Raw genomic sequence first — 57,671 nt, 5'->3', positions numbered from 1 at the left:
GTCTATGAACTTGCGAAGATGGCTGTTTCACTAGAAGCACAAGGACAGAAAATAGGCTGGAAAGTGGGTTTGGCCACAATTGAGAAAGCCAGAGAACTCGGTGCGGATACCATTTATTTAGAAACCAATAGTGTGCTGAAGCCGGCGATTTCTCTTTATTACAAGTTGGGGTTTATGGAAATTGATGGATACGACTCGCCGTATTCCAGGTGCAATTTGCAAATGCAAATGAAGCTTTAGTTTCTTCCTTTCAAAAATTTAGCTCGATCATAAATGAGCGTGCCTTTGCTGTCCCACTCACGTGCGATGTATGGATTAAATTGAAAATCGAATGGATCCTTTGGGTAGATGACTTCTCTCTTCACTCGTCCACCATCGTAATATTCTCGCCATGTTTCTACTTTATGTCCAAACCGATAGTTGCCTCTCACTGCTAAGGAGCCATCTTCGTGAAATGCCCAATACTCGCCATCCATTTCTCCGTAGTGCACAGGTATTACTTCTCTCAGTTTTGTTTTTTTGAAATCATAATACGCAAGTTTTGATTCTTGCGGCCACCCTTTCCACCAGTAGGTTTTGTCTTGAAGAATGTCATGCCGATTGAAACGTACCCAACGCCTGTGTTTCATTCCCCTGTAATACCAACCTTGCTCCAACACCAGGTCTCCAAGCATTTTTTTGTAAGGACCATGCAGGACTCCTGCGTTCTTCTTATCTACCCGTAGGTTGTTCATTATTTTCTTTTTCTTGTAATCATACCAATAGAAATCCGAAGCGTACTCAGGAGGATCTTCATATTCTTTTAGTACGTTGAAGATTTCAAAAATCACATCGTTGCCACGAACAGTTCGCGCATAAGCCTTGCGCGTTTTGGTACCAAAATAGACATTTCGCTTTACCTTCTTTTTCTTTTGTTTGACAGGCCCGATGACATCACCTTCCTCATCCTGGGCCAGGTCAAGGGTTAATGGCGTATCATAGTCTACCCGGAATAAATCTTCGAGAGACTCACCTTCTTGAGCAAATGCAGAAAGCCCCATAAAAATGAGGCTAACTGTTAATATTGATTTTACCTGAATTCCCATCCAGCAGTTGTTTTTTTATTCGCCAGCTCCCCGACTGATTCCTTCTCCAAAAAACAACGCATTCATGAAGATTTTATTGGTTCCATACCAAAATGCCCTGAAATTTGGATTATCAGCCAAGGTAATCACTTTTCCTCTACCAACATTGGAAACCGTTACTGCAGGAGAATTTTTGAATTTTTCCAAGTTCTCCTCCGACACATATCCGGAGAGTAATGGACTGGCTGTATAAACGAATGGATTGGCGTAAGCATTCTTCGACTTTTCCATTGCTAGATTGTGGTTTCTGAAAAGAGGCATTCGGTCACTTTCCATACCATAGGCTAGCGGGTGTGTCAAATCAACCCGTGCTTCAAAGATGGAACCACCGGTCACTTGAGCCCCACGCTCTGCACTCAGATCTGCATATGTTTTAAAAGTGTCTTTTTCCTCTTTGTCATCGTTGCTTCTAGAAGCATACTTAACACGCGTAATCTCTGAATCCGCCAACCATTTACCTCCGTTTTTCCAAGCGATAATCAGCCCTCCTTGAGAAATCCACTCTTTAAGATTTTCTTTTTGAGAGTCGCTTACTGAGCCTAAATATGCATTAGGTATAATGATGCGATTGTATCTGGAAAGATCTCTGCCTAACCGATCTACCGGAAGTAAGGTTACTTTCATCTGATAGCGCTGATCCAGCAAATGCCAAACCTCTCCAGCTTCATTGCTGCTTACGCCACCTTCTACAAGCACAGCTACCTTTGGCTCCTCCATGGTTGTATGACTTCTACTACCAAGATCTATTCCAGACTTGGCTAGTCCCGTGTTGAGGGCATAGACATTTACTGCGTCTTCTTTCACAATTTGATCAATGATCTGCTCGATCCATGCACGTTTGTTTTCCTGAATTCCTACTGGGATGATCATTGTTCCTCTTGGGTAGGTGCGAGTGCCATCGCTGTGCGTCTGGTTCAGCATTTGAACAACTACCTTTTTGCTAAGTAGCCTGTTGATCGCACGGAAAGCCAAGTAACCATAGGGTTCTATGGCATAGGCGTAAGCGCCTTTGCTCCCAATCAACTCAGCTGTCGGCATTTCTGGAAATTCGATCTTTTTACCCATCAAGCCAGTACTCAAATCTTTGCTGCCCAATTCTGCATATGGAAGGTTGAAAGCAAGTGGCATAGTCCAAGTAGAGACATCATAAAAGAGGCTGTCATTGAAAGAGGTTCGTGTCTCAAATATGGCTTTTGCTAAGCGATACTGTGGCTGGTTCATGGGAACCACATAGGCGCTATTGGCTTCAAATGATTTTCCGCTTTTACTTATGTTTTTAGCTAGTGGGTATACTTCAATTTGATGTTGTACTAACATCTTTGCGAGTTCGTAATTTTTGATCGGATCTTTTGCCGATCCAAACAAGTACGCTTTCACAGCATCTCTAGAAGCTAAGTTTGATGCACTCTGGTAAAACTCTTTTTGATAATCTAAAAACTCTTCTCTATGCGCTATACCAGAAGCCATTGTGGAAAGAGTAGTGGTAAAGTGATTTCTGACTGCCATTGGGAACGTCAATATTCCATAATCATTTTCTTGTGCATGCCCTCTGGAGCTGGCCTGCTCAAACAGGATGCCAACGCTACCATTTACATCTGGATAGGTAGAGCCTTTACCAATGTAGAAGTCGTCAAAACTCTCCTCACTGTAGTATAAAGAGCCAATTTGGTCCAAATATTTGGCGTGGAATGCTGCCATTTTATGTGTAAGATCTACGTTCTTATCCGGTGTCCAAGGAAATTTTCTCGAAGGAATCCCCGGCTGAAAGAAGTAAGTAGAGTTTGTGCCCATCTCATGGTGATCAGTGAGGATATTGGGCTTCCATTCATGGAAGCGTGCGATACGCGCTCTGGATTCAGGATGTGCTAGTGGCAGCCAATCCCTATTAAGATCAAACCAATAATGATTGGTTCTTCCACCTGGCCATGCTTCGCCATATTCTCTGTCGTTAGGGTCTGGATTAATCACGTGTGAACGATGCATATTTACCCATGTGGAGAATCTATGGAGTCCATCCGGATTATATGAAGGATCTAGAATGATGATGGAATTTTCAAGAAGTTCATCCATTTCTGATCCAGTTGCAGCAGCTAGGTAGTATGCTGTTAGAAGGGAAGCGTTTGATCCACTAGCCTCATTTCCATGAATGGAATATCCTAACCACATTACAATTGGCATGTCTTGTGTATTCATGGATCCAGAGACAGAAGGGTCTGTTAACTTTTTATGATCTGCTTTTATTTGATCCAAATTAGCAAGGTTGGCAGGAGTGGAAACTGTAAGTTGGACCAGTGGCCGGCCTTCATAGGTTCTTCCGGTCTCCTGCATGACCATGCGGTCTGAGGCTTCAGAAACTTCTCGCATGTAATAAAGTAATTGGTCATGACTAACATGCCATTCGCCAGGATGATACCCAAGCACTTCTTTCGGGGTTGGAATGTCGGGGTTGTATGAAACACCAGATGGCAGATAGTACGTCATGTCTACCTGTGCGAAGGCGACAAATGATAAAAGAGTTAAAAGTAGGGTGAGATTCTTTTTCATGCTTTTTCGTCAAATTTTAAGGTGACTAAACTAACCAAATGGATAAGTAGAAAAAAGGAAGGTTTGATGGGTGGTAATTGGATCATAAAAATGAATCATGCTTCTGAGAAAAATGTGATTCGTTAACTTAAAGGCATGCCTCAAGCCTTAGACATTTGGAGTATACTCATAATTGTGAGCATTGCGCACAGTTTGTTTGTAGTCAATCTGATCATTGCAAAGAAGAATCATAAGACTTCTGAAGGAAAATGGTTGATAGGTTTGATGATGGCTCTCCTTTGGCTACAGGCTGAATTCCTTGCAATACGCTGGCCATATGATGTTGGCTTGATGGTATTCTATGGAACGCGATTCGGTTCCTGGATGATCTTTGGGCCACTTTTCTTTGGATATATTTTAGCGGTAACTGGAAGGAGACCCACTAAAGCCTATTGGATTTGGTTTTTGCCATTTATTGTATTTGCGCTATTAGTCCCTATCATTTTTCAAGACCTTCTCAGCTACCGTCAAGTACATTATGGCATGCTGACTCCTTTTGATAAGCGTCCTGACGAAATCAACTGGATTCAGTATACCTATTCGTTCATTTTTATTTTTCAGTTTCTGTACCTACTCTATTTCCTTGTGCGCTCTCGCAAGACGATCATTGAGTATAGACGACAGCTGGAGAAAACTCAATCTACTATTCATGAAGAGAGTATTCGCTGGTTGCGAATTATGTGGCTCGGGCTTGTTTTTATATGGGGATTTGCAATGGCATTTCTGATACTGTTTTTTTATACGGAGATCTATCGCCGGCACATGGACTATTTGTATGTGCTTCCATCGTCCATATTGATTTATCTGGTTTCTTATAAACTAGCGGGTGTGAAGTGGGAACGTCCCGTTGAGACACATAAGTATGAAAAGAGCGGACTAAAACCAGCAGAGGCAGAAAAGTACAAGGGCCAAATTCACCAGGTAATTTTGGAACAGCAATTGTACTTGGTAAAGGGACTCAAGCTTCAGGATGTAGCAGATAGACTCGAGATCAATGCCCATCAGCTGTCACAGCTAATCAATCAATATTTGAAAACGACTTTCTTTGATTTGATCAACACCTATCGGGTGAATGAGGCTAAGAAAAGGATTCTGGATAATCCAGAATATACACTCTTGCAGATTGCCTTTGACTCGGGCTTTAATAACAAAACCTCTTTTGTAAACGCTTTCAAGAAATTCGAAGGAACGACCCCCTCCAGATACATGAAAAATAGTGCGTAATTCGGCAATCCCTATTGGAATTGTCGAACCGGATTGATTCTTCCGCTAACCTTAAATCAAAAACATGAAAAATCGATTTAAGGTACTTCTTCTGATACTGGCAATCTTCAGCATTACTTCCTCTTCAGCCCAAACATACGTTGTGGATGCGGGGCACTCTTTGTTTCAATCCAAAGTGATTCGTTTTGGCGTGGTACCGGTCGTTGGTAGGTTCACTGATGTTAACGGCTCGTTGACTTTTGATGCGAATGATTTAACCCTGACTAAGGCAGATATTAGCATTAAAGCAGCTAGCTATGAAGCAAATAATGATGCAGGAGAGGAAGCGGTTAGGAGTGCGGCATTTTTAAATGTTGCGGAGTTTCCAGAGATACTTTTTGAGTTAAAGTCTCTGACTGAGCAAGAGGGTGATTATGTGGCTACAGGTACGTTGGAAATTCATGGGGTCAAAAAAGAAATTGAATGCCTTGTGACGATTCTGGGGCCATCAATTGACCTTCCAACTAAGAAGCAATCGGTGGGGATCATGGGAAGTTTAATTATTGATCGAACGGAATTTGAAGTAGGCAGGGAAATGAAGCTTCCTAATGGTACGGTGATTATCGATAATTCTGTTGCGATTGATTTTGTCATTCTTGCTTTGGCAGAGTAAGCCATGTTCTTCCTTAGTTTACTTCTTTTCAATAGTGTTTTTCTTCAGGACCCATCGCTGAATAAGGCCTCTATTTCTTTTGAGATCATGCACATGGGTGTGCTTAAAGTAGAAGGGAAATTTGATGGTGTATCTGGCGAGATAAGACGACTGGGGAAAAATGATTGGGTAATTGAAGGAGAGGTAGATGTACAAAGCATCGATACGGGAAATGCCGCTCGTGACCAGACAATCCTTGGACCGCAATACTTGGATGTAGAAAGTCATCCGGTTATTCCTTTTGTTGCTCAAATGAAAATATTTGAGGAAAAAGGGAAAATTACTGTCGATCTGGAGATTCGAGGACTTAAGCTAAAAATATGTGGAGCTGTTTATGAGGTAGGAGGTAAACTAGTTTCTAATCGGATCCGCTTCAAGAGGAGTGACATGGGTTTAGATTTTGGTTTGATGGATTCTTTGGTTGGAAATGAGATCACCTTCATCATTGATTCAGGAATAGCATTAAGTAAATTGAAATGGTTGAAAGCGCAATAGGTCAAGGATGAATTGGTTTCTTCTGGAGAGGCAAAAACTATTTTACTTTACCGAAACTTACCTTGATCACTTTTTGTATACATGGCTGTTGCGTATTTGAAAGAGATCGCTAACTCTCTTTGCTTGATACTAACAACTGGATGTATCATATGCGTAATCAAGTTTTTTTTTACTTTTTCCTCTTTGCTGTTCTGAATGCAAAAGGTCAATATGATTCGTCATTGTCAGTAAATAAGCGGATAGTTCATCCTGAATCCTACAGTGCTTCCTTAGGAATGCTTCAAGAGATGCAATTATTGCGAGAGCAAAATCAATACTTGATCAAAAAGATTTCAGCATTGGAGGTGGAAGTAGCGAGAATTCAGCAAAATCAAAATCTCAACTTCTTAATGCTAGGAGTTGAGCCCAAAGTAGAGTTGTATCAAAACGCGCCCAATCCTTTTCAGAGTTCGAGCGTCATCACTTACAGAGTTGAAGATATAAGCAATGGTTCGGTTTCTATCTGGATTTACGATATGCGCGGAAATGAAGTGAGGAGGTATGAAAATTTACCTGGCGGACTTTTTAGCCATCGGATCAATGCTAAGGAATTTAAAGCAGGTACATACATCTACCACCTGGTGTTGGCAGGGCAAATAATGAAGAGTAAAATTATGCTTATAAGTAAACAGGAGAAGTGATTACAATAAACCCACTCAACGGAGTGGGTTTATCTTTATTCTGTTGTGCTGATTTATCAGCATGTCTGTTGTCTTAAAATTAACTCAAGCTCAACTCTACACTTCTATTCACAAAGTCTGTAAGATCCTTACCTTGAAGCATGCCTTGTGCAAGCAAGGCAAGATCATACACTTGTTTCGCCAGCTTTTGTTTCTCATCGTCAGAATCAGCTTCAAGAATCTTCTTCGTCATCGCATGGTTTGCATTGACAGCCACAGACAAAGTCATCGGCATATCGCCAAACATCATAGGGCCTCCGCCACCGGTAGCTTGCATGTCTTTCATCCGTCGAATAAACTCTGGCAAAGTGATGGTCACTGGTAAATCATCTGTAGCCATTGGCTCCACGCTTACGCTATTGTTTTTATCATTGATTGCTTTGTCAAAGATTTCTTTCAGACTTTCCTGTTCCTTATCTGACAGAACGGACTCTTTCTTCTCGTCTTTATCAATTAATTTATCAATCACATCTGCATCGACACGCTGAAGCTGGAATTTCTCATTTTTCTGCTCCAGATGATTAATGAAGTGACTGTCGATTGGGCCAGTGAGCTCAATTACATCGTAGCTACGCTTCTTAGCTGTTTCAATATAGCCATGTTGCTTTTCAGGATTTGAAGTATAAAGAGCAACGGCATTTCCATCCTTGTTGGTCTGGTTTGCCTCGATGTGCTTCTTGTATTCTTCAATAGTGAAGTGCTTATCTTCCGTGTTTTTCAACAATACAAAGTCTTTCGCTTTCTCATCAAACTTTTCTTCCGAGATCATACCATATTTCACAAATACACCTATGTCTTCCCACTTCTCTTCATATCCTTTTCTGTCAGTTTTATAAAGCTCAGCAAGCTTATCTGCTACCTTTTTAGTGATGTATCCATTGATCTTCTTCACGTTAGAATCAGATTGCAAGTAACTTCTGGAAACATTCAATGGGATGTCTGGAGAATCAATCACACCATGCAAAAGTTGTAGAAACTCTGGAACGATATCCTTCACTTCATCGGTGATAAAAACCTGACGTGAGTACAGTTGAATTTTATTTTTCTGAAGATCGAAATCTTTTTTCAACTTAGGGAAGTAAAGCACTCCGGTAAGGTTGAAAGGGTAATCTACGTTCAGGTGAATCCAGAAAAGTGGATCTTCACTGAACGGGTATAGTGTCTTGTAGAAATCCAGGTAATCCTGATCGTTCAAATCACTAGGAGACTTGGTCCAAATCGGCTCAGTATCGTTAATGATATTGTCCTCTTTGACCGTCTTGTATTTCACATTTCCATCTTTGTCTTTGCCGTCCTCTACGCTCTTGTCTTTCTGTCCAAACTTGATCTGGATCGGCAAGAACTTAGAATATTTGTCAAGAATACCCTGAAGCCTATGCTCCTCAAGAAACTCTTCTGAATCATCAGCTACATGAAGAATGATATCCGTTCCTCTTTTCTTACGCGTTCCTTTTTTGATTTCAAAATCAGTCTCACCTGTACAAATCCATTTGGCTGGCTCTGAACCATCTTGATGTGATAGCGTATTGATTTCTACTTTCTTCGCTACCATGAAAGCGGAGTAGAATCCAAGACCAAAGTGTCCGATGATCTGCTGGTTGTCTGCCTTGTCTTTGTACTTCTCAACAAACTCAGTAGCTCCGGAGAATGCTATTTGGTTGATGTACTTTTTGATTTCCTCAGCAGTCATTCCGATTCCTTTATCAGAAATTGTGATGGTTTTCTTGTCTTTGTTGAATGACACTTCGACAGCCAAATCACCGAGTTCTCCCGAATATTCTCCAAGGGAAGCTAATTGTTTGATTTTCTGAGTTGCATCTACAGCGTTTGAGACCAACTCACGAAGGAAGATCTCATGATCGGAATAGAGGAATTTTTTAATGATCGGAAATATATTTTCCGTGTGTATTGAGATTGTACCTTTCTCTGCCATTGTCTGATTACAATTTTGTTGTTATTCAAATGGCTTGAAATCAAATTCTATTCCAGAGAGTGAAAACTGACAGGTTGGCAGAACCCCATTGGGGTTTTTAATGGTTAGTTTCTTTGATTTAAAATTTTAGAAACGTCTGTGTGAACTAGAAAACCCCCGAGTTTTTACCTAATTCGATCAGCACTTCTCACCAGCTGTTCATCTTTTCGGATGAAGCGATTGGCCATGAAGTTGTTGAGCATGGCAGCAATGGGCAGATAGAAGCCAATCAAAAATGTGCCTGGGACAGTGGGCTCGAAAAGCCCATTGGCTTTGCTAGTGTATAAATAAGTGCCTACAAGTGTAGCAGCAGTGATCAAAGAAAATAAAGCGTTAAGCTTTACCTGTGTCATTCGGTTCTTATATCGTGAAATTGAGAATAACATCACCAATGCAGCGGCAATTGCGCCAACGGAGAGTAAAAATGTGTCTTGTGTTCCAAGCAGTTGAACCTCTTCGGTGACTGTATTGTGCTGCTCGTAACGCAATTGAAATGCATCCATGATCGCGTATTCGCGCTTTTCAGCCTCAAACTGCTGATCGGATTTTTCCCAGATTGGAAAAAACAACATTAAAATCATCGCGATTGCAGCGATGGTCATGAAGATGGTCTGTACTCGTTGAAGCATAACTTTTCTTTAAAATTTTATGGTTTGGCTGCTTGTCCATTTGGAAAATGATCTTTCTCAATATTAAAACCAACCAATAGTTGGGCAAATATGAGTGGATTTGACGATCAAATGGAAGGAATCCTACAAATTTGTCGCCGTGAGGTATTTCATGGACATCAGTTACAAAGGCACCAACTTCAATGGTTGGCAGATTCAACCCAATGGCGTCACCGTGCAGGAGGAAATTGAAAAGGCATTGTCCACAATCTTGCAGTCCGAAATAGCTATTGTAGGAAGTGGTAGAACCGATACGGGTGTACATGCCACCCATCAAGTGGCACACTTTGATACTGAAAAGGTAGATGTAGAGAAGTTAGTTTTCAAGCTGAACTCATTTCTGAATCAAGATATTTCTATCAATGGGATACGCTCAGTCAGAGAAGATGTCAGCGCACGTTTTGAAGCTACTTCCCGAATGTATCACTACCACATCAATCAGGTGAAGAGCCCCTTCATAAAAGAACTTTCGTATTACTTTCGTCCTGAACTTGATGTGGAAGAAATTAACAAAGCGTGTGAAATAATTAAAGATTGGCAAAACTTTGAGTGCTTTAGTAAGGTTCATACTGAGGTGAATAATTTTAACTGCGAAATCTTTCATGCGCGATGGATACAAGATGGGACTAATCACCGGTTTGAGATTGCAGCCAATCGGTTTTTAAGAGGAATGGTGAGAGCTGTGGTGGGGACATTGCTTGATATAGGAATGGAAAAGACCTCATTGGACAACCTCAGAGAAGTGCTAAAAAGTAATGATCGCAGTAAGGCGGGCAGAGCAGTGCCAGCAGAAGGATTGTTCTTACAAGAAGTGATTTACCCAAAAGATATTTATTTAAACTAAGACATTGGAAAAAGAAAAAGCCAGCGGAAACATTGTAGATCTGAAAGTACTTAGACGCTTGTTTGTTTTCGCTAAACCGTACATTGGAATATTCTACTTTCTGGTTTTCCTAACCGTTTCACTAAGTGTTACTGGCCCCCTTCGTCCTTTTATTATACAAAAAGCAATAGATAACAATGTAGCTCAGGGGGACTATCCAGGTTTGGTGGATATGATTATGCTTTTGATCGGTCTGCTGGTTGTTCAGGCGATCGTGCAATACCTGCATACCTTTTACTCTGGATGGCTTGGACAAAACATCATAAAAGACATTCGCATCAAGCTATATAGACACATCCAAAGCTTAAGACTTACTTTTTTTGACAAGACCCCTATCGGGCGCCTGGTCACTCGAAATGTGTCAGATATCGAGACATTGGCAGAAGTTTTCAGCACAGGGATTGCTGGGATCATCGCGGACGTCATGCAGCTTCTTGTCATCCTTGGATTTATGTTCTGGCTGAATTGGTCATTGACCTTGGTTAGCTTGTCCTTACTGCCTGTCTTGCTCTTTGCTACCTACATTTTCAAAGAAAAAATCAAGGTGGCCTTCAATGAGGTACGAGCTGCTGTTTCTAATCTAAACTCATTTGTACAAGAGCACATTACGGGGATGAACATTGTGCAAATTTTCAATAGTGAAAAACGTGAATTTGAAAAATTTAAAGAGATCAATAAGGAGCACAGAAAAGCCAATATTAATTCAGTGCTCTACTACGCAATCTATTTCCCCGTTTCAGAGGTGATTCAGGCAGCAGGCATTGGTTTGATCGTATGGTACGGAGGAGGTCAATTGGTGCAAGGGAATGTTGAGTTTGGGATGCTAATTGCGTTTATTCTATATCTCCAGATGTTCTTCCGACCCATACGAATGATTGCAGATCGATTCAACACATTGCAAATGGGCATTGTTTCTTCTAACCGAATTCTGGATCTTTTGGACAACGAAGATCACATTCAAGACAATGGAGCACACGAACCAAATGAAGTAAATGGAGATGTAAAATTTGAAAATGTTTCTTTCGCATACGTTGAAGAAGACTATGTGCTCAACGACATTTCTTTTGAGGTAAATCAAGGAGAGACCATTGCGTTGGTTGGAGCAACAGGGGCCGGGAAGTCTTCTGTGATCAACCTACTGAGTAGGTTTTACGAAATCAATAAGGGAAACATCTATGTAGATGGCACGGATGTTCGGGAGTATAATCTATCCAACCTCCGGAATCACATTGCAGTAGTACTTCAGGATGTTTTCTTGTTTTCCGATTCCATTCTCAACAACATTACCCTGAGGAATCCAGACATTTCGAGAGAAAAAGTAAGAGAGGCGGCAGAGATGGTCGGCGCACTTCCCTTCATTGAAAAACTGCCCGGTGGTTTCGACTACAATGTCATGGAGCGTGGAGCTACATTATCAGTAGGTCAGCGGCAGTTGATTTCATTTGTGCGTGCCATGGTCTACGATCCCAAAATCATTGTGTTGGATGAAGCCACCTCATCTGTAGATACAGAGACCGAGGAGCTTATTCAAGCGGCTATCCAGAAGATGATGCATGGGCGAACGTCCATTGTCATAGCCCATCGACTGTCGACCATCCAGAACGCGAAGCAGATTTTGGTTTTGGAAAAGGGCGAGATCGTAGAGCAAGGAAATCATGAAGAACTCTTAGATAAAAACGGCTACTATGCACAGCTGCATCAAATGCAGTATAAAGAGGTAGCTAAAGCAGTTTGATTCACCACTATATTTGAACCATGAAGCGAACAAAGCAACTTTACTTAGTCATCATCATTGCTTGCTTGATCATCATTGCCTGGAGCACGTATTACACCCTTGGAGGATTTGAGCCTGTCGAAATATATGTGATGGAGGTAAAGGAGCGCACGGTTATAGGCAAAGAGTACATTGAAAAATATCATTATGCCGATTTTAGTGACCGAATAGAGGCTGCTAAAATCGAGGTAGACTCCGGAAGATTGAAAGGCATGCTCACCGTTATTTTCTTTCAAAATGATACCATTGGGATAGATTCTGCCCACTATTTCATTGGAGCTTCTCAGGATGAGATTAAAGATGTCTTGCGAGTTCCAGCTGGCTATTCCTATAAAGAATTTAGAGCGAATAAGGTCTTCAAAATATTCATGACTCAACATGAGTTGGTTCGGCCAAGGCCAGAAAAGGTTGCGGAGCTTGTACAAGTAAAAGCGATTGAGGAGGGCGCAGTGCTACAGCCATTTTCGTTTGAACTTTATTACCCAGATCGAAGCTTTAGTGTAGAATATTGGGCGAGGTAGCTAAGCCACCTCTTCGCCAGCAAGCTGCTTATCGTGAAGGTCCTTGTATGCCCCTCCCTTGGCAAGAAGCTCATCATGTGTCCCTTGCTCCACAATTATACCATCGTCCAGCATGACCACCTTATCAGCAAGCTTTGCAGACGAAACTCTGTGTGAAATAATGATGGAAGTTCGCCCTTGCATAATTCGCTGCATGGCATTTAGGATTGCATTCTCTGTTTTGGTGTCTACCGCTGACAATGCATCGTCAAGGATCAATATCTTTGGTGATCGAGCAATGGCCCGAGCAATGGAAACACGCTGCTTCTGACCACCAGAGAGCGTAATTCCTCGTTCTCCTAAACGAGTCTGGAACCCATCTTTAAACTCCTTAATGTTGGTCAGTACATCAGCATCTTCAGCTGCTCGCTCTATTTCCATCTTACTCATCTCTTTATTTCCGAAGGAGATGTTATTTTCGATGGTGTCTGAAAACAAGAAAACATCTTGTGGCACATATCCGATCTGGCTTCTGAGAGACGAAATATCGTATTCCTTCACACCTATCGAGTCAATGGCTATTTTGCCTGTATCAATATCATACAGTCGACAGATCATATTTGCAATGGTGCTTTTCCCTGATCCTGTAGTTCCTACAATAGCGATAGACTCGCCTGGGCGTACATCAAAAGAAACATTTTTCAATGCGTTGATGCCAGAATCCGGATAGGTGAAACTCACATCGTCAAAAACGATATGCCCTTCTATTTCGCGAGCAATATGCTTCTCAGAAATAATATCTGTTTTGGTGCCTAAGAATTCGTTGACCCTTCTTTGCGACGCAGCAGCTCGCTGAATGATCGATGTAATCCACCCCAGTGCAGTAACTGGCCAAGTCAGCATGTTTACATAGATGATGAACTCGGCAATGTTGCCTGTACTTACTTCACCGTTAAACACCTGAATGGAGCCCACCCAAATGGTTAATATAACACTGAGGCCAATCAAGGCCATGATCAAAGGCATGAATAACGCTTGTACAAAAGCAAGTTTCAACGACTTATCCCTGTAGTCAATACTTTCAGTTTCAAAATTTTGGGCCACTTGTTCTTCGCGTACAAATGCTTTGATAACCCGAATCCCTGAAAAGGCCTCTTGTACATAGGTGGAAAGACCCGATAGGCTTTCCTGAATTTCTGTAGATCGCTTGTTGATGATGTTACTAACAAAATAGATGCTCACAGAAAGGATAGGTAGGGGAAGGAGAGAATAGAGCGTGAGTGTTGGATTGATGGATATCATGAAAGGAATCACCATTAAGAAAAGGGTGAATAAGTTGATTCCATACATAATAGCAGGGCCGACGTACATCCGCACTTTGCTCACATCTTCAGAAATTCGTGCCATTAAATCCCCTGTATTATTCTTTCGATAGAAGCTGAGAGGTAAGGTTTGATAATGTTCATAAATCTCGTTTTTAAGATCATACTCTACTCGCCTGGACATCACGATGATTGTCTGACGCATGAAGAATAGGAAAACTCCGCGAAGCAAAGCTGAAACAAGGATGGATGCGGCCAGAATAATAATGCTTGACCCGAGAATTCCGATGGTCTCAGATTGTAATTCAAAACCATTGAAAGAGGAGAATATTCCGTAGCTCCGTTGTAAAATATCAAAAGCATATCGAACAATTACTGCGGGAACAATCGCAAAGAAATTTGCAATAATGATGAATAAGGCACCGAAAATTAGGTGAAACTTATATTTGAGTAGGTATTTATTAAGGTAGCCTAGGTCTTTCACAGAATTTTATAAACGCTTGATAGCCAATGTGTTTTAGTTAAAAAAAGATATTTTTGCAGCCTCTTTTATTCCAGTGCAACTACACAGGTGAGAGAAGGTTCAAAATTAGAATAAAGTTCATTACAATGGTAGAAACACAACCCGAAGTAAAATCGAACAGCGTGTTCGATCAAATGGCCAGTCTGGATCACGAACAAGTGGTCTTCTGTAAAGATGAGCAAACTGGACTGAAAGCAATCATTGCTATTCACAATACCGTTCTGGGCCCCTCAATGGGCGGTACACGCATGTGGAATTATGCGTCTGATGAAGAAGCGCTGAATGATGTATTGAGGCTTTCACGAGGAATGACCTTTAAGTCCGCTTTAGCTGGTTTGAATATTGGTGGAGGCAAGGCGGTCATTATTGGAGACGCCAGAAAGATAAAAAACGAGTCTTTGATGCGTCGATTCGGGAAGTTTGTAAACAGCCTCAATGGAAAGTACTACACTGCTGAAGACATGAACATCAGCATGAGAGACATTGAGTACATGAGCATGGAAACCCCATTTGTTGTAGGCAAACCGGAATACATGGGTGGCTCGGGAGATCCAAGCCCTATGACAGCTTATGGCGTTTACATGGGGATGAAAGCTGGCGCTAAAAAAGCATACGGTAATGATTCGTTGGTAGGAAAAAATATTTTGGTGCAAGGAGCAGGCCAGGTTGGAAAGTATTTGGTTGACCACTTGATCGAAGAAAATGCCAATGTGTTCATTGCGGACATTTTTGAAGATAAAATCAAAGCGATTACTGATAAGCACCCGAATGTTTCTGTGGTAGACCCAAATAAGGTCTTCCAGATGGAAATGGACGTCTATGCTCCTTGCGCAATGGGTGCAACCTTGAATGATGCTTCTATTGCAGAGCTGAAATGTGCCGTAGTAGCTGGAGCAGCCAACAATCAGCTGGCGGATGAGCAGAAGCACAGCGCCATGCTCAACGATCACGGAATCGTATATGCACCGGATTTCTTGATCAATTCAGGCGGTATTGCGAATGTTTATCACGAATATCTAGGGAACTACAATAAAGATCGAGTGATTGTATCCACCGAACATATTTACGATGTTTGCTTGGATGTTTTGAATCATGCAGACGAAAACAAGATTGGCTCACATGAGGCGGCATTGGAACTTGCACTTAGAAGAATCGATCAGATAGGAAAAGTAAAGCTTGGAGAATAAAATTTAATCCAGCAACTTCAGCATCCACAAGAGGAGACTGTAATTATTGAAATAAAGGAAGTAGAAAGGCAATCAGCTAAATAACATGCTAAATAGAAGGATACTCAGAGTAAAGGCCATGCAGGCATTGTATGGACATTTCACAGCGGTAGAATCACTGCGAGAAGTGAAAAGAAACGAGTTGGAAGAGATGCATGCATTGGATCCCGCCAAGCATGATTTTGCCGATAAGGGACTCTTTGAAGAGCGCAAAAAGCAGGCTGTGAAGCTTTTCAATGAAAATATACTAACTGGAAAAGTTGGTAAAGCAGAAGGAGTAGAAGCAGAGGTCATTGAAAATGTAAATACGGCACTCACTGAATATGAAAATCTCATTCAAAAAGAGGCCAGAGTCCGAAAAAATGATATGATGAAGGAAGCCGAGCGGCTTCAAGACACTTACATTAAGCTGCTTTTACTTCCAATTGAAATAGAGCAACGAGAAAAACTTGATCAGGAGAAGGAGGATAAAGCATACATAGCGAAAGAGAAAAAGATTTACCCTTTTATTGGGAATGATCTTGTCAGACAGCTCAAGGAGTCTGAGCTGCTGCAGAAAGAAGCAGCAAGATTCAGTGTTTCCTGGGATAATGAGCACCAAGATATTAAGTCATGGTATCGGGATCAAATAAGAGCTGCTGAGCCACTGCAACATTTTTTTGGAGGTGAAAAAATGGCAGACCTTCCTGAAAATGACATTGTCCTTGAGTTATTTAAACGCGTGGTTTTTAAGAATGAGGCGATCGCTTCGTTTCTGGAGAGCAACCACCTGCAGTGGGTAGAAAATCAACCAATTGTGAAGAGCATGGTTGTGAAAACCATAAAAGCATTGCAAGATGGAGATGACTTTGAACTTGCAGAATTGACCAAGAATGGAGATGAAGATTTCAAGTTTTTGGAACGATTGTTTATGGATACCATTAATCAGAATGAGTTTCTGGAAGAGATCATTCAAGACAAAACCATGAATTGGGATGTCGACCGTATTGCATTGACCGATCGAGTGATACTTAAGATTGCTTTAGTGGAAATGATGAATTCTCCAAGTATACCGGTGAAAGTGACAATTAATGAAGCGATAGAAATATCGAAGATGTACAGCACGCCCAAAAGCAAACAATTTGTAAACGGTGTTTTGGATGTACTATCAAACGAGCTAACTTCGAGTGGTAAAATTCGTAAGAGCGGTAGAGGCCTTATCGATAACAAATAAAAATTATTATTATGAGCAAATCAGGTGGTTCTTTTTTTGCGTTTCTCTTAGGTGTAGTTACAGGAGGTGTACTGGGGATCCTATATGCTCCAGACAAAGGCACAAATACTCGCGATAAGCTTACGTTCCAACTGGATAAGCTAAAGAAACAACTTGAAGGCTTTGTTGATGAAGTGACCGATGGAAAAGCCGTTTTCGAAAACGATGCAAAAAATCAAGGGGAGAAGATTGTGAAGGATGCTAAAGACAAAGCAGAACGTCTGTTAGATGACGTAAACGGCCTTATTAGCCAGATCAAGAAAAACTAAATACCGCGTTAACAATTCATTAGGAGTATTGAAACTATATCTTCTTTAGATTTGTATTCCATTCATTGGAAAAACTAGTAGAGTAGTAAAGTAAGCATGATTTATCATGCTTTTATGTGATCATTAAAAAACAAACACACATGAAAATAGCAAAAATCTTATTAGGAGTGATTGTGGCAGCTGGTATGGTTGGCTGTGGCAATAGTGAATTAGAATCCAGAATTACAAAGCTGGAAGGGAAAGTAGCAGCTCTAGAAGGCAAAGGTGGAGTAGCCAGAGCTAATCCTACGGCTCAACCAATAGCAGTTAATAATCCAGTACCTGCCACTCCTGCAGAAAAGCCTGAGGGCCCACTTCCGGCATTCCAGTTTGAAGAAAAACTTCATGATTTCGGTACCATTAAAGATGGTGATGTAGTTGAGCATATTTTCTCTTTTGTAAACAATGGACAGGCTCCGTTGATTATTACAGATGCGAAAGCGACATGCGGATGTACTGTGCCAGAATGGCCAAAGACACCAATAGCTGTTGGAGAAACAGGTCAAATCAAGGTTAGATTCAACAGTAAAAACAAGCCAGGTGTTCAAAATAAGACGGTGACACTCACTGCAAACACATGGCCAGCTACTCAAAGAGTTCAAATTAAAGCGAATGTGGTGAAGGAGGGAGAGTAATTCTCCGTTTAGCACATCAAATTTTATTAACATTGCCCCTGATTTCCATGTTGGAAGTCAGGGGCTTTTTTATTTGAAAAAATATCAACATGAAATGAGCACAAATAGGGCATCTCCTACTTTACTTTCACAAGGGAGATGAGGCGTTTGAGGCATTCCATGGGACAGTTGAAAATCTAATTAATACACATGAATACAGTTTTATTACAAGCTGGTGGAAGTGATTTCACCTCGTTTTTACCGATCATTGGAATGATCGCCATTTTCTATTTCTTCTTTATACGTCCTCAGCAGAGAAAGCAAAAAGAGACAAAGAAGTATCTACAAGAAATAAAGAAAGGAGAAATGGTGGTCACGGTCGGGGGCATCCATGGAAAAATCGTAGAGGTATCTGATACCACTGTACTTGTCGACGTAGATAGAGGTACTAAATTATTGGTGGAGAAAGCGTCTATCTCGTTAGAAGCGAGCAAGAAGCTGAATACCCCTGCTGTCGAGAAAAAAGAAAAAAAATAAGTTAATCTTATGGGTATACCCAAGATTTTAGGAAACTGGAAGGTAGTGGTGCTCTCATTTTTGGGAGCCACTACCTTTTGGTTTTTTAGCGCCTTGGGGAAAGACTATAACTATCGCATTCAATATCCCATTGAATTTGTATATGACCAGGATAGTTTGGTGGAAATTAAACCCTTGCCGAATTATGTAGATATTGATGTAGCTGGCGGTGGTTGGGATCTATTCAAAGAATCATTTTGGTTTGGAAGTGATCCGATAAAAATTGAACTGGAAAACCCAGCGGCTATAAGATACCTCACACGCCCAACCATTTTGCCAATTATTTCGGAGCAATTAAATGACTTCCGTATTAATTTCTTGTTTACGGATACACTTTATATTGATATTGACCGAAAAGTATCTAAGAAAGTAAATCTTGCAATTGACTCTCTTGGAGTAAGTATGGATGCCGACTATCGAATCATTTCCTCGATCACCCTTAGGCCAGACACAGCCACTATCTTCGGCCCTAAAAGCTTCATTGATACACTTGGTAACCAATATGTGATAAAACTAGATGCTGATGAAATCGATAAGGCATTTGATAGATTCGTAAAGCTTGGACTGCCTGAAGCATGGGAGATTCAGTCAGCACCACCAACAGTAAATGTTCAATTTGAAGTGGATCGATTTGATCAACTGGAATTGCCAGCTAAGGTTGAACTTCAAAATTTCCCTGATGACTCTTCAGTTTATGCGACTGACCCCAATATTACGGTTCGTTTCGTGGTTCAACGAGAGCTTAGAGAGGAATACTTTTCCACAGATTTTAAAATCGTTGTAGATTATAACCTGATAAATCCTCGAGATTCGACGGCTCCTGCAATTGTGATTTATCATCCTGAAAGCGTCATAGAGGTGGTGACTTTACCAGACTCTTTGTCAATCACATATGAGTAATCGACCACCCATATTGGGAGTCACGGGAGGCATCGGTTCAGGTAAGTCCACTGTTTGTAAGGTATTTGAAACATTAGGTGCTATTACCTATTATGCTGACAATCGAGCCAAATGGCTCATGTCAAATGATGGAGCCTTAGTTGATGAGATCAAGCAATTGTTTGGAGAAAATGCATTTAAAGCTGGAGTACTTGATAGGAAATATATTGCAGATATTGTCTTCAAAGATCAAACCGTACTTGAGCGATTAAATGAACTTGTACATCCAGCGGTTGCTAAGGACGTCATACAATGGATAGATGACAATAAGGAGGCACCTCTGCTATTAAAAGAAGCCGCTTTACTTTTCGAGACGGGTTCTTACAAGCAACTAGATAAAACCATTCTGGTCACCGCTCCTGCAGATATGAGAATTCAGCGGGTACTCCAAAGGGATGTCCATAGGCCGGAGAGCGAAGTTCGGTCGATTATGGATAAGCAGATGAGTGATGCTGATAAAATTCCCCTTGCCGATTACATCATCGAAAATGATGGCAAGCAATCTGTCATTAAGCAGGTAATGGATGTTTACCGCTCAATCATCGCATAAAATGCCTTCAAATTCCTCTCGGGTATAGGCTTTGGAATGGATTAATACTCCCTTTTCATTCACATAGCTAACCACATGAAAACCTGCTTTGTCGAGGTGCTGATCAGCAAAGATCAAGGGGTTTTCTTCTGATCCGATGTTCAAAATATCAGTGAATTCCGCTTCTAAAAGAACACCAAATGCGTTGCTAAATAGGCCATACCTACCGTTTTTAATAAATCGGTAAATCGAATGACTGTCATTGTTTGAGAAAAGTGTTACACTTTCAATGGCATCATAAAGTGGTTCTTCCTCCCGATTAATGATGAAGAATTGTTCCTCTTTCTTTACTAGAAATGAAGTGTCATTCCAAAATGTGATTTTGTCATAGTCAAATGAGATTACTTCCGTTTTATTGCGATCAATAACTCCAAATTTGCCCTCTTTTTTCACAAGGTAATGGCTGCTCAATCGCACAACGCGTGCATCGTATTCAGTAGGGATAAGTTCATTTATCAGTAAGTCGAAGCACCCAATCTTTCCATCAATGAGTGTTAAGATAAGCCCGTCTTTTTCATCCAGGGAATCAAAGACGGGATTCAATACCCAATCTCCATTGACGTTTATCAATCCTTGTTTTCCTCGTATTTGTACACGGATGAGGGTGTCATTAAGAAAGGATGCCTTTTGAAATTTACCCGTGATAATTTCCTTGCCATTCGGATCGAAAATGGTCATTTGCTCTTCATTAATCAGATTCAGAAATCCTTCTCTATTTTGAAAGGTGCGTATGCGCTCGTCGGTTATCGGAATTTTTTCGCCAGAAGTGAATAGAAGAGTTTTTTCGTCATTATTCAGCACCATTGCTGAATAATCATTCACTAGCTTGATGGAGTCGTATCTTGATGGCGATAATGTTCCTCGTCCAGGGATCAGCATCCAATCCAACTCAGTTTTAAGTGCCAACCAGCCAGCATTTGATTCCATGTATGAAAAGATACGAGTCATTATATCTTCTTCAGACTTGCTGTAAAATTGGTAGCCTTGATCGGATCGAAGGTACCAGCCAGAAGCTTCCGGGTAAATTTCATATTCTCCCCATGGGATCAGGAAGTTAAGTGTCGAGTCGAGGAGGCATTCCCTTGCACCTCTAAAGCCGATCAATTTGTTTTTATCGACCAGTTCAATATCATCGAACTTGAATTCGAGAGAAACTCCTCTTTCTTCAATTTCAGAGAGAATGAGCGCTTCTGTGTAAACGGCCAGGAGATCATTTTTTTCAAAGACCCAGAAAGCTTCAAGCTTAGAAATGCCATCATAGATCGGTTCTGCTACTTGTAGCCCCATGTAGCTGAAAAGTCCCCAGTAATTTTCACTTTTCACTTTTATCCATTTGTTGGCAATGATTTCGGCGGCTTCTACGGGTCGGTCAATGATTTTAAATCCACTCTTGTGATATAGGTACCAGTCGCCTTCCTGATTGATTAACCCAACATCGTCACTTACGCTACGGTAGCCATCAATATCGCTTAATACAGTCGTGCCGTTTTTGGTAAGAATGAGTCCTCCATTTTTATCTTCAGCATATATCCAATCATCCTTTGTAAGCTCACATTTATAATCAGGGTAAATCTCTTCATATAAAGATTCAATTCTCGACTGTCCCCATTGGTCATAAAAGCCGTAGAGATCATTTTGAATAACAGGATAAAGCGCTACTTGTGAGAGAGAACGTGCTCCACTCAAAGAATCTTGGTTCGGATGAGACAGAAGATCTTGTTTATTTGAAAGGTAAAAGAGCACGTCTGCAGCCTTTTTTTTGAGGGCCTTTGTTTGAGCGAAGGAAATAAAGTCATGATAATTTTGCTTATCATGCGAAGCAGTAGACCCCTTCAGTACATAGCTCTCAATCTTAGCAAGATGCCTGGAAGAGGGGTATTCTTTGTGAAACGCATAGTGATCTTTTAAATCACCATTTGCATTTAGGAAGGCATATCGCATGTCATCAAGAATTGAATCTGCCTGATGCCTGAAAGCAGATGCGGGGTTGTCTTCAAGGAAGGCTACTAACTTAATCTCCTGCTCAGACAATCGGGCTTGTCGGAATTTGATACTGTCAATTTTGTAGACAAGTAGATCGTCATAGATTGAATTGGGAAATTTCTTCTGAAAGCTTTGTGCCTCACTTACCGAAAGCTCCCGCAATGTATTTTGAAAAGCCTGATCTCGAATATTCTCATGCAGGAGATCAATCGTGTCTAGTGTTATCCCTACTTTGATGATTTCTTCTTTAAGTTCTTGAGGTGCTTCATTGAACTTCTCTTTGGCATTTTCAATTGCTATCCGCGCGCTATCGAGGTGGTATTTTGCGTATGCTTCTTCAAAAAGTAATTTGGCATGGTAATAGGAAATTCCAGGATTATTGGGCTCTTTTTCATATCCTTTAATGATTAGCTCATACGCTTTTTCATACTCTTTTTTGTCCATCGCTTTTTGAATACGATCGAGCGCCCCAAAAAAGAGTGAATGTGATAGAAGAAGAAAAAAAGCGATTTGCTTGATCATTGTTGGCAAATTAACGCAACGAAAGTCATCTCTGTTAGGTAAGATCATAACAAACTTTCAATGAATAATTTCCGAGGAATACAAAAAAAATACCAGTTATTGGTTTATATTAGCTGTCTACATTTACAGGCGAGTAAATTAGGCGGTGATTAGATTCGACACTTGTCGAATCGAAAGTTCGATCCAACCAGCACATTGGGATCGGCTATGGGAGTACCAAGGTGCTCCCTTTTTTTATGCCTATTGTACTTTGAAAGTCAACATGATTTCTTTGCTGGATTCTACCCTTGTTTCCCCGTCTAAGTCAAAGGCATAGAGCGGAGTATTGCCGCAGACGTCTTCCAACCGTGGGTCGATGTGTAGTTCCAAATCTGTAGACCCATCAGGCCTCCACAGAATTTTCATTTCCTCAGGACTGGTAAATTCTACCTGAGAAGGCAGAATTTTTCCTTCCTTATTTCGAATAAAAAGCATACGCTTTGCCAGTGGTTGATCCAGCGGGTGATCTGTAACGATGGTCAAAATGCCGATCTGGTTTTGTTCCGCTTTCAGTGCCCACAGATTCACGTTAATTGCTTTTCTGAGCGGATTGGAGGCATTGATAGGGCGCGAAAAACTGTCTTTCAATGGCTCACCACTCGCACCTTTCCATTTTGAATCGATCTTTAAGGTGTACACATTGCCAGCACGAAGAATATCACCTTCGGTCATGTTGGGCCCCACTCCTTGTTTAATTCTGCCTGGATGAAGAAGCAAGGTCAACCTTGTTCGGTCTATGTTCCAAAGCCCCTCGGGGACAATCACGAATGGATCTACTAGCGTCTTTCCTTCGCTATCCTCGATCTTAATGAAGTCATATGGATTCTCCAGGCCCATTGGGGAAGAGAAGTATACATAAAACCTGAGCAGGTTGGCCGGAACAATCTCCAAATTGGGTATTACCGAAGTTATTTCTGGTTGGGTGGTCTCGGGAGGCTCAAAGGACACTATATCACTGTAAACCGCCTGTTCAGCGAGTTGACTAGATAAGAGCTGCGCAAGGTTGGGATACGAGAAAGTGACAATGTATCTAACCTTGGCATCCGGCAGAAACTTTGGAGAAAACTCCAGGTGATTATTTACAATTTTATATGACCCCAGAACTGCCGGACCATTTGGATTGGTCTTTACATGATAGAAAGTAGCCCATTGTTCAAAAGTGAAGTTTTGTTTTTGAATTAAGTCAACGATGGATTCAGGTACCAGGCGGGTCGTTATGCTACCATAATTCGCTGTTTGTGGCAAAGTTTGAGCTGAAAAGAAACTTTGCGCTGAGACAAAATTGATTGTCAATAAAAAACAAAGGAGGCTGTAAGAGCCTCCTTTTATTATACTAGAAATTGTAATTTTCATGGATATAGCCACTCTTTTGATAGTGAAGTTAACACAAGCTTTCCGTTTGGTAATCGTTGTGTAGCGAGAATATACTTCGAGTTGAAATCTGCGAGCTGCTGAACACCACTACCGGAACGTGGTGTATACTTAACGCCTGCAAGGTACCCTTCGACCTCCTCGGTAATTTCACCTTTATAATTGGCAATATCTTCTGGATCAAACAGTAGCAGCGGCAATGCGCTATTGGACATCAATATGTAGTCTTTGCCATTGTTTTCATATAAAACCATGTCTATTGGAAAGTTTCCTGCTCCGAATTCTGCTACGGTTCGGCCCTTTACATGTTGATTGCTTTCTAAAGATTTAGCATCAATGGTCACTAAAGGTGTGCAGAGATAAGCCGCCAATAGTTGCTTTTGATCATTGAGCTGGTAAGGTAGAAAGGCTCTTATGGGGGATGCCGTTTCCCATTTTCCATGTGCGCCATGAAAAATCTCAAGCGTATTTGCGCTCACATCCTTTGAAAATGGATATGATGAAGTCCATAGTGCGGCACGAAACTCTTCATTGGAAAGACCTGAGACATAAATTTTACCATCATCGAAGGCGATATCTGTGATTGCATCTGATCTCAGCTTTGCTCCTTTTTTCCACCGATGGGCAACGTTTGCATCTATGGGATTCGGAATTGAGATACTGGAGAATTCTATGTTTTCAAGACTTGCCTCTGACATTTCTCCTGAAGGGGAGACTTTGATTAGGATATCAGCATCTACCAGATCATTTGGAGTTTCCCATCTGGATGTCCATTTGGCTCTGCCTCTGGAGACGCTCATGTAAATGTTTTGAGAGATTGGATTGACAGCCATATCATGGATCATGATGTTGTCCGCCGTAGTACCAAGCATGCCAGCAAGTTTATCTTCGAGATCAAGCATGTTCAACGCCTTATCATTGCTGCTAACCTGGCTATCGTTGAGATCTATCGCATAAATGGTTCCTCCTTTTGAGTCGCCAATGAAAAGGATACCTTCTTCATTAAACTCCAAGACTGAAATTGAAACAATGGCTGGAGTTCCTTTCTTCATTCCTGGGTCTTTTGCCAAAGTTGTTAGAGCAAAAAAGACCAGTGCAAAAATTGTAATTGTACGTTGCATGGATATTTACTTTAGTGAGATTGATTATTACGAATATTAACTAAGCGAGTTTAGCGGGAACAAAAAAGCCCACCGTAAGTGGGCTTAATGTCATTTTGATGATAGTTAGTTGATATCTTCTCCTTTTTCAAGTTTTTCGATGTTTTGGTCAATGATTGGGCCGTTTAGCGTGTCGCCGGCCGGAATATTGGCTTTCGCCAACTTCAAATATTTAAGCGCTTGCTTGTAATTGCCAACTGCAGAATAGCCTCTTGCTAAGCCGTAGTTAGTGGGCCAGGCACCTTCATTGGTTTTTTGGTTGTACTTAAATATTTCAAGTGCTTTATCGGCTTTCCCAGCAGCAATCAATTGTCTTCCATATTGATGTATGGCTCCTGCATTTGCACCTGGCAGTTTGATTGCCTCGTCCATCACCGTTTGTGCTTCGTCAGCTTGTCCTGCGGCTGTTAAAACTGCCGCCTTGGTTGACATGGTTCCCCAGTTTTTTTGTCCAACAAAAGGGCCACTGATTGCAGCATCTGCCCATTGCAGTGCTTGGTCATGTTCGCCAACACTTGAAGCGTATCTTGCAGCAGCTACGTAGTTCTGAAAGCTAAATCCGAGCTGATTATTGAGCTCTGCCGTCAGCTGGGTCATGTGTGCCTCAACAGGATCTGCTAGCTCAATTTTAACAGGAAGCTTTTTGTCTCCCCAGATTAAGGCTACTGTGGTTGAAGTATTTGTGCGATCGATAAACTCGAAAGTCAACCATTCATGGACGCTCGCATCTTCGGCCGCTACTTCAACGCGAAGCGCATCATTTTCTTCTTTGTAGAAAAAGCTGCCCCAATGATTGTTGTCCTTGGAGAAAATAACTGTCCAAGGTCCATCCTGAGCAGGTGCTACAAAGAAGCCATATGTGCCAGCAGGAATCTCCTTGCCTTCAATTTTCATTGCGTGAGAAAAAGTGAAAGTAGTGTTTTGGTCTGCACCTGCACGCCATGGAGATGGGTTATCTGCTGAGCTCAGTCCAAAGCCAAGGTTGTTGAATCCATAAGGGACTACTGCTCCATAGATGGTACGACCTCTTGCTCCAGGGCTGCTATATTCGATAGCTACAGTGCCTACGCCTCCTATATGTTGTCTTACGTAGGATCGTTGACTACCACCTCCTGGAGGGGTGCTTAATTGTGCCAGTCCTGCAAAGCTGATGAGCGAGAGGGCGAGCATGCCTAAAAATTTTCTGTTGTAGTTCATAGTTGTTTGAGAGTTGGTTTCCAATAGAGAAAAACGCCAAGCTTCTTTACCACCTTTTTATTTTCTATCAAGGGGTGATTTTGTAGATGAATGGTTATCATTGAGCCCCTAATTGTTAGCTAATGAGGAACTTGAAAAACCAATTGGTGGGGTTAGATCCAAAATTCAGATATAGAGGACTGGATCAAACGAGAATTGAAACCTTCAGTGATGCTGTTTTTGCTGTGGCGTTCACTTTGGTGGTGCTGTCTTCCTCTGTTCCTGAGACCTTTGATCAATTGCGAAAGTCCATCCACGATATTCTGCCCTCTTTTATTTGCATTGTGTTGATTGTTGTGATTTGGTATCAACACTATGTTTTTTTCTTGAGGTATGGACTTCAAAATACGAAAACTGTCACCGTCAACACCTTCTTGCTCTTTCTGGTTCTGATATACATATATCCCCTCAAGTTTCTCGCACGATTTCTTGTTGAGCTTTATTCCGGGTTCATTTTTGGAATGCCTGACAACTTCTTTCGAGACTTTGGTGGAGAGATGAATGGTGCAAACATGACACTGTTGATGACTGCCTACGGAGCAGGTGCTACGCTGATATTTATGGCAATGGCCTGGCTATATAGGCATGCTTATAAGAAAAGAGCTGAGCTCAAACTCGATGCATATGAGGCGTTTTTGACAAAAATGAGTCTAAAGCAGAACTTGTTGATGAGTTTGATACCTTTTATTTCCACTATCGTGGCTTTTTTACATCCCTTCGGTAATGAAGCCATTAATCATATCATCGCAGGTTTTGTATATATGCTCTACCCCCCTGTTATGATGATATTTGGCTATCGCATGAAAAAACAGACACGGGTGTTTTTTGAAAGCAACTCGGAGGACTGAATCGCTTTTCTATCGATCATCCAAAACGTTCGATGAAAAACCGTGTTTTTTAAGAGAATACCACATTTTGGGGATTGAAATTCAGGCACATAACTGACGAACTTTATGGAGCAATTAAAAAACACCAGTTATGAAAAAATTATCCCGACTCATATTTGTAGCATTAGCGCTTTTAGTGGCCTTCTTCGGATTTAAAAAAGTGAAGGTGAATAAACACTGAAAACGTTATCATATGATAATGTTTTAATCAACGGAATCACTTCTATTCAAAATATCCAATAAGATTCTTCGTATTCTGCAACAATACCCCAAGTTAGGTATTGTTTTTATCCAACGGGATGGTGATCTTTAGTTAGAAATTCACCAAACCAAAAAGAACATGCCGCCACTCAAGAAAGTCTTATCCATTGATGGAGGAGGAATACGCGGAATCGTCCCAGGACAAATTCTTGTTGAAATAGAACGCGAATTTGGAGTTCAAGTTTCGCAAGATTTTGATATGGTGGCTGGCACCAGCACCGGTGGAATCCTTGCTTGCGCCTTCCTGCTGGAAAACCCTAACCAGCCCAATACACCCAAATTTTCAGCGGAAGAAGTTGTAGGCCTTTATTTCGAAAGGGGCGAAGACATCTTTGATGTTCCGTTCTTTCACAAGGTGCGATCAGCCGCAGGTATCCTTGATGAAAAGTATCCAGCAAAAGGAATTGAAAAAGCCCTCAAAGATTATTTCGGGGATGTCTGGTTGAAAGATTTGATGAAACCTTGTGTAATTACTACCTATGATCTAGAAAATAGGAAAGGCCATTTCTTTGGACAACACAAAGCCAAGAATGATCCTGACAATAATTTCAAAGTAAGGGATGTAGCAAGAGCTACGTCGGCAGCTCCTACCTACTTCGAATGCGAGCAAGTGACATCCGAAGCGGGCAACGCCTACACGCTTATTGACGGTGGCGTCTTTGTAAATAACCCATCCTTAGTGGCCTATGCCGAGGGCCGAACCATCTTCGAAATTGATGGAGAAGAGGCTACTGCCAAGGACATGAAAATACTTTCCATCGGTACTGGACATAATCGCAAATCCTACCCATACAAGAAGGCCAAGAAATGGGGCATGGCCGAATGGGTGCAGCCCGTAATCGACATCATGATGTCCGGCTCTGCTGATGTTGCTCATTACCAACTAGATAAGATCTATGGCACCATCGACAATCCGGATCAGTACCTCCGAATAGATAAGGATTTGGACCCGGACACAACCGGTATTGATCCAGACATGGACTGTGCGACACAGGAAAACATGGCCAACCTCAAAGCTTTTGGTCAGCAGCTCTTCGAAGAGAATAAGGGGAAGATTGGGGAGTGGTTAAAATTGTAAATAGATACAAGAGTTATGAATTGGTTTAAAAGATCAGGACAAACCATGTCGCTTGAAAAGAAATGGATTAGGAAGTATTCTGGCATTTTAGGAGCCTTAGTTTTTATATATATCGTCATACATACAACTTGCCTGATAGGTGAAGACAAGAAGCAAAAGGTTAGCCTTTCTCAAGGGCAAATTGATTTTATAGTTGGTGTAATAGATGATACAAATAATATTGATACTACTACATCTAAGCATTTAATCCAAGATTATTTGCTACATGTCGGATATTCAGACTCGATTGATTTTCCATCATTATGGTTGGCTATTAAATCATTGCCATCTACTGAGTTACGCTTGTACCTAAATGGATATGAGTTTTCGGAGAATTCTCCCTTTTGGTTGACGGGCTATTATACATTTATTGAAATAATTTTTTGGTCACTTTTTGGAGTATTGGCTAGTCTTTTATTTCATGGAACAGAAGCCATTCGAAAAGGGGAGTTTGATCAAAAAGAACAGTCTGTTCATTGGGCAAAGCTTATGTATAGCCCGTTAGTAACTATAGTATTGATTTTAAGTATTGAGGCTCTAACAGAAGGAGGAGACATTAATCTAGACGGGTTGAGCTATTGGCTGGTAGTGCTGTCTTTCATTTTTGGCTTCTTTTCAAGAAAGTCAATAGACCTACTTGATAGACTAAAGGATATCATTTTTAGGTCGAGCGACTCTAACAAAGTTGCAGTTTCCAAAACAGAATTTGATAGCATGTCCAATGAGGAGAAAAAGCGAATATTAAGGCTTGCAAAATCAACGCATCAAAATGAATGGGCTGGGAAGTATGACGGTTTGCATAGCGTTAAAATTGATACAAAGAATGATGTAAATGACTGGAGGCTAGTTTTTATTGTCAATCAACATAAGCAGGATTCTGCATTGGCAAACCCTGTTCCCCAATCAATACGATTTGAAGATAATGGAGCATTTTATGACCTTCCAACTACCGTCATTGGCTCAGGAGATGTGTCAGATCATATTTATAATCCCAATCAATCCAAGCAGACTTGTCAGAATGTCCTTCCTAAGCAACCGGGATGCAGCGTTGGCAGGGTAAGAAACGATAATAAGGCAACTGGAACGATTGGGCTAAAAGTATTCAGGGAAGATAATGGGGTTAAAAAGTTCTATTTGCTTGGCTGCTACCATGTGCTATGTTCACTAGAATTTGAAAATTCAATTTTTGATTTTAAAGATTCCAATGAAATAAATTTTGACATTGTCTCACCAAGTAAAAAAGATGGAGGAGGCAACGTCATTGGAACCGTCATTGAAGGCAGGAGGTCAGATTACCTAGATGCTGCGATTGCTGAACTAACAAATCCTATTGATTTATCAGCTTCAATTTTAAATTCTAACGGGCCAACAGGAAAATTATCAGTTGGCCAAGAACATGAGGGTCTAAGTGTTTCACTTAGCGGCAGAACATCTGGTTATCAGAAAGGTAAAATCATTGAATTTTCAACATTTGTAACAGTTGATGGTCATACAACCTATGATGTAATTATGACTTCAAAATTGTCAATGGGAGGTGATTCTGGGGCTCCAGTGGTTGACTTATTTGGAAGAGTCATCGGAATAGCTAAAGCAGGAGACGACCATCATAGCTATATCATACCAATAGAAAGAATTCTTAACTACTTAAACATTACACCATGCTACGTATAACACTTAGTATCCTAATAAGTGGGATTTTTATATCACTTCCATGTGCTCAGGAAATTTCTTCGACGGATTTTAAATACGATGATCTAAAATCTCAGAAGGCAGATGGATTTAAGTTTGAAATTGAATATGATCCTAAGGGATCTGATAAAGAAATTGGAATAATAAATATTGAAGGGATTCCGAATGATGAAATTTCAAGAATAAGTCTGATAATTGGTGACAAACAAATTGCTCCTTCAGAATATATACAAGGAAATAAATCGAGGCTTCCATTTGTTATTACCAAAGACCATTTAGTACTTGATGGAGATGCGAAGACGCAATGTAAGATCACCTACATCGAGGCTGGCGATACGACGGAAAATTCATTAGAAATATTGGCGATTAAAAATGAAGTGGATGACCCTCCTGTAGTTGGGTCCGGAGTAATCACTTTAATAACTGACTATGTTGACAAGGCAAACGATTACATTGATGAGTTTAACATCAAGTATGACAAAAAGAGGAATATCTACAGGAAGGGGAATCAAGTCTATATTTTTATTGATGAGAATGGACGCTTAATAAAATCAGGATTACCAACAACAGCTCTTCAAGAATATGTTTACAATTTCATCGTAATCAGTTGTGTTTCTTGTGAGCACCCCGCAAATCTTAAATTAGAAGTAGAAGGAGATTACAGTCCTTCCTATCTGAAGTTTGCTCCAAATGAAGGCGCAAAGAATCATAGTGATCTTGGGGATGAAGATGAAGTAGAATACGAAGCAATAGATTTTGGATCCTATGGACCTTTTACTGGAACTTTTGAAGTTAAGCTTACAAAAATAGAAGATGGAACTAACAAAGTACTTTTCAGCAATACTGTTAAGGTTGCTGACCTATATCATGTATCTATTTCTACTGGTTTATTTAAAACATCTCTTAGAAATCCTCAAAACATAGAGAAGGTAGCCATTAGTGGTACAGCTATAACCACTGACTCTACACTGATTGCGGATGATCCAAACATGAGAGGAGTTCTGACAGTAATGGCTACATTTTATCCTGCTGGTAGAAGCTTCCTGTTCACTCCGAATGAATATAATGGAGCAGATAGGCTTGGTATCGTTGTAGGTGCACAACTCGATGATCAGCTGAAGGAAAATTTTTTTCTCGGGGCATCTTATGATTTTGCAAGAGGCGGATCTTTTGCAGCCGGAATTCATTGTGGAAGAAGAAACTATATCGCTGAAGGAGATTACGATGATTTTGAATATGGCAAGGACCCATTCATTGGAGATTTGAAGGTGAGAAAGGAATGGGATATTGGATTGTTTTTTGGTGTCATTATAGACACAAGAATAGCTGGACAGTTGTTTAAATCTGGTTCAGATTGATTTAATTCAATTGGAATGAGCGATTACATACTATCCAATAGGAGTTTTGCGTCATTACTTCTCCTAGCATGTTCATTCATTGCTATTGGACAAGATGACAATACACCTGGCCTTGATATCGGCTTCTATGGCGGACTATCTGTACCCCTTGGTGATTTTAATAATGAGAAGCTAAGTGATTGGGAAGAACATTGCGGCTGTGCCAATACAAATGGATCATTTGCCTTGAAGGCTAGAGTTAGAGTCAAAGGAGGGCTGTATGGAATACTCAATTTTAATTGGCTGTGGAATTCATATGATCCAAAGCCGATTGCCGGTGCATTGAATGATGCGTTTAACGCTCCGTTTAGTGTAGAAACAGACAGCTGGAAATCACGAATTGTTCAATTGGGAATTGGATATGATTTTGAGCTTAGCTCAAATGAATTTGGAGAAAAACTTATCTTATCTTTTGAGGGGACAGGTGTAATGAATGATCTGGAGACCTACTTTTTTAGAATTCAATCACCCGATGGTTCAAACCGATATCCATTGCGACAAGCATCAGTGGATGATACAGGATTCGGATATTCTTTTGGATTCAGCTTACTGCATGATTGGGATGGAATTGGAGCCCGAATTTCCATGGATTATCTAACTTCTAATCATAGCATTTCTGGTGCAGATCGAAGATTTAATGGGGGCGATCTTATACCACAATCATATGATCAAAAAGTAGAAGTATTGTTAATTCAGGTTGGATTAGTTTTAAGAGTATATTGAATGAAAATGTATAAAAAGAAATAGGTTGGTGCCATTATGAAACCTCTAAAATATTGTCTTCTCATTCCTTTGATACTCAGCTTCTCATGCAAGAGTGGAATGGCAATAAGAGGATCACAAACCTCGGCAAATGCTACACAGCCAGACGTATCTCAAGAGTCCACATCAACTGATGTTTGGAGTGAGCAGCCCAATTCCTCTTCCTCAAAAATCAAGGTCCTTGATGCGGCTAATGCATTCAGTTCATTGCCAAATGGACTTACTCAGATGGGCTATGAGATTGTTCAAAATACCGATAGCTATTTAGAAACCAATTTTGGACAGGATGATATCAAAGTGAAAATTTTCGTCGTAGGTTCTGATATAGTTCTTACCTCTGAAGAGCAGCAATACACAATCAGAATATGGCATTCCACAACCTGCTGGTTCGAGAGAGTGTGAAAAAGGTAACTCTGCCTACGGTTCTGAATGCTGGCGAACATTAGAATCCATAGCAAACAAACTCAGTAATTCTCAATTATATCAATAATCATATGGCTGAAAATAACGAACCAACCCCATTCATCAAATTCTTGCTATCTGCAGGACTGCTAAGCTTCGCGGCTTCACTTTTCGGATTCATTTACAATAGTTATCAGGATAGGCAATTGGAGCGGCTTAAATTTCAGAATAAGGTAATAGAAAAAGTAATTGGACTACCATCTCGATTGGAGAAGGAAAAATACCTCAGTGAAGTGATTGCCATTGGAGCTATAGATACAACTGAAATCAGTAAAACCAGCATGCTTTATTCGGGCTCTTATGTTGAAGGAAAATATGCTGCCATCACGGATGTAAAACTTGAAAGTGGTGTTGTTGGTGCGATTGCGCAATTTATTCGAAAGGAAAATCGTATTCCTGTTAGTTTTCGAGAGCTGGCTAGCACAATTAACATGAACAATATTCTGAAACTAGCTTCATGCGATATATTTTATGAAGCATTTGACAATAATTCAAAATTCATTCTTCGTTTTTGCGGAACGGACAGAGTTACTTATACCAAGGATGATCACCAATACAGAATTGTTGGCCGAACCATAGAAAATAAGAGAGGAGAGGATGATTGGAAATCTTATCTAAGACTTTAATCAATCAAGAAAAGTAGAGAGCTACTTCAAATCAATCTCCCCACTAACTTCCCCACATCATCCTCCACAATGGCCTGATCGTGCATTGATTTGTATAAAAAGCCTTCGCCTTCCATGTGATCGAAGAAGGCAATGAAGTGATCGTAGTAGCCTTTGGTGTTGAGGAAGGCGCATGGTTTGGAATGGTAGCCGATTTGTGCCCACGTCATTACTTCTGTCATTTCTTCGAGCGTGCCTACACCACCGGGTAAGGCAATGAATCCGTCGGAAAGGTCGGCCATGAGCGCTTTGCGTTCGTGCATGTCTTTTACACGGTATAGCTTAGTGATACCCGTGTGGGCCACCTCCATCTCGTAGAGCTTGTCAGGAATTACGCCGGTGATGGTTCCGCCATTCTCCAATGCAGTTTCTGCCACTACACCCATCAGCCCAACATCGCCACCACCGTACACGATCTCAACGCCTTTCTTCACGATGGCTTTCACCAATTCCTTCGTTGCCTCAGCATACGCCGGGTCATTGCCCATTTTGGATCCACAAAATATTGCTACTCGGTTCATAGAGTAAAAATAAAGAGTAAACAGGTCCCGCTTTCTGCTATTGAAAGATGAATGTGAAGAACATTCTATCCGCTCGAAATATCAAATGGGTCTTATGGGGGATAATTTCCTTACGGCAGGATGATTTGCCGCAACAGCCGACTGTGATGATGAACTCTGCACGGGAGTTAGGAGTTTATCAATAAAAATCTGAAGTAGCATGTCAGCAATCAAGCAAATCAAACCACTAGGGTTTCCATGGGAAACACAAGATCCTTTTCTTTTCTGTGTGTATCACCGCGACTTATTCCCAGAAGGTAATGAAGAGATGGGTTCTGACCCTGAGCACTTCAATGGACGGATGATTGGTCAGGATTTTACGATCAAGGATGGCTGGCGTATGTACCATGGGCAGCAGGTGCCCGGCTTTCCGCAGCACCCGCATCGAGGCTTTGAGACGATTACTGTTGTGCCGGAAGGGCTGGTCGATCATTCGGACAGCATGGGTGCTACAGGGAGGTTTGGGCATGGAGATGTACAGTGGATGACTGCTGGGAAGGGTGTTTTGCATTCGGAAATGTTCCCACTCGTCAATGACGACAAAGGCAACCCACTGCTGCTTTTTCAGATCTGGTTGAACCTACCTAAGCGAAGCAAGTTTGTGGAGCCACACTACAAGATGCTGTGGGCGGAGGACATTCCGGTTCATAAGACATCCGATGCTGAAGTGACCATTGTCGCTGGAGATTTCGAAGAAACTAAGTCGTTGGATACCACGCCTGATTCCTGGGCCGCCAATCCTGCGAATGGAGTAGCTATATGGTTGATTAAGATTCAAGCAAACGGCACATTGAAGCTGCCCATTGCTGATAAGGAGATCAACCGATCCATCTATTTCTATCAAGGGTCGCACATCATGGTTGATGATCAGGCACTGAATGTGCAACAAGGTGCCGATCTGTATGCGGATCAAGAAGTGACCTTAAAGAATGGAAATGAAGAGGCTCACTTGTTGCTTTTGCAGGGTAAACCCATTGGGGAGCCTGTGGTGCAGCAAGGCCCGTTTGTCATGAATACGCAGGAGGAAATCTATGAAACCTTCCGTGAGTATCAGCGCACACAGTTTGGTGGCTGGCCCTGGCCAAAAGAGGAGTTTGTACATCCGCGAGAGAAGGGAAGATTTGCCTTACATGCAGATGGCAAAGAGGAGGTGAAGTAATCGTTTGCCATACCGTATCAGACGCGGTATCTTCGGAAGGAAAAGAACAGTACTTCCATGAAACGTCGCAAGTTCCTTACCAAATCTGCACTCGCCGCTGCAGGTGCTTCCACTTTGGCTTCCTGCATCAAGGCAGAAGAAAAAAGTCAAGGCCCGTATATCAATTTCAACAATACGTACCGTTGGAAGATGACGACTACCTGGCCGCCCAATTTTCCTGTGGTGGGCGAAGGGTGTAAGCAGTTGGCAGATTGGGTGAAAGCCATGTCCGGTGGAAGAATGGAGATTACAGTGTATGGAGGAGGAGAGTTGATACCTGCTTTGGAAGGTTTTGATGCAGTGAGCAATGGAGCCGTAGAAATGAATCATGGGGCGGCTTACTATTGGTCAGGCAAAGTGCCTGCGGCACAGTTTTTTGCGGCTGTCCCTTTTGGGATGAATGCTCAGCAAATGGGTTCCTGGATTATTTCTGGAGGTGGTGCGGAGCTTTGGGAAGAGTTATACGCACCATTCAATATCCAGCCAATATTGTGCGGAAATACGGGCGTGCAGATGGCGGGCTGGTTCAAAAAAGAAATCAAGACCATTGATGATTTAAAGGGTTTGAAAATGAGGATACCGGGGCTTGGAGCCAAGGTGTTGGAGAAGGCGGGCGGAACTCCTGTGTTAGTTTCAGGAGGAGAAATTTATACCAACCTTGAGCGAGGGGTGATAGATGCTACAGAGTGGATTGGGCCTTTTCACGATTACCTGATGGGCTTTTACAATGTGGCTAAATACTACTACTATCCAGGATGGCATGAACCTGGACCGGCGTTGGAAATGATGATCAATAAACCAAAGTTTGATGCCCTGCCTTCCGACCTCCAAGAGATCGTGCGCACGGCATGCTATCGAACAAGCAGATGGATGGGAGCAGAATTTGATGCCAGAAACGGAAAGTATTTGCAGAAAATCATAAACGAAACAGATGTGAAGGTTGCTCCTTTTCCAACGGAAGTTTTGACCGCACTTAAAGGCTATACCCAAGAGGCCATTGCTGAATTATGTGAGAAGGATGCCCCAAGTAAGCGGGTTTATGAGGCATTTGATAAATTTCGTAAGGATATAAGTGTGTGGATGAATGTAAGTGAACGTGTCTTTTATGATCAAATTATGTAGCTAGTATTTTGGCACGCTGGGATCTATTTCATCGGACCAGGCTAAGATGCCCCCCTTCAGGTTATACAGATTGTCAAACCTGTGATTCTGTTCAAGAAAATGAATGGCATCAGCACTTCTTTTTCCGCTTCTACACTGCACCACTACTTGCTTATCTCTGGCAAATTTCTCCACATTTTGAGGTACTGTGTCAAGGGGGATCAACTCCCCTCCAAGGTTTGCAAATTCAAACTCGTCTGAACGACGCACATCTACCAATTGGAAATCGACGTTTTCATCGATCATCTTTTTTAGTTCCTGTACAGTTGTTTCTTTCACTTCTTTTGATGCTAATTTTAAAAAAAAAATTAGGTGAAAGATAAACAGTTTGAAACATTAGCCATCAGGGAGCAAACAGAAAGATCTACGAATGGAGAACATTCGGTTCCGATCTATGCGACTTCTAGTTTTGTTTTTGATGATGCAGAAGATGCCAGAGCCCAGTTTGCAGAAGAAAAAGAGGGAAATGTTTATTCGAGGTACTCTAACCCGAACACGAATGAATTCATAACCAAACTTGGTTTGCTTGAAGGTTTACCAAAAGGCATTGCTACTGCGAGCGGAATGTCCGCCATGTTTACCAGCATTGCAGCTTTTTTGAAGCAAGGGGATCACCTGATAGCATCCAGAGCGCTATTTGGTTCTACTCATCAAATTTTGACGAATATTCTACCCAAATGGGGCATTTCCCACACCTATGTTGATGGGAATAAGCCTGATGAATGGGAGCGTGCAATCAAGCCGAATACGCGGATGTTGTTTCTGGAAACACCCTCGAATCCAGCACTCGATCTGATAGACCTGGAAATGATTGGAAACTTAGGTAAGAAGCATGGCTTGATCGTCAACGTGGATAACTGCTTTGCCACCCCATATCTTCAAAACCCTGCGCAGTGGGGTGCTGATGTGGTCACTCATTCGGCTACCAAATACATTGATGGACAAGGTCGTGTTCTTGGAGGTGCCGTGCTTACCACGCAAGAACTTTATCCTGAACTCAAGTTCTTGGCTCGTCATTCAGGTCCTACCATGTCACCCTTTCATGGATGGCTACTATCTAAAAGTCTGGAAACACTGGCTGTAAGAATGGATAGGCACTGTGAAAATGCACTTGCGATAGCAAAATCGATTGAGCAGGCAGAAGGGATAAATTTTGTGAGATATCCTTTTCTTGAATCACATCCACAGCATGATTTGGCGGTGAAGCAAATGAGAAAGGGTGGAGGCATTGTTACTTTTGAATTGGCTGGAGGAGTTGATCAAGGGCGAAGGTTTCTAAATCAGTTGAAAATGATATCCTTGTCTGCAAACCTGGGAGATACGCGAACCATTGCCACACACCCTGCCTCAACAACACATAGTAAGTTGTCGGTAGAAGAAAGAAATCAGGTGGGAATTACAGATGGTATGGTCAGACTTTCTGTCGGTCTGGAGCACCATGAAGATATTTTAACGGATGTACTAAATGCAATTAAACTAAGCAGGTCATGAGACATATTCTAGCTATGCTGTTTGTTTTAGGATGGGCGACCACCCTATTTTCACAAACACCAGAAGAACTGGCAAACGAGCAATTGGAAGCTTACAATAAGCGGGACATTGAAGCCTTTTTGAAACCATATTCTGATACGGTAAAGGTGTATAACGAGAAACACGAACTTCTTTATCAAGGAATATCCACGATGCGGACACAGTATGCTTCAATGTTTGATCGAACTCCAGATCTGAATTGCAAGCTGCTCAATCGCATCGCCATTGGAAATACCGTGATAGAGCATGAGGAAGTGGTCTTCGGGGAAGGTCGAAAAATCTATGCCATAGTCATGTACAAGGTGGGATTTGACAAAATTCAGGAAGTACATTTTTTAGATAGGGCTCAATGATTTTATCGCGCGATAAAAACAAAGTCACTTCCGTTCACATCGCTTCCGAAGGCACCAAATCGTGGAGTCGATTTTAGTCGTTCCATGTAGGCTTTGATTTCGTCAAGAATCAAGATTCGATCTTCACCTCCATTCGATTTTAAAGCTTCTAACATGTTTTTAGCGAATGGAGAGTGCGCACCTGCGACACCATCTGAAACATACTCCTTACTACCTGAGGTTAGGTATTTCCTTGTTTTCTTGGATAGCTTTCTTACCAAATATTCGCGATCGTTTGTGAGCTCATAAGCTGCAGATCTGGATGACGCCAGCATAGGATCGAACGTACCTCCAAAGCAGACATCCATGGAAAGGAATATGTGTTCGCAAGGGATATTGTTGATGTTACTCCTAATCCTGTTGTGTGAGATGTACGAGTTTTTACTTACATCGTTTCTAAGTGAATTTTTGGCAACTAAAAAGCCTTCTCCAAACACATCATCATATTGACCATGTCCTGCGAAAAATATGAAAAGCTGATCCTGAGGTTTGTAGTTGATTTGTGCGTACTCTCTGAGTTTGGTCATTACCTCGTTTTGTTCGGCATCAAGTACCACTTCCACCTGAAAACCGTACCTTTCTTCTAGCTCTTTTGCAATGGATTGGACATCATACACTGGGTTTACCAAATCACTCCAGTGATCATACTTATTGATGCCGAAAAGCAATGCATAGTCTTTTCTATCTGCCATTACAGCATTACCAATTGCGTCCATGCCTACTTTCACGTTTCTAAATTCGCGAGTGACACCGCCACTCATGGTTATGGCTTCAATCTCCAGCCACGTTTCTCCTTCAAAGACTTTCATGTCCAGGTCTACGCTTGTTTTATTGAAATCTTCAATGTAAACCGTTCGTGAGGCAAGCAAGGTCTTCTTGGGGCCTCTTTTAATGTATAAAATAATACTTTTCAGGGGTCTTTCAGAGGTGACTTCTGCCTTGATTTCGATTCTGCCTTCCTCCAGATTCGTGTACTCCAGCCGGGGAGAAATCCATTCGATTTGAGCGTAAGAGGTATTGATAGTGGTGTCTGGAAAGGCCACCTCAATTTCATTTGAGCGACTGGAAACAATCTGCCCATCCACATTATTGAGCCCGCAAAAGCTGAGCAGTAATAGAATTATGTTAATCTTTTTCATGAGCAGTTTATTTCTTGATAATTAATTTTTTGGTGATTGGAGCAGATGCATCTTCCTTGAACGATAGGCGATACAAGTAGATTCCACTTTTAATGGCATCATCATCAGATGGATTCCATGTAATTGGGTGAAAACCCGCCTGATATTCTCCGTCTACCAGTGTCTTCACTTTTCTTCCATTGAGATCATACACCGAAAGTTCGATTTTGGCTTTCTCTGGAAGCAGCAGTGGCACAGTCGTCATTCCCTTTGTAGGATTTGGATAAGGATCACCTAGCGTAAGTGCCTTTGGTAGTACTTCATAGGACGGATCTTCAGAGTAATGCAATGAAATGTCGTTGCTTCCATTGAAATAGAAGTCGTGTTGATTCACTGTTTTCATATCAATGACTTTCCCGGTCTTTTCATCCACTAACCATAATCCGAAGTACCTATCTAACTCAAGCCTATCCCATTTAAGAGAAACGAGACCTTTGAGGTGGCCAGAGGCCAACGTAAATGACCAAACATGCTCGGCTCGTCGCTTAGCAATATCCGTCATGAAATAGGGATAAACAGCAGCTTCGTGCGTAGTGATCATCTCGATATAGCTTTCAAAACGAGGAGGAGCCAATTGGTCATGCGTATCTTTCAGATCAGAGGCCTTTTCGTTCATTCCAAATGCAGCAATATTCAAGGATTTGGCTTGATACTCCAGGCTTAACGGGAGCTTCCACCCGTCGGCACCCACAATTGCTTGTGTGCTTTCAGTATTGGAAGTTCTTCCTCCGCCTGATGCCGGGATGATATCTAATTGTGTTTCTGCATCAGCCCAAACATACGCTCCTGTAAACGGAGACAGGGTGTTGCTTTGAGTAAACGTTTTCCGAGTTACGTCGTAGATGAAAAGGTTGTCCACCGAGCTAGCGCTGTTGCTTAGCAATATTTGATTCCAATTTATTTGGGTATTAAATGGATTTCCAATTTGATTCCATCCTTGTTTTAGTGTGATTGAAAATGGAATTTCTGAATTAGTGGTACCAGCTCCCACATTGATGGATACTTGTTCCAGCACATTTAGCCAATAGCCTAAACCGATTTCTATGTTAGAAAACCCAGTGATCGCGTCCAGATAGCCACCGTCCTGATAATGCATCAGTCGCCACCCCTTTTTGTATTCCAGTGAACTCAGTTCGTTGAAAATACTGGTGACTTGTTTGTTTTCAAGGATGTAAGGAATGGCAATCATCTGCCATTCTGAAAACACCAGTGAAGGGAGCTCTGAGCTTTCAGACTCACTAAATGAGCGTTTAATTACATTGCCCAGACTCTCCACAAAGGTGATCTGGTCATTGGCATAAATTTCAAACTCTACGCCGGCATCATCAAGCATCGCACTGGTGATTTCAAATGTAAAAGTGTTTGCAGATCCATTCATTTCAATGAGCTCTGACCACAATGCACTTAAAATGCCACGGTATCGGATATGAACCTGAGCATCCCCAAAACCTCCGGATAAGGTAGCCGTCACCGTTGTTGAAGTGGCACTTTCCCCAAATTGATCATCGAAATCAACAGTGCTGATATTCAACGATTGTGCATTGTTTTGAGCTAAAACGGAGATGGCATTGGAGTAAGGCGAGAAACCAGACTTATTGCCTGATTTGACACGATACTTGTAGGTTGCTCCGGCAGTCAGGTTAGTCATCTGCACTGGGTTCGATGAGGTCAGTTGTTCATTGTAATGGAATGTTTGGAAATCATCTTTTGATACTTCCAATACATAGAAATCTGCGCCATCCGATGGATCCCAATTGGCAGAGAAAACACTGGCCGATACACTTGAGGCATCTCTGGCAATGGGTGTATTTGGCAATGTCTCGCCATCGAATATGCCGTTGTTAGGAGAGCTACCCGATTCATTTTTCGCACGCACCCTTACCTGATACTCTGTGCCAGGACTAAGGTTTTCGATGATCAGCTGATTGGTCATGACTTCTCTCTGGTTGAATCCCGGAAGAAAAGTTTGGAAAAAATTGTCCGAAGCGTCAACAATGTATGAGCTGGCACCAACTACTTCAGGCCAGCTAACTGTGAAGGCGCTTTGAGTATAGTCTGACAGCTCGTTGAGCGCTGGAGTATTCGGAATCGTGATGAATGAAACCGATCCAAAGTCGTTTGTGCCAGATGAACCACTATCTCCACTGCTATTGCTGGACTGCACCCTTGCATAGTACCTGATGCCCGGTTCCAAATCTTGAATAACAATGAATGGCACAGCAAGTGGGAAGTTTACAAAAACAGTCGTTTCTAAATCAAATGTTGGTGATGAGTTGAGGTCTACGAAATAAACTTCAGCTCCGGAAATGGATGTCCAACTAATAGAGGCTCCAGTTTGTGTGATGTTGTTTGGAGCATTAATGGTTGGAGATGAGGGAACCGTAGTAAAGGCCAAAATATTTGAATTTGGAGAAACTCCTGCGGAATTGAATGCGCGTATTCGTGCAAAATAGGTTTGACCAGGTTGCAGGCCATCTACTGTTGCTGTTAAATCTCCTTGCCCCAGCAACTTCGGAGTTCCACCTCTTCCATATTCTGGTAACATCAAATTAGCGTTCGCAAAGCTGAAGTCCGTAGATACCTCGAGGAAATAGCCTTCGAAGAAGCCGTCAGGAATTTCCCAATTGAAAGTCACTTCATCTTGCGTGATTGTGAGTATTGCGGACTCCAAATCGAATACAGGGGATGAAGGTGCGGTAAGAATGGTTATTTTATCCGGTTGGTCAGATTCTCCAGAGGAGTTAATCGCTGAGATGCGACCATAGTAGAACGTTCCAGATGTAAGCCCTTCTATGCTGAGCATCGTGTTTTCTTTTGATCGAATACCTCCATCATAAGCCGTAAGGAAAGCTCCAGCATCGGTAAAGCCATCGTCAAGTGTGGATATAGTGACTCCATAACCGTCCAATACTTCAGGCACGGCATCCCAGGTGAGGACAACCGAATTCTGAGTAACTTCTGAAATCACTGTCTCCGTATTGTAAGTCACTGTTTGCGGTTTTGTCAGGAAAGACAATGTTTCGGAAAAAGGTGAATTGCCGGAGGTATTGAAAGATTGAATGCGTACAAAATACCTGGTTCCAGGAGTTAAACCTGAAACAAACTCTGCTTGTAGCACCGGTAATTCTTTTGCGGTATATCCTGAAAGTGCCATTGTTTCGTTTTCAAACGTAGCATCCTCTGAGATGGAGAGGTAGTAACCGTCCAATATGCCCGGGGTTACCGCCCAACTTATATTTACTTCTGTAGATGTTAACGCTGTGAATGCAAGCCCTGGGTCTTGCAAATCTGGCGTATATGGCAATGTTAAAAGTTGCTGAGGGTCTGAAAATTCCGAAAGGCCAATGTCGTTGACGGCTCTCACTTTGTAGTAATATATGCTTCCAGGATTGAGACTCATACTCGTGTAAGAGCTGGTTGATTGTCTCTCAGCGTAAAACTCGTCACTGAAATCTTCAGAGAAGGCGATATGAACGTCATACTCAGTTGCCCAGGGCTCATCATAACTGAAAGAAAAGCCGTTTTGTAATATTTCGCTTGGAGATTCCAATGTTGGAAGGCCAGGCGTAAATTTTATCTGCCAAAAATCATTGTAGCTAAGGCCATTCCGTCCACCAAAAAGCCACAAGCTTTTATCAAATGTTCCGAATTCCTGAGATCGAGCTTTGCTGGGAATGATGTTTTCTTCACTGAAGATTCCCTGTGTCCCGTATTCTCCTATATTGACACGTTCTGTACTCCCACCCATCCAGGTCCACATATTGGTCTGGACATCATACTTCCATAAGTCATTGAGGTTAGTTGCTGTGCTTGTTGCACTCTGTGGAGGGTTTACTTCTTCAAATAGTCCGAAACCGCCAAAAATCCAGATGTTGCCGGAATCGTCAATCCACATGCTGTGCGAGTATCTTGCTGGTGGTTGATTGTCCGGGCTTGGGACTCCTTTAATACCAAAATTTGGCGCGCGATTTCTCAGGTTTGTTCCACTCATCCATGTCCAGGTATTGTCTGTTGGATTGTACTTCCAAAGGTCATTTAAAAATCCACGTTGCGCTTGGCTGTCGTGTCCGTCTCCGCCATACACCCATACATTTCCATCTTGGTCTACCTTACCATCTGTATACCTTCTGGCACCAATGGAGTTGGTAGGCGAGGCTACTCCCTTTTCACCATAAATTCCAGGAGAATTTTGAAAATTGTTACCATTCACCCATGTCCATTCAAGCGTATTGGGATTGAATTTCCACAAATCATTGTTGTATTCGAAGCTTTCATAACCACCAAAAAGCCAAAAGTTACCCTCTTCATCAGACCAGTAGGCTGAAGAACTTCTTGCGCCAGGTATGTGCGAAACACTGGCTTCTCCCTTGATTCCATACTCGCCAGATGTATTGATCACGTTGCTCCCTGCGATCCAAGTATAAACACCAGACGATGGATCAAAGTACCACATGTCGTTCAACCACGCTATGTTACCTATTGAAGTATTGTAATTGATGCCTCCGAAGAACCAAAGCTTTCCATCTTGTCCGGTCCAGGCAGCCCCGTGCCATCTGCTTTTCGGATCGTTTGCACTACTTCCTATCCCTTTCGAGCCGTACACTCCGTCGTTTAATTCAACTTCAGTATTGCCAATGATATAGCTCCATTCATTCTTGACAGGTTCGTACTTCCAGAGGTCATTGTAAAAACCTTCAGCAGACCCGTTACCTTCAGAACCGCCAAGCATCCAAAAGTTACCATCTGGATCAACCCATGCCAGACCACCATGACGCGAGCCTGGTGTTGGTTGGGTTCCTTCCCCTTTAGTCCCTCCATATATGCCCGTTTCGTCTGTATTCGTAGTAGAATTAAAACCAGTAAGCCAGGTCCATTCTTTTGTAGTGGGTTCGTATTTCCAAAAATCATTGTAGAGACTGGTGCTGAGCTGATTGAATTTATAGCCTCCAAAAAGGTACAGGTTATCCTCCAGATCAATCCAGCCGGTGCCATATCGTCGCGATCCTGGTACGTAATCAACCGAACTTAAGCCGGTCTGATTGTAGCTACCTGTGCTTCCTTTGAAATCTGAGCCAGCATGCCAGGCCCACTGATTCAGTACTGGATCATAACTCCACAGGTCGTTTAGGTAGCCGGCAGCTATGCCGAATTTGTCCACACCAGAGCCACCAAAAATCCATAGCTTATCGTTCGAATCTATCCATTGAATCATTGAATATCTTCCGCCCGGTTGATTGGTATCATTATACTCATCAAGCGAACCGAAAACTCCAGGTTGGTCTGCCAGGTCGCTACCGGATACCCATGTCCACTCATTCGTAATGGTATTGTATTTCCACAAGTCATTTAAGTAGCCAGCTTCGCCTTGGGAATCGATCCCAAACCCTCCAAATAACCATAAATCACCATTCAAATCGAACCACATTTTGTGATTTGAGCGTGCACCAGGCTTATTGGCAGGGTCGCTTATTCCCTGGGTGCCATAGATTCCCGTTTCATTGGTTGATGCGTCTCCACTTACCCAGACCCACTCGGTAGTTAGTGGATCATATTTCCAAAGGTCATTGTGCCATTCGTTAGAGGTCCCGTTTAAGTCTTCAGCAGCAGCTCCTCCAAACATCCATACCACACCACTGGATTCAACCGCAGCACTGACCTCCCATCTGGCAGAAGGAATATTGGCAATATCTGAAACTCCTTTTACGCCATAACTTCCAGCCTCGTCTGGCAGGTCATTTCCCTTAAGGGTACTCCAGCTGAGTAATTGAGGGTCAAACTGACGAATTGAATTGTGCATTCCGTTCACACCTTTCCCTCCAAAAACATTGAATTTGCCCTCATTATCTGTCCAATAGGCACTGTATGCAAGACCTGTCTCAGAAGCAGTAAATTGATACCCTTCTGTCCAGTTAGACTCTGAGCTTTGCCCAATGGGATTGGGGATATCAGAGCCAATCACATCTAAAAAATTACTTGTAGCATACCCAAGCTTGGAGACATATGTCATATCAGATGTAGCTGGAGAGATATTTCTGTAATCTTCGATTACTTGCTGGCCATCAATAAAAAGCCGAATGCGTTCATCAATCTTATTGAATGTTACAGCCACATGATGCCATCGGTTATCACGAAGAATATCTCTCTCTGCTGCTACTGGAGATTCAGCTCCTGCCAAGAAAGTGAGTTCTCCTCCTTTAATCGCGAGAGAGAAAGTTCCTGGATTTTCCGTATCCCAGAGCGAAGCATCACCTTCAGGTACAAAAGAGAAAAGGGGCCCATTATCTTCTGTTTTGATCCAGCCCTCCCATGTAAAATCGTCATCAAAGGTTCGGAGGTCAGGGATTTCTATGAAATCATCAAGGCCATCAAAATCCATTACCTGAACGGGTGCAGGATCCACAAATCCATCATCCTGCTGAAATAGAATGCCTATGTTACCGTCAAACTGCTGAGGTACGATCAAATCGAGGTTATTGTTTTTGTCAAAATCAACCACTGACATGGCCCTTACGGCAGAAGTTCCATAGAACGTCTGATCCAGAACCATTTTCCCATCACTACTGATAGTATAGAGGTACAATATATTTTCGAATTTGGATGACACGGCTATTTCCAGTCCCCCAGCTTCATTGTAGCCAATCGCTACAACTTCCTTTACGGTTCCTGAAGCTACACCGGTGGTTTCTTCGGACGTAACCCTTCCATCAGCAAAAAAGTGAACACCAATTTGGTTGTCGGTTGTGGTTATGAGATCTGGTTCTCCATCCAGATTTACATCGGCAGATAGAACCTCTAAAACGAAGTTACCACCGATTAACTGGGCATCTACAGGGTGAAACCCTCCCAATCCATCACTCATTATGTAGCTAACGGTTACTGTAGGCAACGTATTATAAACGCCCAGAACTATGTCTGGATCACCATCGGCATTGTAGTCATCAATAGCCAGGTTTCTAGACATGATTGTCCCCACCTCAAACACGTCCGGTGAAGAGAAGCCACCCGCTCCATCACCGTAGTAGATATGCACCTCTCCGTTTTGATTTGGAACGAACGACTGGAAACTTTCGCCAACCAAAACGACTAAATCTTCATTGTCATCTCCATTCATATCGGCCATCTCAATGCCAGTCGGATGTAAATCACCTGGGTCGATATCGAATGAGCTGGGGAAGCCTCCTGCACCATCTCCAAAGAAAATACGGATGCGATTATTGGCCGCATCGTCATGTGCGGTTACCGCTACATCAAGGTTGTCATCCTCGTTCCAATCACCTATTGTTAAACCAAAGACCTCATTTACGGCTGAAAACTCTGTATATCCACTGATTCCACCGGCCTCATCATTGATGAATAAGCTGATGTTCGTATTGCTTGAACTTGTGATGATGTCGTCCCATCCATCTTCGTCGAAATCTCCTATTTTAGAAATGGTAATTTCAAATGGACTTGGGAAGGAGGTGACTGAAGCGGGTAGATTTGACGAAATGAAATTTGATTCCGAACCCACAAGACTAAAATTGTTGATTTCTCCTACTCTTCCATTTACAGTGATGTCAGCAATCGTAGACAGTGCAGTGTTGTCAGCGTCTGGTACTCCAGTTGAAAAATTGTAAGCAGCCTGCAGATTCGCTTCAATCCCGGTCACTCGTTGATACGCCACACTTCTTATCTGATTCTCATCCAGCACGGAATTCCACACACGTACCTCGGCCATTTGACCTACGAAAACGCCCTCCCGATAGACATCACCGAGCATCCCATGATTAGCGTTCACAGTTTTGTCTAAAAGTTCGGTTTCATAGTTTCCATCTGAATTGGCAAGGCCTTGATTGAAATCGTAATATGCTGCTAACCCTTCTTCATTTCCCTGTAGCTCTGTGTTGCGGAAATAGAATATTTCATCAGCGGTTCTCACATCATTCCAAAAGCGAACCTCATCTATGTGTCCATCAAAATAGAAGGATGAGCCAAACCCTCTACGGACACCAATCGTGGTGACATGGTCATCGTTTGGGTCTTGATTTTCTAGTATGTCTCCAAAATGGGAGGCTACCTGGGCTCCATCCACATAAATGTAAATGTAGGAACCTTCGATATTTGATTCTTTGGGATCAAAAACGACAGAAATTTGATGCCAGTTGTCATCAAATAGAGTTAATCCACTAACGTCGAAAACGTTAAAGCCATCTTTGAATAATGAGATTTCTTGTCCGTTGTTTACAAGCTCTATGGACCAGCCTACCAGAATGGATGATTCGTTCGTAGACGACCATGAAAGGATCGAAACACGATCAATGAAATCTGAAGGGCGTTTTATTGCCATTTCTATTGTGAAATCCTGATCATATTCCACAGGATCATTTGTCAGGATGATTTCATCATCTATCCCATCAAATATCAGCGAGTTATTATACTCGGGAATTGGTTGCTCAATGATCGGATTTCCCTCTATCCATGTCCAAGTCTTAGTTGAGGTATCGTACTTCCAGAGGTCATTGAATATGCCATTCGAGGCGGATTGGTTGGAGCGCTCACCTCCAAACAGCCAATAGTTATTTTCCGAATCAGTGAATGATACGGCCCCCTGTCGTGGATCAGGACTTGTGGTTTCTATAATACTTTTAGCCCTTGCGGTTTGAGACCCTGATAGCCACTTATATGTCGGTGTTTGCGACCAGGCAGATAGGCCAAGTCCAAAGCAAATAATAGTAATTAATCTTTTCATCTTGATGGCGGACTTGGCGGTTCGGAAATGTCTGGAATGTTTTCAGGTATCAGACTTTTTATAACAAAGTAGCTAGCTATCCCAACCATGGTTATGAGACTTATTTTCGGGACAAGTGGGAATTTTCGTTTGACTGAAAATTTTTCCGAAAACACTACTTCATCGCGATTCTTACTATCGCTGATTCTGTACTGGTAACCAGATCCTGGTTTTACTCGGGTAGGAATCATGACGCTGGCTTTTCCAGTATTTGGAAACTCATCGAAGTTCTTCATGAGCTTTTCTCCTTTATACAATTCGATGTTGAGAATATTGTCTCCTCGTCCACCGGCCCAGACTAAATCGGTAGGAGTGGCTCTTTTCAGCACCATTCCTTCTGTTATGCCATCGAGTTGTATGAATGGCACATAGATATGACCCTTAAGCTCGAGTTTTATTCCTTTCTGAAAGTCCTCTCCAAGTTCTTTCTTGGCTTGCCATTTAATTTTTTTGTTGGGACCTACATTTATGTCCACGCCTACATCCCCAGAAACATCCTCCATGGGGTTGATGTAGTTATCTTCTGAAGTATATAATCGGACAGAATAGCTTCTGTCCAGTCGTTCATCCAGGAGGTTATAGCTCACATGGATGTCGTCCCCTTTTATTTCGATGTTGGTAATTTGGATTTCCTGGGAGAAGCCCACAATAGGTATGAATAGCCCCAAGGCGAGCACGCGTAGTGTTCTCTTCATGTTTTGCGGTAGTTTGGTTGATTCAACGAAATGTCAGCCCTGAGGGCAGCGCATCATTTTGTTGACTTAAAAATAACACTACAACATACTAAAAATTCAGGATATTTAGTTGAAAATTCTATGAAATTGTCAAATCCAGGCATCGATTCTTTGGTTCATTAGCGCATAAAAAAGGGCGACTCCTCGAGCCGCCCTAATGCAATAGCCATAGCTAATGCTGCCTTAGTTTGCCTTTATGATTCGTCTATAGGTGGTAGACTCACCATTTGTTATTCTTAGGATGTAAACCCCAGAATTGAGTTCGCTCAAATTCATTTGCACAGATCGTCCCTCATCAGACTTGATTGACCGTCCTTTCAAGTCAGTGAGCTGAATGTTCATCTCTTCACTAGAATTGATGTTTACTACATCCACCACAGGATTTGGGTACACCTCAATTTTGATTTCATCTTCGAATCCTAGCGGTGCCTCGGTGACGGTGAAAGTGAATGAATCACTTACCGTTTCACCGCTTTCATCAGTGGCCGTCACGGTAATGGTGCTTATGCCAATGCCGACTTCAGTAAGCTCAATCTGCTCATTCGAGATGAGCTGAACAGTTACTACATTGTCATCACTATTTGTCACTGAGATTGTAAGCTCGTCACCGTCCGGATCAGAGAATACGTTTGCATAGCTCACCTGCGCTGAACCAAAACCTTCTTCGCCACCGAAACCATCTTGAAATGGATTTGCTACGATGGGTGCCTCATTTATATTGTTGACTGTAACAATGAACTCATCGGTTACTGATGCTCCATTTCCATCATTACCTGTAAGGGTGATGGTACTTGTACCATTTCCGACTTCAGCAATAGTCAATGTGTTTCCAGTGACACTCACAGTCACCACATTTTCATCACTACTTACTGCAGTAGGCGTTACCGTATCTCCATCCTCATCGGAGAAGGTAGTAGACAAGTCAATGTCTGCAGATGCAAATCCTTCATCGAAAGTTTGATCGGCTGTCGCATTTGCTACCACAGGCGCATCATTTACATTATTGACTGTAACAGTGAACTCATCGGTTACTGATGCTCCATTTCCATCACTACCTGTAAGGGTGATGGTACTTGTACCATTTCCGACTTCAGCAATAGTCAATGTGTTTCCAGTGACACTCACAGTCACCACATTTTCATCGCTACTTACTGCAGTAGGTGTTACTGTATCTCCATCCTCATCGGAGAAGGTAGTAGACAAGTCAATGTCTGCTGATGCAAATCCTTCATCGAAAGTTTGATCGGCTGTCGCATTTGCTACCGCTGGCGCATCATTTACATTATTGACTGTAACAGTGAATTCGTCAGAAGTGGTTATCCCTGATCCGTCATCAGCAATTACTGTTACGATAGAGCTTCCGAATGCGCCCACTTCGGTGATCGTTAACGTTCCGGCAGCCTCACTTACGGTCACTACATCAGTGTTGGAGCTAGATATGTCATAGATTAGTGCGTCACCATCTTGATCATTAAACACTGTGCTTAGGTCAATGTCCAACGTAGCAAAACCTTCATCAAGATTCTGATCTGTAATCGGGTTGACCACCAGGATTGTTTCGTTTTCATCATCAATTGAAATGATGAATGCTTTTTGAAAAGTTCCGCCATTTCCATCGTTGGTTTCTATTCGTACGGAATAGCTTGACTGGGTTTCAAAATCGAAAACTTCTACTGCCAGTAGCTCGCTTCCAACAACATCGAAAGAAGCATTGTCCGTAGCACCAGCACCAGCTACCAGATCGTAGGTGAATGTTTCACCAGCATCCTCATCTGTACTTGTCAGAGACCCAATGACATCATTGATTGAGTTGTTTTCTGTAATCAAATTGGCACTCAATTGGATATCAGTGGGAGCCTCTGAAACGTCATTCACTTGGATTGCGATGACGAACGCTTCCGACAAATTGCCATCGTCTGTTGAAACGCGAATACTATAGCTATTCTTGGTTTCGAAATCGAAACTTGCAGATGCAAATAACTGATCTCCTGTGATGGAAAATGATCCGTTATCTACATCACCAGTTCCCGAGACAAGGTCATAGTTGAAGTTTCCAGTAAGGTCTTCTCCAAAAGTGGATAAACTGCCAATTAAGGTATTGCTTGGTTGATTTTCATCTATTGCATCGTTGTCCAAAACAACAGAAGTGATTTGAGCTGGTAAGTCATTGACCGTAATTGCAAATGATTTTTCAAAGGTCAAACCTCCTTGATCTGTTACAATTACTTCGATGGTGTAGGCATCTTTGGTCTCAAAATCTAACTCTACTGCTGTTACTAGTTCATCACCAGTGATGTCAAAAGAGGCATTGTCAATTACACCGTTTTTGAGTGAGTAGGTATGATTATCAGTCAAGTCCTCATCGGTAACCCCAAGCATGCCGACCAACGTTCCTGCTGGATTACTTTCATCAATCGTTGCATTACCTAAAGAAATATCGGTTGGTGCTTCGTTGACATCATTGACTGTGATTACAAACGTCTTCTCAAAAAGGCCACCATTTCCATCGTTGGTTTGAACACGGATGTTGTAGCTGTTTTTTGTTTCAAAATCGAAACTCGATTCTGTGAGCAGCTCTGCTCCACCTGAAAATTGGAAAGCACTGTTGTCATCGTCACCATCACCCGAAACCAGGTCATAAGTAAATGTTTCATCAAAGCTTGCATCAACTGTGGAAAACGTGCCCACCACAGATCCTGCACTTGAATTTTCATCAATTGCATTGGCAGATAAGAGGATATCTGTTGGATCCACGAGTGCTTCTGTGATCGTTACATCCCAATCTTGCTGAGTCCCATTTTCAGCGGTTACCGTATAGGTTACGGCAGAACTGAAATCCTGCTCAACACCTGAATCTGGAGAGATCATAGCATTTTGAGATACTGAAATAGTTGGAATAATAGCTGAAATATCAGTTCCTGCCACTGCTGCCGCAATGACTGTACGCAACCCAGCATCAATGGTGGCTGATCCATCTATTTCTGTGAAGGTAAAAGCGGTAATGTCGTTTTCAGTGTATGGACTGAAATCAATTCCTATTTCACTATCATGACTAGTTGTGTTGGCAACAGCTGTTGCATCTCCATTTCCAAACGCTGAGTTGCTGAATGTAAACTCAAGTCCAGCAATATCTTCAGCATCTCCATGAAGACTGGCAGACCCAGCCAAAGTCAACGTCGCTGAATAACCCTCTGCATCTACACTTAGTGAAGGAGTGAGACCTGAAGGAAGATTATTGATCATATAATCTACTCCATGCGTAAATGTTCCTCCTTCATTGGTAAACGACTCATCCATTATTGAAATATTTAGTGAGCCTTCAACCGAACCATCGTTTGCAGCTGCTTCATTAAATCCTCCTATGTTAATTTCATAACTTTCTATAACCCCAATATTGGAAGTCGTCACGAAAATCTGTGAACCATCTGGAGAAATACCAACACCCGTAGGACCATCATCGATTAAATCAAATAAGGTCCCATCATGAGTTGCTCCTGAAGAAATATCAAATGGAGTATTCAAGGTGAATCGGATTGCTCGAACGTCGCTATCACCAACAACGAGTAAATAACGGCCATCTGCTGAGAAGACAACACCTGTCGGACCACTTTCTAAATTATCCACACTAAGGGATGCTCCATTGAAAGATACTGTTGAAAGATCGAAAGCTGTAGATAGATCATACTGATAGATGAAAGAATTGTCTGATCCACCTATCAACATTTTTGTTCCGTCGGAACTGAATGTCAGTCCATAGGGAGAAGTATCTTGTCCTTCCACATTGAATGAGTTGCCACTATAGAATGCGGTTGAAAGATCAAATGGTGTGGCAATATTATATTGAACTACATTATATAGGCTGGACTCAAGCACGTATAATCGGGTGCCATCTTCTGACAGATAAAGGTCTTCGGGTGACCCAGTTTCGCCTGACGTATCAAAGGAATTACCTGTATAAGCTACGGTACTTGAAAGGTCAAATCCTATGGACAAGCTGTATTCGAAAACACGACTATTTGTTCCTCCCGCAATGTACATTCTGGTCCCATCTGTATTGAATGTAAGACCTGTTGGATAGGTATCCTGAGCCGAAACATCATAAGGGGTAGCCAGATAGGTGGCATTGGCCATATTGAGCGGATCTCCATAGAAAAGGGTAGGGTTGTTATCTCTAAAATCAATGCCGATTTCCGTGTCAAACGCTGAAATATTTGCTAGCGAAGCAGCATTTCCTCCTACAAACGCTGAATTGTTGAACGTAATAACTATTCCTGCAACATCATGGATATCCTGATTGTTTGTAGCTTCTCCACTAAGCGTGAGTGTAGCAGACCGACCATCTACTGCGACCGATAAATCGGGATTTAACCCGGCTGGTAAGTTGCTAAGGGAATACGCTCCAGTTGAAAGTATCGACCCAGCGCTAGTAAATGCTTCATCTACCAGATAAATTTCCATACTTCCTGAAACAGTGCCATCATTTTCACTTGATTCATAAAAGCCTCCTTTATCTATACTGTACTCGTAAATCTTGTCATAACCAAGGCCAAGCATGTGCATTACTGTACCATCAGGGTTAAAAACAAAGTCGGTTGGGCCAAAATCTTCACTGCTCATGGAGAAATTAGTATCGAAGGTGACCCCAAAAGTGATATCATAAGGAACGGCGAGGTTGTACTGGTTTACTTCATCTCCCAAGCTACCTATGATGAGCATTCTGGTGCCTCCCGCTGCGAAATGAATTCGACTGGGAGATTGTTCCTCGTTTCTCACACTGTAGTCTCCTTCAAAAGCTACTGTACTCAATACATCATATGGTGTGGATAAGCTGTACTGGAGTATTTTGTCTCCGAAGGTTCCAATAACAAACATCCTACTACCATCTTGATTGAATGTAACGCTGATTGGGAATCCATCTTCGCTAATGGCAAATGATCCATCATTGGTTACTGTTCCAGTGATGTCAAATGGAGTGGTAAGTGAAAACTGATGTACATCGTCTGTGCTGTTAGATACGACGTACATTTTGGTTCCATCATCATTAAAACTTAGCTTGTAAATATCAGATAAGACTCCAGAAATATCGTAAGGAACACCATCGCTTGTCATGTCCTGGTCAATTACATACGGAGACGATAAGCTATACTGGTGTACGGAATTGGTTTGCCTACCAAGAATAAAAAGCTTGGTTCCATCATCATTGAATCGGATTGAAGTAGCCTGATTATCAATCGCAAGAATGTCAACTGCTTTGGAGCTGTAAGAGGCATCTGCTATATTAAATCCATTACCATAAAATACTTCCGGTTTGCTATCTCTAAAATCAATACCCACACCGGAAGCATCGCTGATGCCTTCAATATCGCTGGCATCACCACTGACAAATGCCGAGTTGTTGAATGTAATATCTACTTCAGCCAGGTCATCAGCATCCTGATTGTTTGTAGCAGTTCCAGAGAATGTTAAAGTAGCACTGCCACCATTGGAGTCCACTGTCATAACCGGAGTAAGACCGGAAGGAAGGTTGGTAACGGTATAGTCTGTCGTATGACTTAAAGTACTTCCCGTGTTAATAAAAGAATCACCCGCTATTTTGACCTTTAAGAATCCATCAACTGCGCCCTCATTGCTTGCACCTTCTATGAATCGATCTGAAGTAATGCGGTAAACATTGATATCCTGCTGTCCAAAACGATCAAGTACAAAAAGTTGACTCCCATCAGCATCGAAAGCAAGACTGCTACCAGTACTTACTTCTTCGCTATTAAAGGCGGTCACATAGCTTACACCAGTGGAAAGATCGAAAGGATTACTTAAAAAGTACTGATGAACCATTCCTGTGCTTCCAGTAACATACATAGAAGAACCATCGTTACTAAATGCCAATCCCTGAGGAAAGCCTTCCTGAGAGGTTACACTAAATGAAGCTACTGAAGTACCCAAGCTAGACACATCATAAGCAGCAGACAGGTTGTATTGAAAAACAACGTCACTGGAAGAGCTTAAAAGATAGAGCTTCTTACCGTTGGAGCTGAATCTCATATCTTGTGCATTAGTTACTCCAGGAACGGTTCCAACATGAGAGACTCCTGTATGGATAACAAATGGAGTTGTAAGACTAAACTCATTGATTATACCAGTTGAGCCCACAACAAACATGGACGACCCATCAGCACTGAATTCTATTCCAGTTGGTGAGGACTCGTAGGCACTTAGGTTAAAGGTGCCATTAGCCTGAACCTGTGATACTACATTGTAAGGTTCACTTATTGTAAACCTATTGATCTCTGCTGGACCACTCCCGACGGTGAACATATTTAGCCCATCGGATCCGAAAACCATTCCTGTTGGATTTGGCTGACGACTAGAAACACCGTAGGTAAATTGGAAAGAGGCTCCTTCAGTGAGGTTGAAATCATTCCCATAGCTCAATCGCTTATTGTTGCTGAAATCTACTCCAACACGTGTATTTATTCCAATGGCATTGATGACATCCACTGCATTGGAATTGACAAAAGCAGTATTTTCAAATGCTAGCTCAAAGCTTCCCACATTATCGGATGACTGATTTTCTGTTGCACCCCCTGTCAAATTAAGGGTGGCAGATGTACCATCCCCGGCAACATTGATCGCTGGTACAAGCCCGTCGGGAAGCCCATTTATTGTAAAGTCGGTATCTAGTTCTAATGTACTTCCACTATTAGAGAATTGGTCATCTACCAATTGAATGGTTATACTACCATCCACAGCTCCTTGGTTGGCTGCCGTTTCTGTAAAACTTCCAGCACTCAAGGTATGCTGCTGAATTCGATCGAAAGTGGAACCGATTAGGTAGATTCTGGTCCCCGATGCATCAAAAACTACGTCTTGAGGAACAGAAAGGGCAGGAATATCAAAGAAAACATTATCGTAAGTAATTCCAGCGGTAATGTCAAATGGAGAGGTCAGACTATATTGATATACCCCATCGGTAGTTGCTCCTACTACATATAGCTTACTCCCATCCCAGTTGAAAGCTAAACCGTTCTCACCTGATTCTTCTGTGATTGAAACAGCTCCATCAAAGATCACACCACTAGTAATCTCATACGGTGTTTCAAGCGAGTATTGGCGTACACCTTGACTAGAGTTTCCAATAACGAACATTTTGTCTCCATTTCTACTGAACGAAAGTCCAGTAATGCTGCCATTGCTGCCAAAATCGTTCAAATGGGTCCCATCATGTGTTGCAGTTGTAATATCGAATGGAGTGGAGAGTGAGTATTGATTGACTTTGCGGTCAGTCCCATAGCCACATACAAACATTTTGGAACCATCTGTATTGAAGACTATCCCCGTTGGAATTGTTTCCTGTGCTGCCAAACTAAAAGTGTTTCCAGAGAAGGAAGCTGTGTTAATACTGTATGGGGTGGATAGCTCGTACTCGTTCACGTTTTGATTTACAGTACCTATCACATAGACTTTTGTTCCATCATTGTTGAATGCAAATCCTGTTGGTACGGTTTCCTGGCTATTGACAGTGAAAGAAGAAAAACCAGATTCAATGTTACTCAGGTTAAACGCATCTCCTACTACCAGTCTTGGCACATTGTCAAGGAATGTTAATGATGCATCACTATTTGCACTTGAGGCATTTACTACTGATGTTGCATCTCCGGAGCTAAAAGCAGAATTGTTAAATGTGAACTGAAGATCAGATAGACTATTCACATATTGATGATTGGTTGCATTTCCGCTGAAAGTTAGTGTTGCGTCGAATCCGTTCGCATCAACATTTAGGTTTGGAATTAAACCCACAGGAAGACTGGTAATTGTATAATCGGTATTATAAGTGAGACTTGCTCCGGCGTTGTTGAAGATCCCATCTAAAAGTGATATCCTTAGGGATCCATCTACAGAACCAATATTTTCAGCGTTTTCTGAAAAACCATTTTGGATTAAATTCTGCTGAAATGCACCACTTGAATTAAGAGTAAAGTAGCTCTTGGCATTCTCACTGAATTTGATATCATATGAGGTATTACCTGAGACACTTACAACCTCGAAGGTTACTCCGGTGGAAATTTCAAAGGGGATATCCAATGAATATTGATAGCTACCACCACTTCCAGAAATGAACATCTTGGATCCATTTTTTGAAAATGTCAATCCTTGACCACTAGTGGTTTCACTGGAAAAATTGAATGTAGCACCAGAGACAACTGCATCTGAGATATCATAAGGTGTAGGAAGATCGTATTGATAAACACTGTTGGAAGTGATTACAAACAGCTTAGATCCATCAGCACTGTAACAAATTCCATTTGGGTTAACATTAAAACTTATGGAAGTTCCATCTGGTGTAATGCCAGAAGTAATGTCGAACGCTGAACTTAACGTATATTGTTGGATCATGTCTGCATCACTTCCGCTGATGATCATTTTGAATCCATCATTGCTAAATGCAATGCCTGTTGGAGTGGTTTCCTGTGCTGCCACACTTACTGGACTACCGTTTGCTGTCGGTGTGCCAGTGAGATCGTAAGGATTGGCAAGGGTATACTGTATGATATTATCATTGGTACTTCCAATGATGTATAGCTTGGTTCCATCTGCGCTAAAATCAAAACCTTGTGTAA

41 protein-coding genes (2 of these 41 cut by a window edge) are annotated in these 57,671 nt (G+C 41.9%); 26 read left to right on the top strand and 15 right to left on the bottom strand.

The window, feature by feature from the left end; genetic code table 11:
• Positions 1 to 240, top strand: the 3' portion of a protein-coding gene (locus tag ABJF57_RS14570; protein ID WP_462230348.1) for a GNAT family N-acetyltransferase. 216 nt of this gene lie to the left of the window's left edge; only the last 240 of its 456 coding nucleotides appear in the window; the start codon falls outside the window, past its left edge; it ends in the stop codon at positions 238 to 240.
• Here ABJF57_RS14570 and ABJF57_RS14565 read toward each other — a convergent pair.
• Both ABJF57_RS14565 and ABJF57_RS14560 read right to left on the bottom strand, forming a co-directional pair.
• A complete protein-coding gene (locus tag ABJF57_RS14565; protein ID WP_462230346.1) occupies positions 237 to 1,085 on the bottom strand; it encodes a toxin-antitoxin system YwqK family antitoxin in 849 nt (282 codons plus the stop codon). The genes ABJF57_RS14570 and ABJF57_RS14565 overlap by 4 nt on opposite strands.
• A gap of 15 nt (positions 1,086 to 1,100) precedes the next feature.
• Positions 1,101 to 3,668 carry a M14 family metallopeptidase gene (locus ABJF57_RS14560; RefSeq protein ID WP_462230344.1) on the bottom strand — a complete coding sequence of 856 codons (2,568 nt, stop codon included), beginning with the start codon at positions 3,666 to 3,668 and terminating at the stop codon, positions 1,101 to 1,103.
• Positions 3,669 to 3,803: 135 nt separating this feature from the next.
• Between ABJF57_RS14560 and ABJF57_RS14555 the strand changes: the two genes are divergently transcribed.
• The 4 genes from ABJF57_RS14555 to ABJF57_RS14540 all read left to right on the top strand — a co-directional run bounded on the left by ABJF57_RS14555 (position 3,804) and on the right by ABJF57_RS14540 (position 6,797).
• On the top strand, positions 3,804 to 4,931 hold the full coding sequence (locus tag ABJF57_RS14555; protein WP_462230342.1) for an AraC family transcriptional regulator: 1,128 nt from the start codon (positions 3,804 to 3,806) through the stop codon (positions 4,929 to 4,931).
• 64 nt (positions 4,932 to 4,995) lie between these two features.
• Entirely contained in the window at positions 4,996 to 5,583 is a 588-nt protein-coding gene (locus tag ABJF57_RS14550; RefSeq protein ID WP_462230340.1) for a YceI family protein, read from the top strand.
• A gap of 3 nt (positions 5,584 to 5,586) precedes the next feature.
• Positions 5,587 to 6,117, top strand: a complete 531-nt coding sequence (locus tag ABJF57_RS14545; protein ID WP_462230338.1) for a YceI family protein — start codon at positions 5,587 to 5,589, stop codon at positions 6,115 to 6,117.
• A gap of 149 nt (positions 6,118 to 6,266) precedes the next feature.
• Positions 6,267 to 6,797 (top strand): T9SS type A sorting domain-containing protein, encoded by a 531-nt coding sequence (locus ABJF57_RS14540; protein WP_462230336.1) that lies wholly within the window; start codon positions 6,267 to 6,269, stop codon positions 6,795 to 6,797.
• 79 nt (positions 6,798 to 6,876) lie between these two features.
• Here ABJF57_RS14540 and htpG read toward each other — a convergent pair whose 3' ends face one another.
• Positions 6,877 to 8,769 (bottom strand): molecular chaperone HtpG, encoded by a 1,893-nt coding sequence (htpG, locus tag ABJF57_RS14535; protein WP_462230334.1) that lies wholly within the window; start codon positions 8,767 to 8,769, stop codon positions 6,877 to 6,879.
• 164 nt (positions 8,770 to 8,933) lie between these two features.
• Entirely contained in the window at positions 8,934 to 9,437 is a 504-nt protein-coding gene (locus tag ABJF57_RS14530) for a DUF4293 domain-containing protein (protein WP_462230332.1), read from the bottom strand.
• Positions 9,438 to 9,531: 94 nt separating this feature from the next.
• Here ABJF57_RS14530 and truA point away from each other — a divergent pair, with 94 nt between their 5' ends.
• Genes truA through ABJF57_RS14515 form a run of 3 tightly spaced genes read left to right on the top strand, consistent with a single transcriptional unit; the run spans position 9,532 to position 12,654 of the window.
• Entirely contained in the window at positions 9,532 to 10,320 is a 789-nt protein-coding gene (gene truA, locus ABJF57_RS14525) for a tRNA pseudouridine(38-40) synthase TruA (RefSeq protein WP_462230330.1), read from the top strand.
• Between the two features lie 4 nt (positions 10,321 to 10,324).
• Positions 10,325 to 12,094, top strand: a complete 1,770-nt coding sequence (locus tag ABJF57_RS14520) for an ABC transporter ATP-binding protein (RefSeq protein ID WP_462230328.1) — start codon at positions 10,325 to 10,327, stop codon at positions 12,092 to 12,094.
• A gap of 20 nt (positions 12,095 to 12,114) precedes the next feature.
• The gene (locus ABJF57_RS14515) at positions 12,115 to 12,654 is read left to right on the top strand and encodes a hypothetical protein (RefSeq protein WP_462230326.1); all 540 of its coding nucleotides are present in this window, start codon (positions 12,115 to 12,117) and stop codon (positions 12,652 to 12,654) included.
• On the opposite strand, the gene ABJF57_RS14510 is transcribed toward ABJF57_RS14515, so the two are convergent.
• Complete coding sequence (locus ABJF57_RS14510) at positions 12,655 to 14,439, bottom strand: ABC transporter ATP-binding protein (protein ID WP_462230324.1); 1,785 nt, start codon at positions 14,437 to 14,439, stop codon at positions 12,655 to 12,657.
• Between the two features lie 125 nt (positions 14,440 to 14,564).
• Between ABJF57_RS14510 and ABJF57_RS14505 the strand changes: the two genes are divergently transcribed.
• The 7 genes from ABJF57_RS14505 to coaE all read left to right on the top strand — a co-directional run bounded on the left by ABJF57_RS14505 (position 14,565) and on the right by coaE (position 19,943).
• Positions 14,565 to 15,665: a Glu/Leu/Phe/Val family dehydrogenase gene (locus ABJF57_RS14505; protein WP_462230322.1), complete on the top strand. Its 1,101-nt coding sequence runs from the start codon at positions 14,565 to 14,567 to the stop codon at positions 15,663 to 15,665.
• Between the two features lie 85 nt (positions 15,666 to 15,750).
• Positions 15,751 to 16,917, top strand: coding sequence for a transcription antitermination factor NusB (gene nusB / locus ABJF57_RS14500; protein WP_462230320.1), 1,167 nt, complete (start codon positions 15,751 to 15,753; stop codon positions 16,915 to 16,917).
• Between the two features lie 11 nt (positions 16,918 to 16,928).
• On the top strand, positions 16,929 to 17,225 hold the full coding sequence (locus ABJF57_RS14495; RefSeq protein WP_462230318.1) for a YtxH domain-containing protein: 297 nt from the start codon (positions 16,929 to 16,931) through the stop codon (positions 17,223 to 17,225).
• Positions 17,226 to 17,365: 140 nt separating this feature from the next.
• The gene (locus tag ABJF57_RS14490) at positions 17,366 to 17,899 is read left to right on the top strand and encodes a DUF1573 domain-containing protein (protein ID WP_462230316.1); all 534 of its coding nucleotides are present in this window, start codon (positions 17,366 to 17,368) and stop codon (positions 17,897 to 17,899) included.
• 189 nt (positions 17,900 to 18,088) lie between these two features.
• Positions 18,089 to 18,415, top strand: a complete 327-nt coding sequence (gene yajC / locus ABJF57_RS14485) for a preprotein translocase subunit YajC (RefSeq protein ID WP_462230314.1) — start codon at positions 18,089 to 18,091, stop codon at positions 18,413 to 18,415.
• 9 nt (positions 18,416 to 18,424) lie between these two features.
• Entirely contained in the window at positions 18,425 to 19,354 is a 930-nt protein-coding gene (locus tag ABJF57_RS14480) for a YbbR-like domain-containing protein (RefSeq protein ID WP_462230312.1), read from the top strand.
• Positions 19,347 to 19,943, top strand: coding sequence for a dephospho-CoA kinase (gene coaE / locus ABJF57_RS14475; protein WP_462230310.1), 597 nt, complete (start codon positions 19,347 to 19,349; stop codon positions 19,941 to 19,943). The genes ABJF57_RS14480 and coaE overlap by 8 nt, the downstream gene beginning before the upstream one ends.
• Here the strand turns inward: coaE and ABJF57_RS14470 are convergent.
• The 4 genes from ABJF57_RS14470 to ABJF57_RS14455 all read right to left on the bottom strand — a co-directional run bounded on the left by ABJF57_RS14470 (position 19,929) and on the right by ABJF57_RS14455 (position 26,254).
• Positions 19,929 to 22,487: a WG repeat-containing protein gene (locus ABJF57_RS14470; RefSeq protein WP_462230308.1), complete on the bottom strand. Its 2,559-nt coding sequence runs from the start codon at positions 22,485 to 22,487 to the stop codon at positions 19,929 to 19,931. The genes coaE and ABJF57_RS14470 overlap by 15 nt on opposite strands.
• A 240-nt stretch (positions 22,488 to 22,727) precedes the next feature.
• Positions 22,728 to 23,879 carry a hypothetical protein gene (locus ABJF57_RS14465; protein WP_462230306.1) on the bottom strand — a complete coding sequence of 384 codons (1,152 nt, stop codon included), beginning with the start codon at positions 23,877 to 23,879 and terminating at the stop codon, positions 22,728 to 22,730.
• Positions 23,876 to 25,018 carry a hypothetical protein gene (locus ABJF57_RS14460; protein ID WP_462230304.1) on the bottom strand — a complete coding sequence of 381 codons (1,143 nt, stop codon included), beginning with the start codon at positions 25,016 to 25,018 and terminating at the stop codon, positions 23,876 to 23,878. Before ABJF57_RS14460 ends, ABJF57_RS14465 begins: the two co-directional genes overlap by 4 nt.
• 105 nt (positions 25,019 to 25,123) lie before the next feature.
• Positions 25,124 to 26,254, bottom strand: coding sequence for a DUF2911 domain-containing protein (locus tag ABJF57_RS14455; RefSeq protein WP_462230302.1), 1,131 nt, complete (start codon positions 26,252 to 26,254; stop codon positions 25,124 to 25,126).
• A 122-nt stretch (positions 26,255 to 26,376) separates the two neighbouring features.
• Here ABJF57_RS14455 and ABJF57_RS14450 point away from each other — a divergent pair, with 122 nt between their 5' ends.
• From ABJF57_RS14450 to ABJF57_RS14420, 7 genes are all read left to right on the top strand, one after another.
• Positions 26,377 to 27,141: a TMEM175 family protein gene (locus ABJF57_RS14450; RefSeq protein WP_462230300.1), complete on the top strand. Its 765-nt coding sequence runs from the start codon at positions 26,377 to 26,379 to the stop codon at positions 27,139 to 27,141.
• A 379-nt stretch (positions 27,142 to 27,520) separates the two neighbouring features.
• Entirely contained in the window at positions 27,521 to 28,519 is a 999-nt protein-coding gene (locus ABJF57_RS14445; RefSeq protein WP_462230298.1) for a CBASS cGAMP-activated phospholipase, read from the top strand.
• A 15-nt stretch (positions 28,520 to 28,534) separates the two neighbouring features.
• Positions 28,535 to 30,229, top strand: coding sequence for a chymotrypsin family serine protease (locus ABJF57_RS14440; RefSeq protein WP_462230296.1), 1,695 nt, complete (start codon positions 28,535 to 28,537; stop codon positions 30,227 to 30,229).
• Positions 30,217 to 31,605, top strand: coding sequence for a hypothetical protein (locus ABJF57_RS14435; RefSeq protein ID WP_462230294.1), 1,389 nt, complete (start codon positions 30,217 to 30,219; stop codon positions 31,603 to 31,605). The genes ABJF57_RS14440 and ABJF57_RS14435 overlap by 13 nt, the downstream gene beginning before the upstream one ends.
• Positions 31,606 to 31,620: 15 nt before the next feature.
• Positions 31,621 to 32,367 carry a hypothetical protein gene (locus tag ABJF57_RS14430; RefSeq protein WP_462230292.1) on the top strand — a complete coding sequence of 249 codons (747 nt, stop codon included), beginning with the start codon at positions 31,621 to 31,623 and terminating at the stop codon, positions 32,365 to 32,367.
• 36 nt (positions 32,368 to 32,403) lie between these two features.
• Complete coding sequence (locus ABJF57_RS14425; protein ID WP_462230290.1) at positions 32,404 to 32,808, top strand: hypothetical protein; 405 nt, start codon at positions 32,404 to 32,406, stop codon at positions 32,806 to 32,808.
• Positions 32,809 to 32,900: 92 nt separating this feature from the next.
• A complete protein-coding gene (locus ABJF57_RS14420; RefSeq protein WP_462230288.1) occupies positions 32,901 to 33,494 on the top strand; it encodes a hypothetical protein in 594 nt (197 codons plus the stop codon).
• Between the two features lie 26 nt (positions 33,495 to 33,520).
• On the opposite strand, the gene ABJF57_RS14415 is transcribed toward ABJF57_RS14420, so the two are convergent.
• A complete protein-coding gene (locus tag ABJF57_RS14415) occupies positions 33,521 to 34,054 on the bottom strand; it encodes an LOG family protein (protein WP_462230286.1) in 534 nt (177 codons plus the stop codon).
• Positions 34,055 to 34,253: 199 nt separating this feature from the next.
• Between ABJF57_RS14415 and ABJF57_RS14410 the strand changes: the two genes are divergently transcribed.
• Positions 34,254 to 35,252 (top strand): pirin family protein, encoded by a 999-nt coding sequence (locus ABJF57_RS14410; protein ID WP_462230284.1) that lies wholly within the window; start codon positions 34,254 to 34,256, stop codon positions 35,250 to 35,252.
• Positions 35,253 to 35,309: 57 nt separating this feature from the next.
• Complete coding sequence (locus ABJF57_RS14405; protein ID WP_462230282.1) at positions 35,310 to 36,413, top strand: TRAP transporter substrate-binding protein; 1,104 nt, start codon at positions 35,310 to 35,312, stop codon at positions 36,411 to 36,413.
• Here ABJF57_RS14405 and ABJF57_RS14400 read toward each other — a convergent pair whose 3' ends face one another.
• Complete coding sequence (locus ABJF57_RS14400; protein WP_462230280.1) at positions 36,414 to 36,731, bottom strand: rhodanese-like domain-containing protein; 318 nt, start codon at positions 36,729 to 36,731, stop codon at positions 36,414 to 36,416.
• A gap of 33 nt (positions 36,732 to 36,764) precedes the next feature.
• Between ABJF57_RS14400 and ABJF57_RS14395 the strand changes: the two genes are divergently transcribed.
• Both ABJF57_RS14395 and ABJF57_RS14390 read left to right on the top strand, forming a co-directional pair.
• On the top strand, positions 36,765 to 37,943 hold the full coding sequence (locus tag ABJF57_RS14395; protein WP_462230278.1) for a trans-sulfuration enzyme family protein: 1,179 nt from the start codon (positions 36,765 to 36,767) through the stop codon (positions 37,941 to 37,943).
• The gene (locus ABJF57_RS14390; protein ID WP_462230276.1) at positions 37,940 to 38,335 is read left to right on the top strand and encodes a nuclear transport factor 2 family protein; all 396 of its coding nucleotides are present in this window, start codon (positions 37,940 to 37,942) and stop codon (positions 38,333 to 38,335) included. The genes ABJF57_RS14395 and ABJF57_RS14390 overlap by 4 nt, the downstream gene beginning before the upstream one ends.
• 2 nt (positions 38,336 to 38,337) lie before the next feature.
• Here ABJF57_RS14390 and ABJF57_RS14385 read toward each other — a convergent pair whose 3' ends face one another.
• The 4 genes from ABJF57_RS14385 to ABJF57_RS14370 all read right to left on the bottom strand — a co-directional run.
• The gene (locus ABJF57_RS14385; RefSeq protein WP_462230274.1) at positions 38,338 to 39,513 is read right to left on the bottom strand and encodes a caspase family protein; all 1,176 of its coding nucleotides are present in this window, start codon (positions 39,511 to 39,513) and stop codon (positions 38,338 to 38,340) included.
• 7 nt (positions 39,514 to 39,520) lie between these two features.
• Positions 39,521 to 48,280: a Kelch repeat-containing protein gene (locus ABJF57_RS14380; protein WP_462230272.1), complete on the bottom strand. Its 8,760-nt coding sequence runs from the start codon at positions 48,278 to 48,280 to the stop codon at positions 39,521 to 39,523.
• Positions 48,277 to 49,014: a hypothetical protein gene (locus tag ABJF57_RS14375; protein WP_462230270.1), complete on the bottom strand. Its 738-nt coding sequence runs from the start codon at positions 49,012 to 49,014 to the stop codon at positions 48,277 to 48,279. The genes ABJF57_RS14380 and ABJF57_RS14375 overlap by 4 nt, the downstream gene beginning before the upstream one ends.
• 222 nt (positions 49,015 to 49,236) lie before the next feature.
• A protein-coding gene (locus ABJF57_RS14370) for a cadherin domain-containing protein (protein WP_462230268.1) crosses the window boundary here: on the bottom strand, positions 49,237 to 57,671 show its 3' portion. Its footprint extends 2,446 nt past the window's final position; only the last 8,435 of its 10,881 coding nucleotides appear in the window; the start codon falls outside the window, past its right edge — the gene reads right to left on this strand; its stop codon occupies positions 49,237 to 49,239.

Origin of the sequence: Ekhidna sp., assembly GCF_039940915.1 — a bacterium.
Taxonomy (GTDB): Bacteria; Bacteroidota; Bacteroidia; order Cytophagales; family Cyclobacteriaceae; genus Ekhidna.
This window is presented reverse-complemented; position numbering and strand designations above follow the sequence as displayed.

Excerpts from the sequence above, each read along its gene's own strand:
- ABJF57_RS14565 (WP_462230346.1), bottom strand. The coding sequence starts at position 1,085 with ATGGGAATTCAGGTAAAATCAATATTAACAGTTAGCCTCATTTTTATG.
- ABJF57_RS14560 (WP_462230344.1), bottom strand. The coding sequence starts at position 3,668 with ATGAAAAAGAATCTCACCCTACTTTTAACTCTTTTATCATTTGTCGCC.
- ABJF57_RS14555 (WP_462230342.1), top strand. The coding sequence starts at position 3,804 with ATGCCTCAAGCCTTAGACATTTGGAGTATACTCATAATTGTGAGCATT.
- ABJF57_RS14550 (WP_462230340.1), top strand. The coding sequence starts at position 4,996 with ATGAAAAATCGATTTAAGGTACTTCTTCTGATACTGGCAATCTTCAGC.
- ABJF57_RS14545 (WP_462230338.1), top strand. The coding sequence starts at position 5,587 with ATGTTCTTCCTTAGTTTACTTCTTTTCAATAGTGTTTTTCTTCAGGAC.
- ABJF57_RS14540 (WP_462230336.1), top strand. The coding sequence starts at position 6,267 with ATGCGTAATCAAGTTTTTTTTTACTTTTTCCTCTTTGCTGTTCTGAAT.
- htpG (WP_462230334.1), bottom strand. The coding sequence starts at position 8,769 with ATGGCAGAGAAAGGTACAATCTCAATACACACGGAAAATATATTTCCG.
- ABJF57_RS14530 (WP_462230332.1), bottom strand. The coding sequence starts at position 9,437 with ATGCTTCAACGAGTACAGACCATCTTCATGACCATCGCTGCAATCGCG.
- ABJF57_RS14515 (WP_462230326.1), top strand. The coding sequence starts at position 12,115 with ATGAAGCGAACAAAGCAACTTTACTTAGTCATCATCATTGCTTGCTTG.
- ABJF57_RS14505 (WP_462230322.1), top strand. The coding sequence starts at position 14,565 with ATGGTAGAAACACAACCCGAAGTAAAATCGAACAGCGTGTTCGATCAA.
- nusB (WP_462230320.1), top strand. The coding sequence starts at position 15,751 with ATGCTAAATAGAAGGATACTCAGAGTAAAGGCCATGCAGGCATTGTAT.
- ABJF57_RS14495 (WP_462230318.1), top strand. The coding sequence starts at position 16,929 with ATGAGCAAATCAGGTGGTTCTTTTTTTGCGTTTCTCTTAGGTGTAGTT.
- ABJF57_RS14490 (WP_462230316.1), top strand. The coding sequence starts at position 17,366 with ATGAAAATAGCAAAAATCTTATTAGGAGTGATTGTGGCAGCTGGTATG.
- yajC (WP_462230314.1), top strand. The coding sequence starts at position 18,089 with ATGAATACAGTTTTATTACAAGCTGGTGGAAGTGATTTCACCTCGTTT.
- ABJF57_RS14480 (WP_462230312.1), top strand. The coding sequence starts at position 18,425 with ATGGGTATACCCAAGATTTTAGGAAACTGGAAGGTAGTGGTGCTCTCA.
- coaE (WP_462230310.1), top strand. The coding sequence starts at position 19,347 with ATGAGTAATCGACCACCCATATTGGGAGTCACGGGAGGCATCGGTTCA.
- ABJF57_RS14470 (WP_462230308.1), bottom strand. The coding sequence starts at position 22,487 with ATGATCAAGCAAATCGCTTTTTTTCTTCTTCTATCACATTCACTCTTT.
- ABJF57_RS14465 (WP_462230306.1), bottom strand. The coding sequence starts at position 23,879 with ATGAAAATTACAATTTCTAGTATAATAAAAGGAGGCTCTTACAGCCTC.
- ABJF57_RS14460 (WP_462230304.1), bottom strand. The coding sequence starts at position 25,018 with ATGCAACGTACAATTACAATTTTTGCACTGGTCTTTTTTGCTCTAACA.
- ABJF57_RS14455 (WP_462230302.1), bottom strand. The coding sequence starts at position 26,254 with ATGAACTACAACAGAAAATTTTTAGGCATGCTCGCCCTCTCGCTCATC.
- ABJF57_RS14450 (WP_462230300.1), top strand. The coding sequence starts at position 26,377 with ATGAGGAACTTGAAAAACCAATTGGTGGGGTTAGATCCAAAATTCAGA.
- ABJF57_RS14445 (WP_462230298.1), top strand. The coding sequence starts at position 27,521 with ATGCCGCCACTCAAGAAAGTCTTATCCATTGATGGAGGAGGAATACGC.
- ABJF57_RS14440 (WP_462230296.1), top strand. The coding sequence starts at position 28,535 with ATGAATTGGTTTAAAAGATCAGGACAAACCATGTCGCTTGAAAAGAAA.
- ABJF57_RS14435 (WP_462230294.1), top strand. The coding sequence starts at position 30,217 with ATGCTACGTATAACACTTAGTATCCTAATAAGTGGGATTTTTATATCA.
- ABJF57_RS14430 (WP_462230292.1), top strand. The coding sequence starts at position 31,621 with ATGAGCGATTACATACTATCCAATAGGAGTTTTGCGTCATTACTTCTC.
- ABJF57_RS14425 (WP_462230290.1), top strand. The coding sequence starts at position 32,404 with ATGAAACCTCTAAAATATTGTCTTCTCATTCCTTTGATACTCAGCTTC.
- ABJF57_RS14420 (WP_462230288.1), top strand. The coding sequence starts at position 32,901 with ATGGCTGAAAATAACGAACCAACCCCATTCATCAAATTCTTGCTATCT.
- ABJF57_RS14415 (WP_462230286.1), bottom strand. The coding sequence starts at position 34,054 with ATGAACCGAGTAGCAATATTTTGTGGATCCAAAATGGGCAATGACCCG.
- ABJF57_RS14410 (WP_462230284.1), top strand. The coding sequence starts at position 34,254 with ATGTCAGCAATCAAGCAAATCAAACCACTAGGGTTTCCATGGGAAACA.
- ABJF57_RS14405 (WP_462230282.1), top strand. The coding sequence starts at position 35,310 with ATGAAACGTCGCAAGTTCCTTACCAAATCTGCACTCGCCGCTGCAGGT.
- ABJF57_RS14390 (WP_462230276.1), top strand. The coding sequence starts at position 37,940 with ATGAGACATATTCTAGCTATGCTGTTTGTTTTAGGATGGGCGACCACC.
- ABJF57_RS14385 (WP_462230274.1), bottom strand. The coding sequence starts at position 39,513 with ATGAAAAAGATTAACATAATTCTATTACTGCTCAGCTTTTGCGGGCTC.
- ABJF57_RS14380 (WP_462230272.1), bottom strand. The coding sequence starts at position 48,280 with ATGAAAAGATTAATTACTATTATTTGCTTTGGACTTGGCCTATCTGCC.
- ABJF57_RS14375 (WP_462230270.1), bottom strand. The coding sequence starts at position 49,014 with ATGAAGAGAACACTACGCGTGCTCGCCTTGGGGCTATTCATACCTATT.